This window comes from Mucilaginibacter sp. NFX135, assembly GCF_048565145.1.
In the GTDB taxonomy this organism is placed as follows: domain Bacteria; phylum Bacteroidota; class Bacteroidia; order Sphingobacteriales; family Sphingobacteriaceae; genus Mucilaginibacter.
Genome location: NZ_CP183412.1, coordinates 4,438,354 through 4,496,024 on the forward strand (window position 1 = coordinate 4,438,354; position 57,671 = coordinate 4,496,024).

Annotated in this window: 46 protein-coding genes and 1 pseudogene (2 of these 47 only partly in view); 23 read left to right on the forward strand and 24 right to left on the reverse strand. The window is 41.7% G+C overall.

Translation table 11 applies throughout. From position 1 onward, the window contains the following. Both ACNURT_RS18405 and ACNURT_RS18410 read right to left on the reverse strand, forming a co-directional pair. Positions 1-532 carry the 5' portion of a dihydrofolate reductase family protein gene (locus ACNURT_RS18405; RefSeq protein ID WP_419698959.1) on the reverse strand. It extends 62 nt beyond the left edge of the window, so only the first 532 of its 594 coding nucleotides appear in the window; it begins with the start codon at positions 530-532; its stop codon lies beyond the left edge, outside the window. Positions 533-629: 97 nt separating this feature from the next. After that, complete coding sequence (locus tag ACNURT_RS18410; RefSeq protein ID WP_419698960.1) at positions 630-1,505, reverse strand: alpha/beta fold hydrolase; 876 nt, start codon at positions 1,503-1,505, stop codon at positions 630-632. Between the two features lie 333 nt (positions 1,506-1,838). On the opposite strand from ACNURT_RS18410, the gene ACNURT_RS18415 reads away from it, so the two are divergent. Together ACNURT_RS18415 and ACNURT_RS18420 are read left to right on the forward strand one after the other, a co-directional pair. Beyond that, positions 1,839-2,819: a GlxA family transcriptional regulator gene (locus ACNURT_RS18415; RefSeq protein ID WP_419698961.1), complete on the forward strand. Its 981-nt coding sequence runs from the start codon at positions 1,839-1,841 to the stop codon at positions 2,817-2,819. Positions 2,820-2,951: 132 nt separating this feature from the next. Further along, entirely contained in the window at positions 2,952-3,443 is a 492-nt protein-coding gene (locus ACNURT_RS18420; RefSeq protein ID WP_419698962.1) for a hypothetical protein, read from the forward strand. A gap of 246 nt (positions 3,444-3,689) precedes the next feature. Here ACNURT_RS18420 and ACNURT_RS18425 read toward each other — a convergent pair whose 3' ends face one another. The 5 genes from ACNURT_RS18425 to ACNURT_RS18445 form a co-directional block, all read right to left on the reverse strand. Then, a complete protein-coding gene (locus tag ACNURT_RS18425) occupies positions 3,690-5,093 on the reverse strand; it encodes an alpha-L-fucosidase (RefSeq protein ID WP_419698963.1) in 1,404 nt (467 codons plus the stop codon). 102 nt (positions 5,094-5,195) lie between these two features. After that, a complete protein-coding gene (locus ACNURT_RS18430; RefSeq protein ID WP_419698964.1) occupies positions 5,196-6,818 on the reverse strand; it encodes a RagB/SusD family nutrient uptake outer membrane protein in 1,623 nt (540 codons plus the stop codon). Positions 6,819-6,858: 40 nt separating this feature from the next. Continuing rightward, entirely contained in the window at positions 6,859-10,212 is a 3,354-nt protein-coding gene (locus ACNURT_RS18435; protein WP_419698965.1) for a TonB-dependent receptor, read from the reverse strand. 235 nt (positions 10,213-10,447) lie between these two features. After that, entirely contained in the window at positions 10,448-11,632 is a 1,185-nt protein-coding gene (locus tag ACNURT_RS18440; protein WP_419698966.1) for a FecR family protein, read from the reverse strand. Positions 11,633-11,753: 121 nt separating this feature from the next. Then, entirely contained in the window at positions 11,754-12,356 is a 603-nt protein-coding gene (locus ACNURT_RS18445) for an RNA polymerase sigma-70 factor (RefSeq protein ID WP_370995451.1), read from the reverse strand. A 736-nt stretch (positions 12,357-13,092) separates the two neighbouring features. Between ACNURT_RS18445 and ACNURT_RS18450 the strand changes: the two genes are divergently transcribed. Continuing rightward, positions 13,093-14,313 (forward strand): hypothetical protein, encoded by a 1,221-nt coding sequence (locus tag ACNURT_RS18450; protein ID WP_419698967.1) that lies wholly within the window; start codon positions 13,093-13,095, stop codon positions 14,311-14,313. Here the strand turns inward: ACNURT_RS18450 and ACNURT_RS18455 are convergent. After that, on the reverse strand, positions 14,310-14,447 hold the full coding sequence (locus ACNURT_RS18455) for a hypothetical protein (protein WP_419698968.1): 138 nt from the start codon (positions 14,445-14,447) through the stop codon (positions 14,310-14,312). The two genes, ACNURT_RS18450 and ACNURT_RS18455, sit on opposite strands and share 4 nt — an antisense overlap. A gap of 11 nt (positions 14,448-14,458) precedes the next feature. Beyond that, a complete protein-coding gene (locus ACNURT_RS18460; protein WP_419698969.1) occupies positions 14,459-16,771 on the reverse strand; it encodes a GH92 family glycosyl hydrolase in 2,313 nt (770 codons plus the stop codon). Positions 16,772-17,189: 418 nt separating this feature from the next. On the opposite strand from ACNURT_RS18460, the gene ACNURT_RS18465 reads away from it, so the two are divergent. Then, complete coding sequence (locus ACNURT_RS18465) at positions 17,190-18,671, forward strand: FAD-binding oxidoreductase (protein ID WP_419698970.1); 1,482 nt, start codon at positions 17,190-17,192, stop codon at positions 18,669-18,671. Positions 18,672-18,881: 210 nt separating this feature from the next. Then, positions 18,882-19,016, forward strand: a complete 135-nt coding sequence (locus tag ACNURT_RS18470) for a hypothetical protein (RefSeq protein ID WP_419698971.1) — start codon at positions 18,882-18,884, stop codon at positions 19,014-19,016. A 188-nt stretch (positions 19,017-19,204) separates the two neighbouring features. Here the strand turns inward: ACNURT_RS18470 and ACNURT_RS18475 are convergent, their stop codons facing one another. Both ACNURT_RS18475 and ACNURT_RS18480 read right to left on the reverse strand, forming a co-directional pair. Continuing rightward, positions 19,205-22,330, reverse strand: a complete 3,126-nt coding sequence (locus tag ACNURT_RS18475) for a PVC-type heme-binding CxxCH protein (protein ID WP_419698972.1) — start codon at positions 22,328-22,330, stop codon at positions 19,205-19,207. Between the two features lie 328 nt (positions 22,331-22,658). Beyond that, positions 22,659-23,387, reverse strand: coding sequence for a hypothetical protein (locus ACNURT_RS18480; RefSeq protein ID WP_419698973.1), 729 nt, complete (start codon positions 23,385-23,387; stop codon positions 22,659-22,661). Between the two features lie 210 nt (positions 23,388-23,597). Between ACNURT_RS18480 and ACNURT_RS18485 the strand changes: the two genes are divergently transcribed. Continuing rightward, positions 23,598-25,046 (forward strand): IS1182 family transposase, encoded by a 1,449-nt coding sequence (locus ACNURT_RS18485; RefSeq protein WP_419698974.1) that lies wholly within the window; start codon positions 23,598-23,600, stop codon positions 25,044-25,046. A gap of 318 nt (positions 25,047-25,364) precedes the next feature. Then, entirely contained in the window at positions 25,365-25,682 is a 318-nt protein-coding gene (locus ACNURT_RS18490; RefSeq protein WP_419698975.1) for a hypothetical protein, read from the forward strand. A gap of 135 nt (positions 25,683-25,817) precedes the next feature. Here the strand turns inward: ACNURT_RS18490 and ACNURT_RS18495 are convergent, their stop codons facing one another. The 9 genes from ACNURT_RS18495 to ACNURT_RS18535 all read right to left on the reverse strand — a co-directional run bounded on the left by ACNURT_RS18495 (position 25,818) and on the right by ACNURT_RS18535 (position 37,627). Next, on the reverse strand, positions 25,818-26,261 hold the full coding sequence (locus ACNURT_RS18495; protein WP_419698976.1) for a hypothetical protein: 444 nt from the start codon (positions 26,259-26,261) through the stop codon (positions 25,818-25,820). A gap of 6 nt (positions 26,262-26,267) precedes the next feature. After that, on the reverse strand, positions 26,268-29,846 hold the full coding sequence (locus ACNURT_RS18500) for a DUF6443 domain-containing protein (protein WP_419698977.1): 3,579 nt from the start codon (positions 29,844-29,846) through the stop codon (positions 26,268-26,270). Between the two features lie 27 nt (positions 29,847-29,873). Continuing rightward, the gene (locus tag ACNURT_RS18505; RefSeq protein ID WP_419698978.1) at positions 29,874-33,362 is read right to left on the reverse strand and encodes a hypothetical protein; all 3,489 of its coding nucleotides are present in this window, start codon (positions 33,360-33,362) and stop codon (positions 29,874-29,876) included. 76 nt (positions 33,363-33,438) lie between these two features. Beyond that, complete coding sequence (locus ACNURT_RS18510) at positions 33,439-34,386, reverse strand: hypothetical protein (RefSeq protein ID WP_419698979.1); 948 nt, start codon at positions 34,384-34,386, stop codon at positions 33,439-33,441. Between the two features lie 16 nt (positions 34,387-34,402). After that, positions 34,403-35,359: a hypothetical protein gene (locus tag ACNURT_RS18515; RefSeq protein WP_419698980.1), complete on the reverse strand. Its 957-nt coding sequence runs from the start codon at positions 35,357-35,359 to the stop codon at positions 34,403-34,405. Between the two features lie 133 nt (positions 35,360-35,492). Then, positions 35,493-35,750, reverse strand: coding sequence for a hypothetical protein (locus ACNURT_RS18520; protein WP_419698981.1), 258 nt, complete (start codon positions 35,748-35,750; stop codon positions 35,493-35,495). A gap of 777 nt (positions 35,751-36,527) precedes the next feature. After that, the gene (locus tag ACNURT_RS18525) at positions 36,528-37,235 is read right to left on the reverse strand and encodes an OB-fold nucleic acid binding domain-containing protein (RefSeq protein ID WP_419698982.1); all 708 of its coding nucleotides are present in this window, start codon (positions 37,233-37,235) and stop codon (positions 36,528-36,530) included. Between the two features lie 20 nt (positions 37,236-37,255). Then, positions 37,256-37,441: a hypothetical protein gene (locus tag ACNURT_RS18530; protein ID WP_419698983.1), complete on the reverse strand. Its 186-nt coding sequence runs from the start codon at positions 37,439-37,441 to the stop codon at positions 37,256-37,258. Positions 37,442-37,483: 42 nt separating this feature from the next. After that, a complete protein-coding gene (locus tag ACNURT_RS18535) occupies positions 37,484-37,627 on the reverse strand; it encodes a hypothetical protein (protein WP_419698984.1) in 144 nt (47 codons plus the stop codon). A 221-nt stretch (positions 37,628-37,848) separates the two neighbouring features. Here ACNURT_RS18535 and ACNURT_RS18540 point away from each other — a divergent pair, with 221 nt between their 5' ends. Next, entirely contained in the window at positions 37,849-38,283 is a 435-nt protein-coding gene (locus tag ACNURT_RS18540; protein WP_419698985.1) for an alpha-ketoglutarate-dependent dioxygenase AlkB family protein, read from the forward strand. Positions 38,284-38,728: 445 nt separating this feature from the next. On the opposite strand, the gene ACNURT_RS18545 is transcribed toward ACNURT_RS18540, so the two are convergent. Further along, the gene (locus ACNURT_RS18545; protein WP_419698986.1) at positions 38,729-38,872 is read right to left on the reverse strand and encodes a hypothetical protein; all 144 of its coding nucleotides are present in this window, start codon (positions 38,870-38,872) and stop codon (positions 38,729-38,731) included. Between the two features lie 303 nt (positions 38,873-39,175). On the opposite strand from ACNURT_RS18545, the gene ACNURT_RS18550 reads away from it, so the two are divergent. From ACNURT_RS18550 to ACNURT_RS18580, 7 genes are all read left to right on the forward strand, one after another. Next, positions 39,176-40,267 (forward strand): hypothetical protein, encoded by a 1,092-nt coding sequence (locus ACNURT_RS18550; protein ID WP_419698987.1) that lies wholly within the window; start codon positions 39,176-39,178, stop codon positions 40,265-40,267. 321 nt (positions 40,268-40,588) lie between these two features. Then, positions 40,589-44,293, forward strand: a complete 3,705-nt coding sequence (locus tag ACNURT_RS18555) for a DUF5977 domain-containing protein (protein ID WP_419698988.1) — start codon at positions 40,589-40,591, stop codon at positions 44,291-44,293. 191 nt (positions 44,294-44,484) lie between these two features. Continuing rightward, positions 44,485-48,144: a DUF6443 domain-containing protein gene (locus ACNURT_RS18560; RefSeq protein WP_419698989.1), complete on the forward strand. Its 3,660-nt coding sequence runs from the start codon at positions 44,485-44,487 to the stop codon at positions 48,142-48,144. A 4-nt stretch (positions 48,145-48,148) separates the two neighbouring features. Continuing rightward, positions 48,149-48,451, forward strand: coding sequence for a colicin immunity domain-containing protein (locus ACNURT_RS18565; RefSeq protein WP_419698990.1), 303 nt, complete (start codon positions 48,149-48,151; stop codon positions 48,449-48,451). Between the two features lie 68 nt (positions 48,452-48,519). Further along, positions 48,520-48,681 carry a hypothetical protein gene (locus ACNURT_RS18570; protein WP_419698991.1) on the forward strand — a complete coding sequence of 54 codons (162 nt, stop codon included), beginning with the start codon at positions 48,520-48,522 and terminating at the stop codon, positions 48,679-48,681. 14 nt (positions 48,682-48,695) lie between these two features. Beyond that, on the forward strand, positions 48,696-49,139 hold the full coding sequence (locus ACNURT_RS18575; RefSeq protein ID WP_419698992.1) for a DUF4304 domain-containing protein: 444 nt from the start codon (positions 48,696-48,698) through the stop codon (positions 49,137-49,139). Between the two features lie 56 nt (positions 49,140-49,195). After that, a complete protein-coding gene (locus tag ACNURT_RS18580) occupies positions 49,196-49,555 on the forward strand; it encodes a hypothetical protein (RefSeq protein WP_419698993.1) in 360 nt (119 codons plus the stop codon). A 12-nt stretch (positions 49,556-49,567) separates the two neighbouring features. Here ACNURT_RS18580 and ACNURT_RS18585 read toward each other — a convergent pair whose 3' ends face one another. Next, a complete protein-coding gene (locus ACNURT_RS18585; RefSeq protein WP_419702134.1) occupies positions 49,568-49,759 on the reverse strand; it encodes an NUMOD1 domain-containing DNA-binding protein in 192 nt (63 codons plus the stop codon). A 169-nt stretch (positions 49,760-49,928) separates the two neighbouring features. Next, positions 49,929-50,129, reverse strand: a pseudogene (locus ACNURT_RS18590) (hypothetical protein); the annotation flags it as partial. A 347-nt stretch (positions 50,130-50,476) separates the two neighbouring features. On the opposite strand from ACNURT_RS18590, the gene ACNURT_RS18595 reads away from it, so the two are divergent. Beyond that, positions 50,477-51,235 carry an IS5 family transposase gene (locus tag ACNURT_RS18595; protein WP_419698994.1) on the forward strand — a complete coding sequence of 253 codons (759 nt, stop codon included), beginning with the start codon at positions 50,477-50,479 and terminating at the stop codon, positions 51,233-51,235. Positions 51,236-51,250: 15 nt separating this feature from the next. Next, complete coding sequence (locus ACNURT_RS18600) at positions 51,251-51,727, forward strand: hypothetical protein (protein WP_419698995.1); 477 nt, start codon at positions 51,251-51,253, stop codon at positions 51,725-51,727. 3 nt (positions 51,728-51,730) lie between these two features. Here ACNURT_RS18600 and ACNURT_RS18605 read toward each other — a convergent pair whose 3' ends face one another. Beyond that, positions 51,731-51,976 (reverse strand): helix-turn-helix domain-containing protein, encoded by a 246-nt coding sequence (locus ACNURT_RS18605; protein ID WP_419698996.1) that lies wholly within the window; start codon positions 51,974-51,976, stop codon positions 51,731-51,733. Positions 51,977-52,332: 356 nt separating this feature from the next. Here ACNURT_RS18605 and ACNURT_RS18610 point away from each other — a divergent pair, with 356 nt between their 5' ends. The 6 genes from ACNURT_RS18610 to ACNURT_RS18635 form a co-directional block, all read left to right on the forward strand. Next, the gene (locus ACNURT_RS18610) at positions 52,333-52,632 is read left to right on the forward strand and encodes a hypothetical protein (protein WP_419698997.1); all 300 of its coding nucleotides are present in this window, start codon (positions 52,333-52,335) and stop codon (positions 52,630-52,632) included. Positions 52,633-52,949: 317 nt separating this feature from the next. Next, positions 52,950-53,375 (forward strand): prepilin-type N-terminal cleavage/methylation domain-containing protein, encoded by a 426-nt coding sequence (locus tag ACNURT_RS18615; protein ID WP_419698998.1) that lies wholly within the window; start codon positions 52,950-52,952, stop codon positions 53,373-53,375. Between the two features lies 1 nt (position 53,376). Beyond that, positions 53,377-53,910: a hypothetical protein gene (locus ACNURT_RS18620; RefSeq protein WP_419698999.1), complete on the forward strand. Its 534-nt coding sequence runs from the start codon at positions 53,377-53,379 to the stop codon at positions 53,908-53,910. 71 nt (positions 53,911-53,981) lie between these two features. Then, a complete protein-coding gene (locus ACNURT_RS18625) occupies positions 53,982-55,328 on the forward strand; it encodes a GspE/PulE family protein (protein ID WP_419699000.1) in 1,347 nt (448 codons plus the stop codon). Between the two features lie 8 nt (positions 55,329-55,336). Continuing rightward, positions 55,337-57,271 carry a type II secretion system protein GspD gene (locus tag ACNURT_RS18630; protein ID WP_419699001.1) on the forward strand — a complete coding sequence of 645 codons (1,935 nt, stop codon included), beginning with the start codon at positions 55,337-55,339 and terminating at the stop codon, positions 57,269-57,271. A gap of 2 nt (positions 57,272-57,273) precedes the next feature. After that, positions 57,274-57,671: the beginning of a hypothetical protein gene (locus ACNURT_RS18635; protein WP_419699002.1), read on the forward strand. Its footprint extends 826 nt past the window's final position; the window shows 398 of its 1,224 coding nt (coding positions 1-398); its start codon is at positions 57,274-57,276; the stop codon falls past the right edge of the window.

A 57,671-nucleotide genomic window follows, 5' to 3' on the forward strand; every position in this document is an offset into this window, starting at 1 on the left:
CACTTGGTGTAACATGACTCTCTGTTAATTTAAATGCTGCCGGAACTGCTTCGTTGTTAAACAACTTTTTCCCTTTGCCAAGAATTACCGGATAAATTTTAAGCCAGAGTTCGTCTGCCAGGTCATGCTTCAATAGTAGCTGAACGAGCTCGCTGCTTCCCCAAACTTTGATGTCGGACCCTTCTGAATTTTTGAGCTTTTCGATATCGCCAACGCTTGTCAAGAACACCGAATTTTCCCAATCCGACTCGTTTATGGTGTTGGATATGACGTATTTCGTGACATCATTGATGCCCGGCCAATAGTCAGCATGTTGAGGCCAGTAAGAGGCAAAAATATCAAATGTTTTTCGGCCCAGAAGAATATCCGTGGCTTCCATCTGTTTTTGCATTACCTCGCCAGAAACTTCGTCCTCATAAGGCGCCGACCAACCGCCATATTTAAAGCCGTCTGATGTATCTTCTTCAGGTCCGCCTGGTGCCTGCATCACACCATCTAATGTCATAAATGTTAAAACGATTATCTTTCTCATCTTAGTTTAATTGAAATTATTACCTTTTTGTTCGTTTTTTACTTATAGCTCGAAAACATTTATCGATGCATCTTTTTAATACCAATTACGAATATAGCTACTTTAAAAAGCCATTCAGATAACCTAATATGGTGTTAGTCTGCATCATTAGGCCGACATGGCTCTGCGAAGGAACGATGGCCAAGTGCGATTTTGGCATCGGTGCCAGATCCGCAGATACACCACCTCCCAATAATTGATAAGTTTTCGCCAACTCCACTTTATCCAGGCCATCATTGTCGCCCGAGATGATCAATACAGGTGCAGAAATTTTTGCGATATTGGAGTCGCCCAGGTCAAATGGTTCACCGGCAAAAGCAATCATCTGTTCTAAGAACTTTGTCCATTTTGTTTTGTCGGGCGCTACCCCATCGTATGCCGCTTTCATCGGACTATTTGCAAATAGTTCAGGCTTCATTCCTTTAAACGCGTTAGCTATTTCGGGCCTCCAACCGGTACTTTTATAAGTAGAAGAGATGATCACTAATTTTCTTAATCGTTTAGGACTTTGTATAGCAAACTGGTAAGCTACAGAGCCGCCAAAACTATATCCTACTACATCGGCACTGTCAATTTTCAGTTGATCCATTACTCCCGCCACATCACTGGCTAAAGTAGTATGCGATAGTTTCCTGTCTGAAAACGGCGTGTGCCCATGTCCTTGCAATTCAATGGCAATTACTTTTCTTGTTTTTGACAATTCAGGTATTAATTGGCCCCAATTCCCCTCAATGGTCATAAAAGCACCATGCAGTAAAACGATAGGTCTGCCTTCACCATACACTTCATAATAAACTTTGGTGCCATTTACAGGGGCATAGCCACTGTTAGCCGGTTTAAGCTGTTGTCCGTTTGATTGAAACGCGGCAAACATCATGATTGCCATTAGTAGTATTGATTTAAAAGGGTTAGGTGTTTTGAATAATTTTTTCATGACAATGCTTAATTTGGTTTTAGTTTGAAACTTATTGACAATACAAAGTTGGAATTTACTTCGGGACTTAACGCTGTGTAAAAACGACAACTTAGAGGGTGAATTCCGCCAAAACATATTTATCTTTAGGAAAAGAAATATAACAATGAAACCATCATGAGCTACAGCTCATAAACCTGAATAAACTTAGCGCAGCGATTTCTTGAACGCCGTTGAAAACAAATAATAACGTGAAAAATACAGCTCATGATAGCTTCATTACCATTAAAAAACGAACTGTGCAACATTCATGAGTACTATTAAAAAACAACTTATTAACGAATAATTATAACAATGAAAAAAGTGTCTGTTTATGTGCCCGAAAATGCCGCCATTGAGGCTGTAACCCCGCCCTACCGTTTGTTTAAAACAGCCAATGATTTTTTAAAAGCATTTGATAAAAAACCTTTATTTGATGTAGAATATGTAGGCTTAAAAGATTATGTGGCTACCAATGATGGCGAATACTCCGTAAAAATAGACAGGCAAATACAAGACATTCAAAAAACTGATCTGATCATAATACCTGCCATTTATGGCGATATCAACGAGGCAATAAAAGCAAATGAGAAAGCGATTCCCTGGATAGGAAAAATGTATGGCCAGGGCAGCGAGGTTGCAAGTTTATGCATAGGGGCCTTTTTGTTAGGAGAAACCGGCTTGATAAATGGCAAGCAATGCTCTACACATTGGGCTTATTATAATCAGTTTCGTGACATGTTTCCTGAAATAAATATTGTGGAGGGTTCTGTTATTACTGATGAAGGTAAAATTTATTCGAGCGGCGGTGCAAACTCGATATGGAATTTGCTGCTTTATATATTAGAAAAATACACCGACCGAAATACCGCTATTTTGGCCGCCAAATATTTTGCTATAGATATAGATCGCAACAGTCAGGGTGCTTTTACAATTTTCACCGGGCAAAAAGATCATAATGATAAGGAGATCTTACAAACACAAAACTACATCGAAAAAAGCTATCAGGACAAATTAACTATTAATGATCTGGCAGATAAAGTAGACATTAGCCAAAGGACCTTTGAAAGGAGATTTAAACTGGCTACCAATAATACGCCCGTTGAATATGTGCAAAGGGTAAGAATTGAAGCCGCCAAACGCAGCTTTGAAAGCTCAAGAAAAAACGTATCGGAAGTTATGTTTGATGTTGGTTATAGTGATTTAAAAGCATTCAGGGATGTATTCAAAAAGGTTACGGGAATTACGCCAATTGAATACAGAAATAAGTATAGTAAAGTGACGGTAGGGAATTGAAATATGATCTTCACTCAGTGTTCCTTTCAGAGAACCTTGGGTTGCAGACTGCTCATTCGCACTTTTAGGCTATCCTGAGGGGACGAAATCATCAAAACACAATTGACTTTAATACAAATTGCAGATTACATTATGCCCGAGCAGCTTTACGAAAGCGTAAATGATTTTTATACCACGGTTCTAATGCCTTTAACAGAAGAAGACAAACAAGTTATTAAAAAGGAGATAAAGAATCAGTACAAGGGGAATGTTTTACTGTTACCGCTTTTAGTTCTAAGCTTTTTTTTAGGGTTATGGTATTTTCTCTTCTTCCTGATCCTTATGCTTTTGTATAACATATATGCTATTTACAGCATTAAAGAAAATGAACTATCATTAAATAATCCTAAAACCATATTAACCGGTAAAATCACTCAAAAGGACCCGCCTGGCGATGGCCTGATCATTTATTTGGGGCCGTCGAGATTTGACTTGACCTATGCCAATATTACCTATCCTGTTGAAGTGGGCGATACCGTTTTACTTCATTATTCGCGATTTGATACTAAACAAAAACTTGATATTAAACAGAAGGGGATTCTTCTTAAAGTTGAAAAGGGGATAATTGAAGAAGAAGTACCTTAGCCGCTTTCATAATTAAATAAAACATTTATTGCAGGCTCAAGCATGTGGTGTATGTTTCCTCTGATAGCCACGCAACGCCTGCACCAGCTAGATATGAACAAATTTATTCAACGGCAATTAAAGTTAGGGAGTACTCAACTTTACTGTAACAATTAAAAGACCTCTTTACGATGGCGTAAAGAGGTCTTTTAATTGTTCAGGTTTCCGTTCAATTCAACCCTGCAGAAAACTGTTCGATTTTACAATTCATCGGAGTTCGTTATAAACTTCAAACTCAGCGATCGACGGTGGATTATCAAAGGTTTGTATAGCAATGCGCACTTTATCACCATGCACTTTTGGGAAACGGTGTAACTTCACTCTGCTCAGATTTTCGCCTTCAAATAGTGTTTTCCAGGTTTTGTTATCATAGTATTCCAGCCTGTATCTTTTAATATTGGCCTTACTCTCAAAAACCACAATGGTGTTAAAAGTTTGTGAAGTCCGGAAATCTATTTCATACCATGGTTGTTTAACTTTTGGATTGGATTGCCACGAGCTGTGAAAATTATCATCGTTAGCAAAATCCATAATGTTCATGTCATCGCTCCAACTGGAGTTGGCGGGCTGCTTTTTGGCCAGGTTAGTTGAAATAATCGGCGCACCGGTTTCCCTGAAGGTAGCAGATTCTGCCTGATTATGGTAAAGCCTGCCTATCTCCTTTAGGGCAGCTATAGCGTTTTCATCAAAAAGGCCATCCCGGTTTGGTGCCACATTCAGAATAAAATTACAATTAGCCTTGTTCAGCGGTACCAGAGTTTCATTAACCAGTGTAGCCGGATCTTTGACTGCCGTGCTGGGAAAATCTGTTTTCCAGAACCAGGAACTCTGCAACGGCAAACAGGCCAGCGCGGGCATCGTATTGGTTTCTTTGGAAAGACGCTGCCCCGCCCCCATTTCATAGGTTTTGATATCGGTATAATACAAACCATCCGACGGGTACTTAGCGCCATTCAAATCCATCAGGATACAGTTGGGTTGCAGCGACTTAACCAGTTTATAGATCTGCTCAAAAGGCACATCATCATAAGAAATCCTGGACCAGGGAGCATCCCAGCCATCAATTATTAACGCTTCCACAGGACCATAGTTGGTTAGCAATTCAGTAAGCTGTTTTTTTACCATCTCAATGTGGCTGGGCAAAATCTCGTTTGGACGTAATTTATGATGGGTATCCAGGATAGAATAATAAAGCATCACCTTAAGCCCGTTCTTTCTGAACGCGTTTACAAACTGCCTCACCACGTCTTTTTTATAAGGGCTATGCATCACATTGTAATTGGTTGTTTTGGTATCCCAGATGCAAAAACCGCTATGGTGCTTGGTTGTTATACAGCCATAAGACATATTGGCCGACTTTGCTGCCTTGGCCCACTGATCCGCATCCAGTTTGGCGGGGTTAAAATCCGAGGCTGGTGTTTCCGGATCCGGCCAATCGGCATCCTCGTAGGTAGGAATATTGAAGTGAATAAACATACCGAAACGGAGCTCTACAAACATCCGTTGTAATTTTGAAAGCTCAAGCTTTTCACTATCCTTTATCTGGGCCTTTATATCCAAAGAAAGGTAAAGACAGCTGATTAATGTTATAAAAAAGAATTTGGTTTTCATATGCGATAATAAATATTGTCCCCCGGTTAAAATTCCGTCAGGGTTCTCTTGAGTGCTTATCATAAGCGGCCAGTATTAAATGTTACTGACCGCTTGCTGATTTTATTTCCATAATGGATTCTGTGTTAAAATCCCCTTGGAAGCGTCGATAGCCGATTGAGGGATTGGCCACACATAAAACTTCGGGTTATTAAAATATCGGGTTTCAATCACCGTTTTAGGATATTTATTGATATGACCGTTTGCTGTACTGATGGCGGCAATTCCGGCAGACGCGTCAACCGTATATATCGGCCCCTGCATCACTTGTTCGCCTATCTTCCATCTTATCAGGTCAAAATAACGCAAACCTTCCCCGGCCAGTTCTATCCGCCGCTCATGCCGGATAAATGTTCTCATGGTTGATTGGCTTACTGTTTGCCCATTGATAGCAAATGTCTGCGCTACCGTTGGCATTTTTGCCCTTGTCCGTATCTGATCAACAGCTGCTATTACATCTGCAGAAGGTCCGCCTGTTTCATTTTGCGCTTCCGCATAATTCAACAGCACCTCACCATAACGAAATGCTTTCCAGTTGTTTGTACCGGAACGAACGTAGTCATAATGGTCTACATTTTTTGCCCAGGAAAACCCGGAACGCGATCCCAGGTCCCCCCCAATCCTATCCCCGGCATTATTGAAAGGATCATATTGGTTGATATTCGGAAATTGCGGATAAGGAAAAATATCACCGGGGCATAAGATGCTCGCTCTTAATCGCGGATCGCGGTTATTAAATGGATCGGTGGCTACATAAGCCGGATCTTTGGTATACGGGTAGTAGCCATTTTTACTCTCGTAATCCGTTACCAGCTCGGCTGTCGGGTCCAAAATGTTCCGGCCGTTCATCAGCGCCTGAGAGCCAAGAATATCCCTCAAACTATTTTGCCGAACAGACAGCGTGTACCCAAACGACCAGATGTCTTCTGATGAATAGTCCCCATCTTTTTGAAAAAAAGCATAATAATCCGGGTATAGTTTGTAAATGTTCATATCCATCACTGCTTTTGCAGCCGCGGCGGCTTCAACAAACTGACCACTATAAAGATACACCCTGGCCTTTAGCGCCAGCGCAGCTCCTTTGGTCGCCCGTCCCTGATCAGCTCCCGTATAGGACACCGGTAGGTTAGCCGCAGCCTCGTCCAGCCATTGGATCACACTTTTAGTAATATCTGCCTTGGAAGTCTTTGGCAGATCAGCGGCGTTAGGGTCGGTGATCAGGCTGTTGACAAAAGGAATGTCGCCGTACAAGGTGACCATGATAAAGTACCGGTAAGCCAGCACAAACTTAACTTCAGCGGTAAGCCTGGCTTTCAGCGTTGCGTCCATACCAGGCACCTTATCCACATTGGCGAAAAAACTGTAGGCCTGCCTCATGGGCTCATAGCTCCACTCCTTGGAACTGATTGTTGGATCCTGTGTACTGTTGCCGAAGCGACGGGTTGTTGGATCATTAGTGATCCCATTATCACTCATGCCTTCATAATACACAAAATTGTCCTGGGGCATGTAGGTATACATTCTTGTTGCGAACATCACGGCGTCATCAGACGACTGCCAATAGGTGGCATCTGTGATCTGGTTAAGCGGGTTCTGATTCAGCAGGTCTTTTTTGCAACCTATCCCTAAAAAACAGGATATCAGCGCGCTCCATACTATCGTTAATTTCTTTATGTTATTGCTCATCATCATATTTTGTTAAGATCAATCATTGAAAATCTCCTGACTAAAAGCCAACGTTTAAACCGAGGCTCAGGTTCCGTACCTGCGGATAATTGGATCCGTCTCCATAGTTGGAGATTTCGGGATCGAGGCTTTTTGGAAAATTCTTGCTTGTGACCAGCAAAAGATTATCCCCTGCGGCAAAAATCCGTACCGATGCAACACCCAATTTCTTGGTCAGCCTGTTGGTAAACGTATAACCAAACTGGGCATTTTTGAACCTCATGTAAGCAGCCTTAAATAACCACCAACTGGAAAACTGTCCGTTGTTGATGGATTGATCCGTCCTCAGTATGGGATACCGTGCATTGGGATTAGATGGCGACCAATAATCGAGTTGCGATTGCAAGATATTTCCATCACCATTGTAGAAGAAAGGCACCTGGGCTCCGCCACTAACACGGGCAAGATTGCTCATGACACCCTGAAGCAATATTGATACATCAAAACCCTTATAGGATCCGCTAAGCGAGATGCCGTAACGATAATGTGGGGTTGCCTGACCTAAAACCACCCGGTCGTCGGGCGTGATCTTGCCATCACCGTTAACATCCTTGAATTTTATATCTCCTGGTTGATCCCTGGGATCCTGTGTGGCATGACTGGCGATCTCATCCTTCGATTGAAACAATCCTTCAGCCTGCAACCCGTACCATACCCAGCGGGATTGACCCACAATAAGAGGGTTATCTCCATAGCTTGGTCCCGTTCCGCCCAGATCCAGGATCTTGTTCCTGTTGTCTGAGAGATTCAGCGATGCGCGATAGTTAAAATCACCGATATGGTTTTTGTAAGCTATATTGAGCTCAAAGCCCTGGTTCTGCATTTTGCCTACATTTTGTTGAGGCGCGTCAATACCATAGGTTTTGGGTACACTTGGCGATCTCAGTATTCCCGTTGTTCTGTCCCTGAAAAAATCGACATTGACATCCAGGTGCTGGAAAATCGTAAAATCAATACCCAAGTTGGCGGTTGTTTTTACTTCCCATGTTAAATCCGGGTTGGGCGAATTATTGTAATAGGTAGTAGTTACACTGGCTTTGTTTAAGATATACTTGTCCTGGGCAATAGTATTGGCCCAGGGGTATAAACCACTGGCATTCTGGTTACCAACCTGACCATAGGAACCCCTTATCTTCAAGAAGCTGACCACATTTGTCAACGGTTTAAAAAAACTTTCCTCTGAAGCAATCCAGCCGGCAGATATGGATGGGAAGAAACCATATTTTTTATTCTGAAAAACAGAGGTGCCATCATAGCGTGCATTGGCCTCCAGCAGGTATTTTCCGTCAAAGTCATAATTGAACCGCCCGAACCATGACCGGATAGCGTAAGAGGTAGCGTTCCCGGAAACATTGGTCAATGTCGGGTCAGAAGAACCGGCATCTACCTGATCCAATGAATTATTTAAGAAACCATAACGGGTAATACTGTTGAAATCATACCTATCCTCTTCCTGTGAGTAACCCAATAATGCCTTCAGATGATGCCTGCCAATTGACTTGGTATAGTTTAATGTCAATAATGTAGTAGGATGTTTCTGAGCATAATTCGCTTTATAGACACTATTGGGATTATTATTATAAACCACGATCTGCTCGTCATCATTATACAGCGGATATTTATTATTGAATGCTGAGGTGAAACTATTAGTATAATTATAACCATAGGTACCGTTCAGAACCAGGTTATCCAGTATCTTAAACTCAGCCAGGAAATTGGCATTGATGATATTGAGATTTTCATTCTGCACACCTGCTTTGGTCATGATATCATTCGGTTGATCCCCGCCCCGATAGCTGCGGTCATGCCCTCCTTTTGTATATGGATATTCGGTCACCGGAACGATATAAGACCATTGAAGTGCGCTTCCTATACCATAGGCCGGTTGTTCTTTGTCTTCTTTGGTCAGTACCGAATTGATGCCCAGTTTTAACCTTTTGGATACCTGTACGTTTACGTTCGCCCGGGTACTGTACCGCTTATAGTCGACATTTTTGATCAGGCCGCCCTGGTTAAGATAACCACCGGAAACAAAATAATCCACATTATTGGTTCCACCGGAGATGCTCAGGTTCTGTTGATTTTGTAGAGCCTGGTTATCCAGTATGTACGGAATCCAGTTTGTACTCGGCAATGCTCCTGATTTATATTTCTGAACCAGATCTGGCGTAAACTTAACCTGCGCTCCCGGATTATCATTCAACTGCGCCTGATTGTACAAATCCACAAACTGCGGGGCGTCAACAAACTTAGGCAACCTGGCAGGTCGCTGTGAACCAACCATCGTGCTATATTGCAGATCGGGTTTGCTGTTTTGCTTCCCTTTTTTTGTGGTGATCAGTAATACACCACCGGATGCCCTGGCTCCATAGATGGCTGTTGCGGAGGCATCCTTCAAAATGCTGACTGAAGCGATGTCATTAGGGTTTAAATAGTCAATGCCAGTAACCGCCATTCCGTCAACAATGTAAAGAACAGGATTATTGGAAAGTGTACTATTACCCCGGATATCAACAGAAGTTGATCCATAACCGGGATTGCCGTCGGTTTGCTGAATGTTTAGGCCTGCAGCTTCACCCTGTAATATATTCAACACGGATGGAACAGCCCTGTTCTCAATTTCCTTGCTGGAAACAGTTTCCACGGAGCTGGTCAGGCTTGCTTTCTGCTGCGTTCCATAGCCAATCACTACCACTTCACTCAGATTAGCCGCAGCTGGTATCAGCGTAATTGCGATATTTTTGGTATCCGCGTTAACCGTAACCGGTTTTACATATTTAGCGAAACCTACCATAGAGACCTCGATCGTATACTCGCCCTCAGGTACATGAGTTAGGGAAAATTCGCCGTTACTATCGCTCACTATCCCCCTTTGAAAACTACCGTTCTTTAAGCTAACGGTAGCACCCGGCAAAGGAAGCCCCTTATCATCAACTACCTTGCCTTTCAGGTCAACCGCTGTCAATGCGGATACCAGGCGTTCCAAAAACGTCGGCACCTTTTTTTGAACAACGATGGATTTCTTGGTGATTGAATAAGTAAAAGGCAGTCCTTTGAAGAGTTGTTCCAGCGCGGTTTCTAAACTAACATTTTTAACATTGACCGATAACCTGACATCGGAAATTTCGTTCTCTTCCCAGAAGAAACGGTAACCGGTTTCCTGCTGGATCTTATTGAAAATCTCTGTTAAAGGCGTATTACGCTCATTGACAGATACAAGCTGCGCGTAACTTTTGGCGGAAACCTGTACACATGCGATGGTCATTATTAAGACAGTCAATTTCATTACCATCAATAATTTCAGTACAGAACCGTGCCGCTTTTTGGCCAGTTCTGTACATAAGTTTAAATTCATACTTTTGTACGTTTGGGTGAATGTGAAACATTAAACAGTTTATTAATCTTTTTAACCCTGCTGGTTTCCAACCAGGTGGTTAAGGATTGACCCAGACAAATCCGGGGAAGGGTTCCAAGCGCTCCCCGGTTTCTTTTTTTATCAACCTGTTGTTTGTGTTGCTCTGGTAAATTATTTTATCATCTGCTTTGATTTTAGTTAAACCTTTCTGTTCATGATTGGTAGCGTGTATGCCTTACGGAATGATCACCAGGCGCTTGTGTTTGGAAGGCCCTGGCAAAGACAGTTCAATACGGTAATTAACTTTACCCAATTCCAGCACTTTGAGCACTTCCGATAAAGAGTAAGTTTTATCTATGGTTCCCGAAAATAAGCGGCTTCGTGATTGGCCCTCATATACAACCTCCACATCATACCACCTGGCAAGTTCACGCATTAAGGCATGTAACTCGGTGTGATCAAAATGGAATAACCCATTTTTCCACATGATGGCGTCCTCCGCATTTAAATGAAGGATGTTCAAGTCGATGCCATTATTAACGGCTTGTTCACCGGGTTTGAGCATGATGGCATTTGCTTTTGAAAGGACTTGTACAGAACCTTCCAGCAAGGTGGTTTTCTGTGAATCTTCGCCGGGATACGCGTTGATATTGAAATGAGTGCCCAGAACCCGCACATGCTGGGTGCCGGCAGATACATCAAAAGGTCTTGTTTTATCTTTGGCTACTTCAAAATATCCCTCACCCGTTAACCAGACTGTTCTTTGACCGCCCACGAAATGCACCGGATACGTTAAAGAAGAAGCTGCGTTCAGCCATACATGGGTTCCATCTGGAAGTTGTACTTCGTACTGTCCGCCATTTGGTGTAATAATAGTGTTCGTTGTGCCCACGCCATGATCTTTCTGATCAGATGCCTGGTCATCAGACAAGTAGGTTAATCTGGTACCGGTTGTTTTGGCAATCGTTACCCCTGATTCATTAGAAATCACTCCTGACTTTGAACTGCTCAAATCTATTCTTTTCCCATTTCCTAAAATCAATATCGCTTTGCTGCCACCTGGCTTAACATCATTTTTGGCCATTTGCTCTCCGTTAAACATGCCAAAAGTTCGTACGGTTAGGTAACCAATGGTAAGGAAAACGGCTAATATCGCGATAACAGCTAACCATCTCCCTCGTGTTTGAACAGTCTGCGGTCCGCTTTGCCTTCCCAACCTTTTGTCAATCTGTTGATCAATAGTTGATAGCAGCCGGTGCTCCATATTTTTGATTTCCTGAGGATACAGGCTATCTGTTAGCTTTTTGTTCTGATCAAATGTATCATACCAACTGTCCAGTTCCCGCAATTCGTTTGGAGAAGCTGTTCCATTATTAAACTTTTCAAGCAGGTGAAGTATTCTGGTATTATCGTTATCCATCAAAGGCTATTTAATAGGTATTAACTTGAAGGGGTAAAAGGTGCTACTCTGCGCAATTCCTTTTTTATAAAATAAACATAACTCACAGATAATGAGTTCAATAATTTAATAAAACGTTTTATTAAAAATGCCTAAAAAAAAGAATGAGGATTAGCATATCAAAATGATTTTCATGAAATTCAGATTTCATGACGCGCATTGCTTTAGTGATATGTTTTTTTACCGTGCTAACTGATATGTTTAACCGGGTTGCAATATCCTGTTGGGACAAGTGTTCAAACCGGCTTAGTAAAAATACCTCCCGGCATCTCTCGGGCAGTCTGCCTGCTGCAAGCCGCATGCGTTCCCTTATTTCCTTAACATCCAGCACCTCGTCTGGCATCATGGGACCGATGTGTGTTTCGCGCATGATCATATCCAGGTGATTTAAATGAACCTGCTGAGAACGATAGATATTATATACTTTATATTTGAGGGCGGTTTTTAGCCAGGATGCAAGATTGCCTCTTAACTCGACTTCATGCCGTCTTAAAAAGAAACTCACGAAAACTTCCTGCACAATTTCCTCTGAAGCTTCTTTTGATTTTAACCTTTGATAAGCCAGGTCTATTAGAATCTGCCAATAACGATGATAGATTTCTGCAAAAGCAACTCTGTCATCCCGGGACTTAACCAGGTCGACCAATATTTCATCTGAATAGCTTGGGGCTTTATAGGGACGCATTAAATCAATAGTACAAGATTGCAATAAGTCTAATATATATGTTTTTTCTTAAAACTGTCTCGCCTCACTGGAATTCTGCAACTATTGACCACCGAGGGATTTGAAAGGATACTACTGCTCGGGCAATGTTTGCAGTTAGTGGCTGTGCAAAAGGCCTGCAAATCTTTATCTACCAGTCAGGTGCAGATGCACAATCCAAGAGCCGGGAGCGGATCGGCCGGGTTTTCCAGTTCACGGTCGATAATTTCAAGGAACCTATTAGCCTGGAGAGGGTTGCAGCCATCGCTTGCCTGAGCGTACCTTTGCAACTGTTTCAAAAAATCCATTCAAAAAACCTGTATCGATTTCTTGAATGAGGCGTGGGTCAGCTATGCCTGTCACTTGCTGCTCGAGACGCTTAAACCGATACCTGCGATTGCTTATGATTTGGGTTAAGGAAATTGTTTGCGATTTTAATTATGTACAAACATATATTTATTGTATAATGGAAATTATTACGATAAAACACCTTTTAGGGCAACTTTATAGGTAAACGCTACATTTATGTACAAACAAATGCCATATTTTATTTATAATTGCAAATCCCTATTCAGCCAAATAAAAACCGGTTCTATTCAGAAAACCATTTTATAACATTTCTTCATAAACATTGAAAACTAATACTAAAAAGATCCTTGTAACTACCGTCATAATAATTGGCATTACTATTCAAGGACTGGCTCAACAAAGACACAAATTGGCTGTACAAATTATCGCAGACAAAAAGCTGGATACTGTATACAAAAAAGCTACAGCTATTTTAAGCAAAGGCTTTAATGCGGGTGACGGCTATCCACAGGTTTGGATACGCGATTTTAATACTTTCATTGAAACCTCGTGTAAAGTTTACAGGCGTGACAGCATCAGGGCAAATCTTCTTACTTTTCTCAAGCTTCAACAAGCCAACGGTGAAATTGTAGACGGGTATGTATTAAAAGGTCATGTAACCTGGAATGATCCAAATATTTATGTCTCTTCAAATGAAAACTCCCATGTGGGTTTTAAGAATACCGTAGAAACAGACCAGGAAACGTCGTTAATACAGGCTATAGCCAAATATATCCGTATAACCGGTGATAAATCCATTTTGCAGGAAAAGATAGCAGGGAAAACCGCATTACAACATCTGGAGGTATCCATTAGTTATTTATTAAAAAACCGCTATTCAAAAAAATATCATCTTTTAACCGGAGCTACGACACAGGATTGGGGCGACGTACAGGTTGAAGGTGGCGCAGTAGTTGATGTTGATGAAAACACCCATTGGGCTATGGACATATATGATAACGCTATGTTTGTTATAGCGCTTACTGACATGGCCGGCTTTTATAAAACCGGGCCAGAACGGCAAAAGTGGCAACAGCTAAAAGCCATTACTATAACCGCTATCAGAAAATTCCTTTGGGATGCAAAAAATCATAAATTCATTCCGCATTTATACATTGGTAAATCACCTTTCCCGATAAGTTTCGATGAAAACAAAATCTACTTCCACGGTGGAACGGCGATAGCTATTGAGGCTGGGATCTTATCAAAACATGAAATCCGGCTTGTTAATCAGGACATGCTAAGGAATGTCAAACTATCCGGCGCGCCGTCTATTGGTTTAACACTTTACCCTGTGTATCCCGAAGGTATTTATAAAAACTCGACAGCATCAAAACCTTTTGTATATCAAAACGGCGGAGACTGGACCTGGTTCGGCGCCAGAATGATTCAGCAGCTTATAAGTCATGGCTTTATTAAAGAAGCTTATGCTGAATTACAACCCATGGTCGCCAGAACAATTAAAGACAATGGTTTTTATGAGTGGTATGGCGTTGATGGCAAACCCAACGGTTCCGCAGCTTTTAAAGGCTCGGCCGGGGCATTGGCAAAAGCGATTGACCAATTGAAAGAGTGGGCAAAAAACAATTAATTAATGCCTAATATTGTCAGCAACGTGGCAGGTAATTTCCAGGCAATATTAATTCGGTGCCATCGAATCTTCCATGTGATCACCAATAAACCGCTACCCATGCAGTTTACAGGTGATCCATAGTTTTTTCTCATGTTATTAAGTATTACAATGGGTTCTTTGCCGGCAGATCGCTTAATTCTAATTTCAGTTCACCGCCATTGATCAACTGGCTATGATAAAACCAGGGCGTTTTTATTCCTTCACCATTTAATGTAGCCCGTTTGATATAACAATCATTTTTATCTTTCCTGGATGACACGATCATAAAAGTTCCCCCTTTGTAATAATCTTTGTTCAAATGAATCTTCACCGTATCAAACACGGGAGCTGTTATCTGCCAGGTTGGTTTTAAGGCAGCCCCACCCTGAAAATCGAACAAGCCGATCGCCATCAGTACACTGTAAGCCCCCATCATACCCTGGTCTTCGTCGCCATGATAACCATCCTCGGGAGTGATATTCGTAAATAAAGCAGATTTAATGGTACGTACCCATTTCTGAGTTAAATCAGGACGTCCGGCAAAGTTGAACATATAAGGAATACCCAGCGCAGGTTCATTTTCAAAATCGCCATAAGCCGTTCCGTGCTGGCCATGAGGCACCATAAACCGTTGCCCCTCCCCTTTGATCATTTGAGAATCCAGCCTGGCCACATATTTCTTTTCTCCCCCGAAAAGTTTAATCAGGCCTTTGGGATCCTGAGGAACATAGTGTGAATAATTCAGGCTGTTTGATTCGCAAAATCCAAGGGTATTAAATTCCTTATTTTGCGACACCGGCACGAAATCTTTTATCCACGTTCCATCAAGATTCCTCGGATGCATATATCCAGTAGCCGGGTTCCATATGTTTTTATAGTTTTGACCACGTTTAGCAAATAATTCTGCATCCGTTTTCTTGCCTAATGCTTTCGCAAACTCAGACAGGCACCAGTCCTGATAGGCGTATTCCAGCGTCATCGCGGCACCATCCTTGTGCATTCCCTCTCCCTCGATACCTTCCGGTATATAGCCTCTTTTAATATAATAATCTATCCCGCCGCCCTTTGGATTTTTCATGTCGTGCTCATAGCCCGCGTGCGAGCGAATACCACCCGGAAAAGCATTTTTACGAAGTCCCTGATAGGCCAGTTCTGCATCCCAGTTCCGGATCCCGAACTGGTAAGCCGACCCCATAAAAGGGGAAGCTACATCTCCGATCATCACAAAAGTATAATTCCCTCCGGAAGGTCCACGCGGTATGAGGCCTCCGTTGCGGTAAAGATCAAGCATGGTGTTGCAAAAGCCGTCCACCACTTCTGGATAGGCCAATCCCCACAGCAGGGACAGGTTCCAGTGAGCTCCCCAAAATGCATCGAAATTGTAATGCGGAAAAGGCCTGCCATGGTTATCTTTCAAAGTATATTTTATTCGGGTTGATGCCCCGGTGTTATCGGGATAAGCACCATCCACATCACTGATGATACGGCGTCCCTGCAACGCATGCCACAGATCTGTGTAAAAACGTTTCTTCAAATCCTGATTTTCATTGCTCACTTCGATCCGACTCAACCAGGAATTCCAGTCATTTTGCGATTCGCGTACCACACGGTCAAAATCCCAGTGAGGTAATTCAGCAACCATATTAGTACGGGATGCCGGAATGCTGGTGTAAGAAAGTGCCACTTTCATCAAAATTGGCCGGGCGGTTTTATCGAACGTCACCCAAGCTCCTATATCTTTGCCGGAAATGGTATCGGCGTTTTCATTTAGAACCTCCCCTTTCCTCCATTTACCTAAAAATTTTATCGGTTGGGAGAATTGGGCTGTAAAATATACTGTAAACGGTTTTGGGCGACGGTACGTAGGCGCCATGGTCACAGAGCCTTCCAGTTCCGCTTCTGAAACTTTTCGCAGATTTGCCGATTGTATTTTATCCATTAGCGTAGCGCACAAATCAAAATATATCCCAGGTACCGAATCTTTGCTGAAAGTATAACGATGCATTCCTACCCGGGTGGTAGAAGTCAGCTCGGCTTTCACATGATATGTTTTTAAGTCTACGCTATAATACCCTGCCTGAACCGTTTCCTGATCATGAGAGAATACCGACTGATATGCGTCTGTTCCTAAATGGCCTTTGGGCGTTCCGGTAAACGGCATTACTGCCAGTCCGTACAATTGCCAGCAATGAATATGACTAAAGCATTTAATTGTTGTATCTCCATAAAGATATCCGTTATTCCAGTCACCACCTAAACGTGTATCCGGGCTGAGATTTACCATACCAAAAGGTCTGGTCGCGGTATTAAAGAAGAACCAACGGCTGGTTTGTGTACCGGCAAGGGGACAAACATAATCTACCGGTCTGCGCGCTTGCTGAGCCCTGGCGTCGAGTGAAATTAAAATAATCGTAAATACAATTAAATTACGTATCATAAAATGCTTATTTATTATTTATTATTTAACTCACTTTACACGAGGTCAATCTTATAGCTTTTTCCCGGATTTCCCAAAACTAAACAACAATATCATTTTTGGTCCTGTTTATGTTATAACCCGAGCTGTATTTTAATGCAACCCTAATTTCTCAGGAATTAACTTTTGCTTCCTTATAATAATAAAATTTATTCCCCTGCTAAAAACCGGGCTTTTCCAAAAAACTCCGGTAAATGAAAGTTCGGTTATTCCGATTCAACCTAATTCCAGACTACAAAATGCGGCTGAGGGTAAGTCATCAATGGCCCATTGTATCGTAAATTGTCGCATTTTACCCTTTAAATGTCATGATTCCCACTTGAAACCTATCTGGAACACATATAACTTTACAAAACAATAAAGCATTGCAAAAAGACATATGGAAAAGATAACCTCAAACGACATTCGTTTTGCTGATCTTAATGAAAAACGCTTCAACAAACGCTTTACCGGGAAACCTGAATATTTCTGCCTTCCGGAATCAACCTCAGATGTCGTAGCTGCTGTGCAGGAAGCCGTCAATACTCAAAAGAGAATAGTTGTCCGGAGCGGTGGGTATTGCCTTGAAGGATTTGTGTCAGACCCGTCCGTACAAGTACTAATTGATATGTCCCTGATGAAAAGTATCTCCTATGATGCTAAAAGATCAGCTTTTGAAGTAGAGGCCGGCGCCACTGTCGGTGAAACGTACCGCAGGCTCTTTTTAGGCTGGGGAGTGGTTCTGCCGTCTGGACAGCATCCCAACATAGGAATCGGCGGCCATGTACTGGGTGGGGCTTTTGGCTTTCTTTGCAGAGAATATGGATTGGCTGCAGATCATCTCTACGCTATAGAGTTAGTTGCCGTAGATTCATCCGGCAAGGCGCACAGCGTTATTGCTACACGGGAAGAAAATGATCCAAACCGGGAGCTTTGGTGGGCGCATACCGGCGGCGGCGGCGGAAATTTTGGCATCGTTACCCGATACTGGTTCCGATCTGCGGGAACCGACGGTGCTAATCCTGCCACTGCTCTTCCGAAGGCACCCAAAACCATTACGACCTTTAGGGTTTCATGGGACTGGAATAATTTTAATGAAAAACTATTTTCGCAATTAGTTCAAAATTTCGGTGCATGGGCGCAAAAGAATAGCAGCCCGGAATCGCCTTATAAGCAGCTATTCAGTTTGCTTTTTCTGAATCATCGTAACATGGGGAAACTGGAAATGAAAGGCGTTTCCACCGCGGGTCCAACGGCAATACAGCTCATAGACGAACATCTCGCATCAATTGCCGACCCTTTAGGCTTGTCTTATACGCGACAAGTGGAAGAGACTGCATGGCTACAATTTGCGCTTAACCCTTTTCCGGAACTTTTTCAGCCAGGGTATGACAAAGTAAAAGCTAAGATTAAAGACGCTTTTCTTCGCCGCCCTTTTACAGATGATCAGATTACGACGGCATATAAATATCTGACAAACAATGAGCCGGTAGGCGGTGGATTAGGTATGGCCACTTACGGCGGCCGGGTAAATGCCATAATGCCGGGAGCAACAGCCTCCGTTCAACGGGATTGTATCCTTGATATCGCATGCAATACAGGCTGGGGAGAACCGAAAGGCGAAGCCGCAAGCCTTAGCTGGGTACGCAATTTCTATCAAGACCTGTTTGCCGCCTCGGGTGGCGTTCCTGTGCCCAACGAGCAGACCGGTGGCTGCATGATCAATCATCCTGATACAGACCTGACTGACCCGCAATGGAATCGTTCGGGTATCCCATGGCAAATCCTATATTACCGAGATAATTACCCCCGATTGCAGCAGGTGAAACAAAAATGGGATCCTAATAACGTGTTTCATCATGCCTTGTCAATTAGTCTCTGATAGGTTGTCATACTCCCTTATGTTCATGCTTGTAATGCCATTAATCCAAAGGAATTTTTAAGGATTAATGGTATGCTTGTATATTAGTGTCGAGCATATACAATTTCTGACACCGTTTCGATTTTAGTTTGCTGGTTACCACGATGAAGACAAACTTTGCAAAAACTTGGTGGCCATGCCTATAACCACAATTTATTTGTGACCTTTAACATGGCAGCTTATTTCATGTTTTTAATGGGTGCTATTGGCTTTTTAAAGAATTGGAAGATATTACAGTTCTTCGCTATGTTCTTTATCGTGTTTGGCATGTTTGGCAATGCTATAGGGAACCTATATTCTGTATAAAGACAGGCGGTTACTTTCCCGGCATTTACACAAGCTTTCTAAACCTTGCTCTCACACCTGTTATTATCAAGAAACTATATGCCCTGAAATAAAAACAGTATATATATTCGACGTTAAACAAGAACTTCTTCTATATGGCGAAGAACGATTTTCAATATTAAAACATTTCAATACCATACAGTTTTGTATTATCCTTTCTTTTTCAAAGAGGCAAGGAACGTAAGTAAATCAGCGAATTCTTGTTTTGACATCGTTTGGGCTAATCCGGCAGGCATCATAGATGTCGACACTTTTTTTATTTGCTTAACATCATTGGTTTTAATTTTCTGAACAGAACCTCCAGGGTATTTCAATTCGATATCTGTCTCTGTCCGGCTTGAAATGATCCCCACCAGGGTTGATCCGTCTTTCATAGTTAGTTGTGAGGTCTCATATCCGAAATTAATACCCGCAGAGGGGTTAATAATAGCATCAAATAATCCTTCCTTTGGTAATTTCGCACCTATTTCTGATAAATTAGGCCCAAATTCAAAACCATCTTTATTAACTCTATGACATACGGAACAAGTTCTGAGGAAAACGGCCTTACCTTTCAGGACATTTCCTTTTAAAGCAAGTATGGCATTAAGATTAGCAGAAGGCATCTTGGTTTTAGCAATTTTGGCAACATTAGTATTGGGTAAAAAGGCCTTTGCTTTATCCAATGTGCTTTTTCTGAGTGTTCCGCTCAAGCCAGCAACAGCCGGTGTAATTAAACTCTGAGGCAATTTTTTTCCCTGGAGCATTTCCAGAACGCGGTCTTCCCCATTTTGGCTTTTACCCAGCATTTGTGCCGCTTTTTGACGTATGGGCATGCTGTACTGGTTTGATAAAACCACCTTTGACATGATAGCTGTTGACTCATCGTTGCCTATTACGCCAAGCACTGCTAAAACATTGGATGCCTTTTGCTGATCTTTACCTTTAATAACATTTAGGAACCGAAGATCTTCATTAGCTTTAAGTAATACCCTGGCCGCATCGGCCCCGATTCCTCCGCTCTGATATCCTCCGTTACTCTGAATACCGTTGGCCGTCACCAGATCCATCAATTTATCAGCTTCTGTGGTAATATTATATTGTTTTACCATATCAACAAAATCCTGTGTCCCTGTGTATGAATTTAAAACCTGTTTCAACTGTTCCTGGGATACAGGTGAGCCCGATATATCCTGAGGATTTAATGACTTTAATACGATGGCACTCAATTTTAAATCTTTACCATTATTTTCTTCTAATAGTTTGACCAAAGCTTTGGATCTATCAGCTTCCGTATAAAAGTCAAAAGCTCTGAGGTATCTCAAACGGGATTTTAATGGAACATTTGCATCTGAAGCCAGTTTTACCAGATATGGAAGAGCGGTATTTGTACGTGCGCGCCATATGATGTCCCTGCCTCCGGCTATTAATAAAGGATCCGGTACTACTTTCAGGTAGGCTGCAAAGAATTGGTCCCATTGCTTGTCGGCCCCAATACCCAGTGCCTCTAAATACCATTTGTCCTTGCCATCATGTTTCGCGGCGAGTGCCGCCCATATCGTCGCGGCCTCTGCCTCTTTCCGGTGCCGTAACGCAATCGCACAATCGCGCCTTACCTGCGCGTCCGGATCATTTACCAGGGCTTTTGCAAGTTTAAGCACATCGGTATTTACTTCTCTTGCTGCTCTTAGCCCGGTTATTCTCAAATCAGGATCAGAATCCCCGATGGCTTCTGAAAGATATTTTGTGGCCTTTGCTGATTTGGAAAGCACCCATAGGGCTCTTGCACGCATACGGGAACTGGTCGATGTTGTCCAAAGTTTTTCCAGCTCTGCGACTCCGGCGTCTCCCATGCTGCTTAATGCGATAAAGGCATGCCTGCGAACGGCAAGATTTGGATTTTGCAAGGCAATGATTGCGCCTTTAGGAGTAGTAAAGTCCTGTTCAGGTATTTTATAAGTGGCTTTCATACCTTTAGGAACAACCCGGTATATACGGCCGCGCTGAAGATCCCCAACCCGGTGTCCTCCAACGCCGGGATCATACCAGTCGGCTACAATTAAAGAACCATCCGGTGCTGTGCAGACATCCACCGGGCGAAACCATTGATCCCGCTCACCATCAAGCATGTTAAGGATGCCGGCGGTATATCCCGCGCCGGCCTTTTGTACGGGATAGGACCGGACAACATTATGTCCTGGTTCTGCATGGATCATTGAATTTTGAAATTGCCGTGGCAACAGCGTCCCTTCATAAAATGCCATTCCGGAAGGAGAACCGGATCCCGTTTGTAACAGATTGGGAATGACGCCAGGGTCATTTTGGTGCCAGTGACGAAGCGGAATAGAATCTTCTATGTTAATCCGCTTGGTTGTCCAGCTGGCCCCGGTCATTTCATCGGTGTATCCATAATTTCCATATTCCATAACATAATTGATTCTAACGCCTTTGTTCCCGTCATCATCATTATCACTTTGCCATATATTTCCATAACTATCGACGGCCGATTCATATTCGTTTCTAAAGTTATGGCCCAGGCATTCCACATGAGTACCGTCCGGATCACAGCGAAATAACATTCCTTCTTTGTATTTTTTAGGACCAATCTCATCGCCATCCTGATCCAGTACAACCTCATTATTTTTATCTCTGAGGGTTTTACCGGCGTTCCCAAAATTGAAATATAGTTTACCATCGGGGCCGAATGCAAAACTGTGCATTCCGTGATCATGTTGTATACCACTTATCCCTTGAAATAATATTTCTTTTCGGTCGGCTTTACCGTCATTGTTATCGTCATAAAAAGCCCATACGTAGGGACTTTGTGATATCAGTACCCGGTTACCTAATACGCACACACCTAAAGGTGCATTAACCTCGGGACCCTGATAAAACACCGTGCTGGTTTCCAAGCTTCCGTCTCCATCCTTATCTTCCAAAATTACTATGCGGTCGCCTGCCTCTCTGGGTTTGTTTTGGTTAATCTCAAACCGGTAATTATAGGCCTCCGTCACCCAAACCCTTCCTTTTTCATCCACGTCGATATTAGTAGGGTTGATTAACATTGGTTCTGTCGCCATCGTTTCAACCCGCAGCCCAGGGGCCACATCGAGCTCTTTCAAGCCATTTTTAGCCAAATGCTTTTGTGATTCAGTGAGCGGCGTATCAATCGCCGATAAATTATACGATAAGTGGTTACCGGATATGTTAGTAAAGGCCAACAATATGACTAACAAGGGCATCGCTGCCGCTAATCCTCTTATTTGTAAAACACGTTTCTGTTTATTGTTATCCATTTTTTTTATTTAAAAAACACTTGTTTCCCGTTTGGCTTTGGGCAAGAAAACTTATGTCAGCTGGTCGTTCCTGCAGGCGTCCTAACAAATAATCCATAGATGGATTTTCGTCCGGATCGGTTATTGCGTAAATAATTGGCTTGAACTAAAAAGTTTAGTGATTGCAAGACCAATATATAAATAAAAAATTAAAAGTGTGAAAAACACAATTATTTTAAAATTTGATAACCTAAGATCCGCTGAAATAAAAACAGTGCATATATTCAAAGTATAGAACAGTATATAAGCTCTGGCAATCTATTCAAGAATTCCATAAGAGGTCAAAGGCCTAAAATTTTTTCTTAAAATAATCGCTGGCTTTAATAACGGCTTCCACCCATATCCCTGAATAAGGATTCAACACAAACTCACTCACACCAACCCGGTTTGCGCCAGGCGCCCAATTGTAAGTATAACCCATTCGTGTCCATGGATAATACACCTCAGTACTCGTGAGCGGTTGAAAATAGGATGTGATGATATAATTATTGAACCAAAGCTTATATTCCGGACTTGCATTTAATGATAATGTACCCGAAGCCTTTGGTACGGTGACGTCGGGACTTCCTGCAGGCCGGAAAACATTGTCGACCTGCACCCAAAATTGTGCTATATGGGTATCCCCCGATACAGGCGGCAAGCCCAGCATTTCATTTAATTTAAGAATAGTATCGGTTTTAGAAGTCATTTTACTCCGTAACCGGTACTGCATTTGGCCGGGAATAAACAGCCAGACCTCGTTTGTTGTTCTGGTTGAATCTCCCACCGGATACCCTTGGAGATCACCGGTAAACGTAGCCATCAATACGTAATTTTTTCCATTAATTATTTTCCACTTCAACACAGGATTAGCTGGTGTTAACGTCATCAACGTATCGATGTTTTGGGTGCTGTCGGCAATCATGGCAAGTTTTGTTGCCACATTGTAAGCCTTTGTAACTTTTTTACTTTGTGCGTTCACCATGGTGCTTTTGCATACAAATGGAAACAGCAGAATAATAGCCAGTAGTTTTTTCATGATAAGAGGTTTAGATTTTATCATGAATTTAAATATTATTTATAAAAAGCATATTACTTTGATAATAAAATCTGTCCCACAGTTGGCGCACGCGTGCGCCAACTGTGGGAGGTATCCTGTGAACCACAAGCGGGACGTGGCTGTTGCGCAACGCATCATTTATTTACACAATAATTATGGCAAGATGTTGGTTTTTAGTATCTTAATGTCATGCAAGGAAAGAAGCATTATCAAGAGAAGCTCTTTACTAATTTTCAACTGTCCGACCGTGTTCCTGTGGACAATATATATCGTAAACTTAAGGAAACACTGGATTTACAGTTCTTATATTCTGCTACCTCGAAGTATTACGGGAAAGATGGACAAAAAAGCATTGATCCGATTGTTTTCTTTAAGCTGTTGCTTGTTGGTTACTTAGAAAATCAACCAAGTGACCGGCGTATTGTTAATGCAGCCGCTATGCGCCTTGATATTCTCTATTTTATTGGTTATGATATTGACGAAGAATTGCCCTGGCACTCTACTTTAAGCCGTACCCGTCAGCTTTATGATGAAGATGTATTTAACCAACTATTCAAACAAGTATTAAAGCAATGCATCGACAAAGGAATGTTAACCGGTAAAAGGCAGGCCGTTGATAGTGTATATGTAAAGGCCAATGCGGCTTTGGACAGTATAAAGGAGAAGGCTATCATGGAAGACGCTATGGCCTTTACCAGTCAGTTAAAAGATGAGGAATCAAAACAGGGTAATAATGATGATCAAATATCCGATAAGCCCGAAGATCCTAAACCTCAAAAGCGCACTAATGCAAATCGCGTCAGCACAACCGATCCTGATTCAAGGATGTCCGTAAAGCCGGGCAAAGTAATGAAGCTAAATTACCTTAGCCAGCTTAGCGTTGATACCTCCAGCTATATTATTACCAGTATCGGGGCTTTCCATGCAGATAAGAAAGATAGCCAATGCCTTGATGCGGTAATTGACAAGATAGATAATAACCTAAAGGAATATGGCTTAACGGTAGAAGAAGTCATTGCTGATGCCAACTACAGTAGTTCATCCGTACTGGAAAGCCTTATCTCACGAGGTATTACCGGCTATATTCCCAATACCGGAACTTATAAACAGGAACGTGATGGGTTTGCATACGATGCAGAAAATGATGTTTACAAATGCAGTCAGGGAAACACATTAAAGTTCATTGGTTACAAAAATCATCATGGCGTTTCAAAGACATACATGAGCAAACGGTCCGATTGCAAAAAGTGCCCTATTCGCATGAAATGTCTTGGTAAGTCAACCTATAAAATGTTGACCAGTTCCATAACTAAACCTTTATTTGAGGAAATGCACAAACGCATGAACGATGATTACGGTAAACAGATGATGACCATACGGAAAAGTACCGTTGAACCTGTCATTGGGAACCTGATCGAATACCTGGGTATGCGAAAAGTAAATACAATTGGGATAAAACTGGCTAATAAGTGTATGATAATGGCAGGAATCGCATATAACCTTAAGAAGTTGATCAAATACGGAGGAACGAACTTTTGGGATGCGATAATAAGCTTATTAGAGCCTCAAGCGATATTTAACCTTATCGCTATTAAAACTGCCACCAATCAATTCCGGATAAAATTATCGCCTGTCTAAAGCCTCGTTGCGCAACAGCCACGTCCCGCGTGTGGCAGCGGAGGGGAAAAATAAAAAGATACTGAAGCTTTACATTTTTTATCTTTAAGGACTAAATCATATCACTATGGCTGACCCGAAAAGATCATCGTTCCGACCTCGGACGTCGCTAAATCCGGTAGCTTTCAAGTTTATCTGAATGGGAATTTATATAAAACTATTAACACCAATTACTCCTCGCCCAGAGCTGATATCGGCTGGTACGGGTCAATTGATTATACACTTTCCCCCGATTGTATCATTATACCTTCCGCTAAAAGCACAGGGGGAAATACGGCGATGATAAAATTGATTTCCGGCGAGATTAGACTGGACTATGCGGGTATACTGCAAAACAATCCAGGTTCTGCTCCTCCATTTATTTTAAACACTGCCATTCATATGCCTACTTATCAATATGCTAATGATTATACCACCCAAGACGCCATTGATGATATGAACTTAAATATTGAAAAGCTAGCGCAGGACTGGATCAATTATCCGATTAATGTTGGCTTTACAAACAATTTTTATAACCCGAATGATCCTACACAAGTGCAGCCAGACGGCATCCACATGACAGCCTTGGGTCAGAGAGCACATCATGTACGCCTTTGATGGCCTTGATCCAACATGCTAAAACAAGGTTAGCTTATAAAAAGTAAAGCCCAGCTCTCATAAAGCTGGGCTTGGTTTTATTATCAGCCTTCGGTTACCACAAACGAGACGCTTGCGGCTGTGTGTCCAAACTATCTATAATATCAAATTAGTATCTATCGTTGATTCTATGTCTCCAGAATATTGAGACTCAGATATAATCTCTCTTATTTCAGCAGGTAACTGATCAAGTTTAAGTGGAGTAACGGGTCTCGCCACTAGATGATAGTGCGGTTCGGAAAAGTTGTTTAATACTGTTTTATCAAATGAGTAAAGCCCTCTTTCTGCCATGTGCATAAAATCAGCAAGGTATCTTTCATCGATCGCCGTAGTAACCACGCTATTTAAATCAGGATTAATAATTATTTCAGACCTTACAGGTAGGCCTCTAAAAAAGGAGGCCAACATTTGATTCCTTTCAAGTGATTTGGCTACAGATGCAGGCAATTTTCCACCACCAGATGCAACAAAGGCAATACTTTCGCCACTAATAAAAAACCAATCTATGTCTAGCGTTTCTTGTTCTAATTCAGTAATCATAGTCCGTTAATTTTTCTTAAATATAACCTTACAATTGTCACACATTGGCACTACTTGTCCGGTTCTTGGTCTTATAGCAGGCGTTAGATTTATATCTTGTGGCATAGCTTTTGGATTCTTCAACAATAATTCGTTTGCGGCATGTACTTCACAACATGCACCTACTGTTCCAGCTGATGTTTTTGCTCCGATTCCACCTAATGACTGTGCTGCCTCTTCTAATTGAGGTGCAACAACTGTAGGTGGTGCACCACTTGTAGCAATAGCTGTTTGTCCGTTCAATTCGGCACCACCAACTGTTGCTGGATAACTACCCGCTGCATTTAAGTCACTTGCTTTTGCTCCGACAGCCGCCTCAAGTTCCCCCATTCTTGCAGCCCTGCCCATTTTAGCAACATCGCTAGCTTTGCCAATATCCCCTCCAGGTAAACCTAACTGGATTATCTCGCCAGTAACAACCGCTGCAACTTCAAGCTTATCGGTGTTTGTTCCAGTAACCGCCTTGACCGTATTGTGAACAACGGCTCCGACTAATGCATTTTTTATACTGCCATTACTCAATCCTTTGCTTATGGCGTCCGCGGTTTGCATAGGAGTCTGGCGCATGGTTGCCCTTAAATTATTCCATCCCTCTTGTAAGTTTTGAGCGACCTTACCAGCAAAGTATGCAATTTTCCCCCAATCCGGCCACATACCATCCGGATCAACGAATCTAATGGGATCATTAAATCCATAGACATAAGGACTCCACCTTCTTCCTTTCTCTGCCAACGGATCTACACTCGTCCACCTGGCAATGACCGGATCATAGAACCTGGCGCCGTAATCGTACTGGTTCAGTTCCTCCTGTAATTCCTTCTTATTGTAAAGATACTTATTTCCTGCGTTTACTTGCCGGTGCACGTTTAATCCAAAAGGATAGTAATCATCTTCGCCTACCTTGCCATTCGTTTGGTCAAACGCTACCCGATTATTACCCAGGTGATCAGTCAGTGTGTATTCATATACATAGTTTATTCCGCTCTTATTAACCCTTCCTTCTTCAGTTTGTATAAAATCCATAACCGGTGTTCCATTACCCGTTGTAGTGTATTGTATCCCGTCAATATAGTCCGTTACTGTGTTGCTGTTAGTCTTTCTTAACTTTTCGCCAGACGCATCATATACATAAGAGATGCTTGTGCTTCCGGTTACGCTTCTCGGTAGATTCAACAAATTATAGGCTATGTTATTATTGTTCCTCCCGTCATGATTCATATTCCCGTTCGAGTCATAGGTATATGTATTAGCTGTCAACCCTGTTACTACCTGTAATTGATTCCCAACATAGCTGTATCCATAGGAAGCATTTGTTCCCCTGGTCAGATTTTTGATATTCCCTAATTCGTCATAGCTGATGCTACTTTCGCTAAATCCCGCACTGCTGATACCATTGGTTAGCCTATTCAGGGCATCGTAGCTGTATTTAACATTTTGTTTACTGCTGATCCCGGCATTATATACTTGCTCTGATACGTTTCCATTGAACTGAGGTACCGCCCCATTAACCGGCAGGTTATAACTCAACTGTTCGGCAAACAATCGTTTGGTTGACACAGCTACACCAGGGTCATTAATCTTTGACAGCCAGCCTCTTTCGTTATAGGAATAATTGATATCCTGCAGGAATGGAGCCGTACCGTTCGCGCCGTGCAAGTGTTTAGCCATCACCTGTCCGATCTCGTTGTAATCATTTTGCGACAGCAATACTAAGGGATTGTTATCGATCTGCTCTTTGGTCTGGATCTTGCGTCCCACATGATCATACACAAAGGTATTGGTTATCGTCACGCCTTTTAATTTGTCTGTATTATTGGCATTTTTGGTGTAATGTTCCCGTTTACTGTCAGTTAGCTCTTCGGTGATATCATTATAACTATTGGTGATCTGGTCATAATTATAAGGGCTGGCTACGCCGCCGAGGTAGTGCTGTTTAAACGTTTGGACTTCGCGCCCCTTGTCATCATAATAGTGCAACGTCCATAGTTTCGATCCGTAAGTACCATCCGCATTTAAAACCGTAGTTTTAGTGGCAGTCAACAATCCAGTTGGTGTGGACATTGTGCCACTTATTGTTGGCAGATATGGTTTTTCAGGAAAGGCGTAATCATCATAATAGTTGATATTTAGGACAACACCTTGCGGATCAGCTGTGCTATAACCGGTGTTTGTGCTTGGGTTTTTGTCTAACCAAAAGGAGGTTTGATTATTCGCCCAGTTTAGCAGCCATTGTTCCAGTGCCCTGCTTGGGGACGGGATATTTGTATCTGCCGCACTGCCGGATGCTCCTGTAGATGACCATAACCCAGTGATTGCTACTCTACCCATTACATCATATTGAGTATATGTCCATACCTGCGGGCTCTGTGAACGTTGGTTCGCATCCTGACTAAAGATTACCCTGTCCATTTTATTATAGACCATAAACTCCCAACCCTTGCCCGGTATTTTTTGTTCTATCAACCGGTTTTTGCTGTCATAGTGATAGCCATACACAAAGTTGATGAATATACCATCGGTTTCCAGGAAGTTTGCCGGATAGGCGGTTCCAGCAGGTAGTTGAGGAAGAACATAAACCAGGTTATTCAGGTCATCGTAAACATAATTGATGATCTGGTAAGTAGTAGCAGTCATTTGTATTTTTCTGCAAACCAGTAAGCCCTCCTTATCTTTATATTCTATCTTATTATTCCCGTTCTCATCTGTAGACGTTGTCGCAGATAACTGGCCCGCTGTATAGTTGGTATTGCCACCAATTAAACCATTTCCATTAGCGTTTACCGACCATTGAATCACATCGCTACCTGTATTGGTACCATAGGCCATTCTTTCCGTATGTCCGCTGCCTTGTATATTACTGCTGAATAGTTGCCAGGGAATACCGGGCGCCCCTTGTTCTATTACCCTATTTAAAGGAGATGGCTCAAATGCTGTGCTCGCTGAGGGATAGTTGATCTGGCTCACACCTGTGGGCGGAGTGGTATAAAACTGTTGTTGAGATGTCAGCGCATCGGATTTATAGCTACCGTCACTAATCCCACTGATTAGCGCATAAGGCAGGTATTTGGTGGCCTCCCTACCGAATTGATCATAGGCCATCGGTTGTACCACATCTTTATTAAGCGTACTACCTTTTACCTGTATTGTCTGTAGTGCCCGCCCAAGTCCATCAAAATACTGAACCGTCTGCATGACCTGACAGGTACTGTTACTTCCGCTTGATGGATCAGCTATACCAGCTTCTCGGGGTATTGATGTTAGTATATAGGTTAGATTCTGACTTAGTTTGGTGCCAAGTGGCAAACATTCCGGGGTATTGATGTAGTAACTATAAGAATTGGTACTGGTAGCTGTAGCCGAAAAACCAGGAGATAATACTATACTATTTTCATTGTAATAATTGCCAGGCGCAGTGGCGGGTGTGCTCAATTGTGCAGGATTCGGAATATACTGAGCCTTTACTCCATGGCTCAATAATATCAGTAAGCATAACCAAGTTGCCTTAACCCCAATGTTACCAATTGTTAGATGTGATTGTGTTTTCATCTTGATGTGATTCATCTATGCGTATGATTATTGTCCTTGATAGTGATAGTCAATATGTTTAATGATGTTCTGGTTCTTTTCACGGATATTCATCAACCGTTGAAAACCATCATATTCGTAATAAGTTGTCTCATCTTTCGGATCCGTGGAACTTGTCATTCCAACCAAGGGGTCATACGTATACGTGAACATCTGTGCGTCAACCGGGTAGAACCGTACATCATCAATCTGTCCGTTAGGTATACTTATTGTATAAGTGCCTCCTGTTATGGGCCCTGTGGACAATTTTTGTAATGACCAGGAACTTCCTGTTTTTTTCCAGTAACTCAGTATATAACTTCGTGCTGCCAGGTTGTTTAATGTTTTGTTATATGCCCCGATATAACTTAAATGACCAGTCCTGCAATCGTTAATGGCACTGTTCCCTCCACTCTCTTCAAAGCTGTCATAATAAAAATCTTTAGATCCGGAAATGACAGGTATCGACACCGAATAGGCAACGGAAAGATTAACGGGGACAATCAGGTTTTGCGCATCATAAATACTGGCAGTCAGTGTATAATTCCCGGGAGGTAAGCCGGTAAGAACCCTGTTTGACGAATAATTCCCACAACTGGCACTTCCAGTAGCTAAACAAAGCGAAAAAGGGCCGGAACCAGCGTTATTTGGCCCATTAATCTCTATAGTCACCTCTGCACGAACGGTACCACTCCCCTCATCACCTCCAAAATCAATTGATAAACTGATGGTACCATCTGCACCTACGATAAATTGCCGGGTAGCAGCGTCTCTGCTTGCACTTAGGAACTGTATGGAAAAACCATTTCCGCCGGAGGTCATCGTTGTTTTTAATGTATTTGCAGCATTAATAACTTTTGCAATCGGCAGGGTTTTATTATACCCCCATTCAAAGCTTTCTATTATCCCCTTTTTTGTCTGCTGTAAAACATTTCCGCTGTCGTAAGCATCAAACTGAATATCAGTCACATCATCTCCATTTAAAGAATATCGGTTTTTTATATTTTGAGGATAATAAAAGCCCGAACCCGTTGGAAATTCGTTATAGTTAATCATCTTATATGTAGCCTGCGTATTTACAACTGTACTAATTTGGATAGGATAGGCCAACATATTAGCAGTAACCATCTTGGGGTAAGTGGTTCCTGAACTATTATTAAATGGGTAAAGATAATTAATCGCTTTTTGGGCTCCTTTACTGTTAGTCAGCTTTTCATCCGTTACCAACCTATAATTGGGATCATAGGTAAAATCAGTTGCCCTAACCAACGGATTTAACCCCTGAGTGTTATATATTTTAACAGTCTGCTTTTTTAAATATGGGTGAAAAGTATAAATAGCATACGGCGTCCTATTATGTTCAGTAGATTGAATTGATCTCACATAATTATTGTACCTGTTTACATCATCATTATATTCATTAATAGTTTCCTGAAGCAGGAATTTGTCCTTTGAATATATTTTATCGCCTAGAAGCCGCCCTCGTTCAAGTTCTAATTTAGATATATCTCTACTAAATAAAGGATTCCCAATTGCCAAAAATGGATCTTTATCCATGTAGCCGTTATCATGATTGGTATAACTGTATACATGATAACCTTCATTGCTTTTTTCAGTTACCTCTGTATAAGTTATATGGTTGCCATTGGTTGTATTAAGGTAATTCAATGGAGCACTCGAAAGATGATAGCTATTGAGTGTTCCACTCGTTGTTTTTAACTTTTCATAATAATATACCGGGTTTTGCGAAAGAACACCACTTGATAAACTTCCATTATTCACATAGTTTTTATTATAATAAAACTCTTTTATAATTGGTGTGGTAGAAATCGCATCATAATTTTCAATTCTTCTGATTCTTAAACCGCCAGCCATTTTATTATTAGTTAAGAGTTGAAGATTCATAGAAGGGGTTTGATTAACTATTGTACTATATGTATGCGGTTCAAAGAAAAATAAAGAATATCCCCCTGAAGGATAAGTCATCTTTGATAGTACACCTGCTTTCATTAAAATTGAATCGGGCTCTCTGGATGCATAATAATTATTTACATTAGGAATAGTGGTTTGATTTTGGCTACTGGCCCCATCCCATAAGTTTTTCCCATTATAAAACCCCCAGTGGTCCTCTTGTCCGGAATTATAAGGAGGCAATGGTGTTTGATTGTACTCAAATGCATATTTATATTCACCGTTTGTATTGGGTACCGATTTAAATTTAACTGCTTCAAGCATGAGTCTTTGCTGATTATTCTCGATATAGTTAAGCCCAACTTGTTTTATCAAAGTACCATTGGTAGTTATTTCCAGCTTATCCAGTTTATAAAAAGTTTTTGTAAGTGAAGGAAATAGATATGGAAAAAAAGTGTCTCCGGTAAGAGGTTTCACCCTCTCCGGATAAGCCAATTCATTACTTATTGATTTTAAAAAAGTACATATAGTCCCATTATCTGTTTCAATTCTGTCCAGATAAGATGAATTGACTAAATACTGATCAACCTGATTCACATCATATTTATTAAAGCGCCAAATGGCAGGCTCAGTAAATTTAATATCAGTATAAACCGTTTGTTTAATGGTGTATTTGCGATCGTAATAAAACTTGACATGACGCCCTGCAGGCGATATTACTTCTGATAACAACCAAGCGCTAGCCTGTATATTTCCCTTTATAGAACCAAGCTGAACCTTATTGGGAGGTGGTACCGGAGAGCTTTGGGGATCAATATTATAACTGGCCACATCTGTTGGCACTGCCACACACGAAAACTCTATGGCATTTTGATCTTTTCCAAAAACATATACTGTTCCATCATTTGCAGTTATTACGAACTTAGTGATCGCTCTGGGAACCTGATATGTTTCCGCAGTAGGGGTGCTCATTTGATATGAAGTGCTTATTTCATGTTCAACCTTTAATGTCAGATTATCCTTCGAAATAACCACCCATTTTCCTTCATGATTAAGTAAAAAGCTTCCGCTGATCCCGTTAAATGAGAAGCTAAATTCGTCCGGAGCATAATCACGTCGATATTCATTAGCACCACCACCGATCTGATCCAGATAACCTTGCTGATTCCAATTACTTGCGGCAAGGGTGCTAAATTCGTCGACGTAAGATGTACGTTCCCCACTCCGACGCTCCTGCTCATCGAAGTACCCATTTGTATGACGGGTAATTACACCTCCGGCACTTAGACTCCAATTTAGGCCAACCCAAGATGGATGTTCATCTGGCCTGCATCCTTGTGTGTAATAAGATAAACTAATGGGTACTTTAATAGTTCCATTCGTAATCTCTCCAATAGGAATAGAAATATTTGCCGCGCCAGTATAAGGGGAAACTGGGATATCGCCAAAGTTACCCAAAGCACTAACATTCGGACTTTGCAAACTTGGGTTAGAATTCATTAACACTATGTCACTTGCTGTTTGAGCAGCACAAATTGAGATAAAGCAGGCATTTAGTATAATGCTTAAGAACAGGTATTTCTTCATTGAGATTATTATAAACGGGATAAGGGCTATATAAGAATGGGATTTAGGATAAGGTTTTGTTTAGAGAATAAAATTTTTATTCCTTTACTTTTTTGGGATGTAAATTCTTGATTAATAATCCATGAAGAGTTTCGTTTTGTTTAATTAACCATGTAATTTGGTCGCGAAATACGCTATTGATACTTTCTTGTTCCTTCTTCTCCTTGTCCTTTTCAATCAAATACAACGTCAACTCCTCCACTTTCTTCATTAACAACTTATTCATTTCACCCAGGTTCAAGCCGTCTTTAGCAATTTGCTGCTCTGATGGTATTTCCGGTAAGTGTTGATTCTGATCGATGTATGCTTTAACTTCTTGAAGAGATGGTAGCTGATAACCCTTTTTGAAAACATAATCAGGCCAGGAATTTCTTAATTGCACCGTGGCAGATGTAGCGATCATGCTTCCGTTAACTGCAAACTGATAGCCCACTGGTACATAATTGGTGTTTACACCTACTGACCCTATTAAAAAGGAATTACCATTGATTTGGCATTCAAATGGAACATTATATCCTCCTGGAGTACCACTGGCTAAGGTATTACTTGATGTCCAACTACAACCAGGTGAAACTTCTGCAGAATAAAAAGTATTTCCAGAATAAGGACCACAGTAGGCATAAATGGTGAAGGCATTTGCATTAACACCACTATTATTGGGTACAATGTGAATTTGAGATATAAAATTACTTCTGCCATAGGAGGTGGCTGTTGCGGCAAAGCCGAAACCGTTGCCATCAACATTAACGGAGTTACTGGACATGATGTGCAGTTCGACATGTCCCATCTGACCGATATTGGCATTATAACCGGCTCCGCCAATAATCCTAATATAGGCATCAAAGCCCCCTTGTGGTAAGTTTGCAGTTCCTATATTGACCCAGTTTCCCACTCCATTGTTATTGGACGATAAACTGCCATAAGTTTGAGCGATGGCGTTACTGCATAAAAATATCAAGAGTAATCCGATGTAGATTCTTTTCATGAAATGAATGATTATATTAATTATTGCTTTTGTTTAATAGTAAATCCAATTGTTGTTCCAGTTTATGGATCCTTTCTTCCTGCATTTTATTGATTTTCGCCTGCTGAACTTCTTTTTGGTCTTTCTCAATCAAATACAAAGTCAGTTCCTCCACTTTCTTCATTAATAGCTTATTCATCTCGCCCAGATTTAAGCCATCTTTGGCTATTTGCTGCTCTGATGGAATTTCGGGTAAATGTTGGTTCTGGTCGATGTAAGCTTTAACTTCCTGAAGGGATGGTAATTGATAATCTTTTTTGAAAACATAGTCTGGCCAGGCCGAATTGAGTTTGACGGTCATAGAAGTGGCGATGACGCTTCCGTTTACGGCTAGTTTATAAGGCGAATTTACCAGATTCCAGTTAGCATTATCTGTCGTGTTTATACCAACGTTTCCTCCAGCAAATGACATTACAGGAATATCTGTGCTGGTACCCTTTCTCATAATCCAATTGTATTGTATACTACTTAATGGGGCATTAAATTGTTGTTCAAGACGTAACCCCCAATTGGTTAAATCACCTAACCACGTGTATCGTTGTAATATATCAGATTGACCAGATGCTGTTGAGGTGGCTATGTCAAGTTTTCCATTTGGAGTTGTTGTTCCGATACCAACATTACCCGCAAAATAGCCCTGACCATCCGCTCTAACGCTAAATTTCGTCGTCCCTGCAGCAATCCCGTCAAAAAAAATATTGGACGCTCCTGTTGGATTATCTGTCCATGCCCTGAATATACCGGCAGAAGGATAGGCATAGGTTGCCCCTAATTGATGCCCGGTGAAAAATATCTGACCGGTAGAGGTTTGCGCGACGATTTTGGTATTGTTGTTTAACGCATCATTTGCGTCAACTGTAACCGTCTTGGTTTGCGCATTTACAAAATGCATTCCTGTTAAAGCAACCAATGTGAGAAGTAAGTTTTTTTTCATAATATCTATTCGATTTGTTTTTTCAAGTCCTGAATCTGTTTTTTTAACTCGTTTATTTCATCTTTGGCCTCATTCATATACAAGGTCATTTCTTCCATCTTCTTCATCAATAGCTTATTCATCTCTCCCAAGTTCAAACCATCTTTTGCTCGGATGGAATTTCGGGTAAGTGTTGATTCCGATCGATGTAGGCTTTTACTTCTTGAAGAGAGGGTAACTGGTAGTCCTTTTTGAAAACATAATCAGGCCAGGCTGAATTGACTTTTTGCGCTACGATTTTAGTGTGATTGTTTAACACGTCGTTGGCGTCAACAGTAACCGTCTTGGTTTGCGCATCTACAAAATGTATCCCAGTTAAAGTGGCTAACGCTAGAAGGAAAGTTTTTTTCATACAGCTATGTCGCAAATAAGATAACCCCCAGGGTCAAATAATAAGGTTTCACAGATTAATCTAAGTTTAAATTTGCGTAGGGTTGGTATTAAAAAGCACAAAAGAGCACCAGCCAACCCGACAAGGAGGCGCAGCTTTTCAATATTTATACATGGCTATTGGAATAGTCCTTTACGGACTCGAGGGGGTGATTGAATTCTATCATTGTGATAAGTTATATTTTTGAATTGCAAGGTGCTTCAAATATAATTATTTATCATTTCAAACAAACAGGCTCCAATAATATTTAACAGTTTATTTAAAACATTTACTCATATTAAAAAAACAGAACCTACAACTGTCGATGATTTCAATTAGTTACATTTTTTAATGACCGTATAATATTTACCTGACTTATCAAAGTGGTTTTAGCACGGAAAAACATTTAATATATATGTATCAAAGTTTATGGCATCTGATTGCTTCAGTGGAGAAGGTTATGATCTAATAAATTCATTATTAAACGCAATTACAGGGAAGATACAACCTTTTAAAAAAAAGTTGACTGTTGGACACTTGGAAAAGGGGTTGATAGCTGGAAGATTAGATGAAGAGGTGATTAATAGCTGAGCCCCCGCTGTCCAAAGAGTTGAAGGAAGGGTTTTCGCGCTGTCCGAAGTTATTTTCACTATTTGAAATTCCGCCCCTTATAAAATATCTTGCGTGTTTGCTCGTGTACTTGTGCCTTTTCATTAACCGCCGGATATGGCGCGCTTTTTTCATCTGCCCGCGAAAGTGTCAATAAAGGCAGATCCTCTTGTTTATGTTGTACCAACTCCTATAATAATTTAGACAGGTCGAAGCAGCGGGTGACAATAACGTGAACGACCATGCCCTCACGCTGGAGCGGCCCTCCACCATCAAAAGTCTGGCTTGTAATATTTCCTTGCGGTATTTGTCAAATAGCGTTTCAAAAACGACCAGGTTCGTAAAGCCGGTTTCATCTTCTATGGTAATAAAGCAAACGCCGCCCGCGGTTCCGGGTCTTTGCCTGACCAATACCAGTCCTGCTACCTTGATTAACCGCCCCTCCTGCACGTCGGTGTTGACCTTCTTCGTCGGTAAAACATGAAGCATACTTAACTTTTCCCGGATGAAGCCTACCGGGTGCGCTTTTAAGGATAAACCTATGGAAGCGTAATCCTGTACGACGTGTTCACCGGGAGTCATATAAGGTAATTGAATTTGAGGTTCTTTGGTGCTTTCAGAAGGTTGTCCCTCAAACAGGCCGATAGGTTTATCATTCAATGCCGGGACCTCCCATAAAGCTGCCCTGCGGTCAAGATTCATTGATCTGAACGCGTCCGCGTCAGTTAATTGCTCAATAGTAGCCTGCGAAACACCGGAATCACTTAATTGACTGATGCTGCTATATTCCTCCCCTTTTTTTTCTAATAAAACCTGAATGTCTTCCTGCCGAAGTCCTTTTACCTGCCTGAAGCCCAAACGGATTGCATAATATTTGCCTATTTTTCCTCCAGTAGATTATCCCATTGGGAATAGTTCACATCGGGGGAACGAACCTCAACGGTATGTTTTTGCGCATCGATCATGATCTGGGCCGGCTGGTAAAATCCCATCGGCATACTATTGAGCAGGGCTGTGGCAAATACATCCGGGTAATAGCACTTCAGCCAGTAGGAAACGTACACCAATAACGCGAAACTGGCGGCATGGCTCTCGGGAAAGCCGGATCACGCCTTTGGGAATACTCCATTTGGAAAAGCAGCCTCCACCGGTCCGAGGCCAATCAGATCTTTTTTGCCGGCCAGACCAGGCTTAAAGCCCTCCCACAAAAGGATATCCTTCTGCAGTTGACTGATTATTTCCTTTTTCATGTCGTTCATAACCCTATGTTTATTTATTCATCATTGTGGATACTAATTCAAAATATTTATCAACTACAATACCTGTTATTCCGCCTGGTTGTCTATGTATGCGTATGTTGAAGTTCGGTTTGACCCTCTTTTAAAACAATTGCTATCCTGACAAAAAGCAGACTACAAAACCAATGCTAAAAATATTAGCATTTCATTAACTTTGTAAAATATTTTTTTCAATGGAACAATTGAGTTTTTTCGCAGAAGCAGGTCAGAGCAAAGGATTGCCGGAGGAACTGCTGGAATACAGGGCGGGATTTGTCAACCATCCCTGGACGCCGGAGCTATTAATGATCAAACACTTAGTGGAACCACTGGCAGGGGTGAAATTTAATAGTGTATTGCTGAACTATTATCGTGACGGGAACGATTCTGTGGCGTGGCGAATCCGTTTTAGGAAATACCCGGTGATCGCGTCCGTTAGTTTCGGACAGGTGCGTAGCTTTGATATTCGCAATAAATACAATCACAGCGAAAAGTATTCGGTCCGGCTGGAACACGGTTCGTTCCTGCTCATGAAAGCGGGGTTACAGGAAAATTGGGAACACCGGATAGCTAAATCCATCAAATCTATGAAAGCCAGGATCAATCTAACCTCCCGGGTAGTTATCTAAATTTATTATACTCGGAATTACGGATATTTTACGATCTGTGCAGCTATACGGAACAAGTTCTGACCAGTTAATCTATCGGCTCCGTCAAAGTCAACATGATGTTCATCGCGTATCGTGATCATATCTATTATTTTCTAAAAAAAACAATTGAATGTTCAAAATAACTCCCATTCATGCTACTTAAACAATATCGAAAGATACTAAAACCTGAAAATCAAATGATTGCAGGTTTTTTTTGTTTCTATCAAACACCATTTTATGCACCCAATTGCAACAAAAAAAGACGCAAATTCGGTGTATACCCCTCGTCCGGCTCAAAGGTAACAGTCTCTTCATCAATGAGCACAGCAATACGGTAAATATAACCGCACCGTTCGAAACCTGCTTTAAATTCATGTTCCAGCCCCTGGTAAATTACCGGATAATAAAGGGTTCATGCATAACATCAGAACTTGATTTTTGACGGGTCAGTTATGATCATCTCGGGTTTTCCTTTGTACTCTACCACTTCTCCTTCGGCAATAATCGTTTTATCATCCAACTGATTACCTGACTCTTTAGCCTTAAAAATATTGTTGTTGATCGTCATTCGATAGTTCAAAGTTTTAAAAAGTAGTTGTTACAGGAGCAGATAATATTAGCAATTGTTTTAAACGAATTGTTAAATATTATGATGGTCTATTGTTTGGATGGATAAATAAATTATATTTGACTCACCTGAACAATAGTATATGACGATATTATCACAGTAAGAAACCTCAGCCCTAGCCCGCAAAAAGGCCTCAATCAAACGCATTTATTCTTTCCATAGCAATTTAGAACCGATCTTGACAATCTAATGCAGATTGATACTGGATGTATATTATTTAAACAAACCTTTAACCCAATCATTATGAAACCTCTTTATCTAATTTTATTAGCAGGCTTGTTAACCGGATATAGCAGCTACGCTCAAAACTCATTTCCGACCTCCGGAAATGTAGGAATAGGCGCTACTTCTCCGTCATCCTTATTAACCGTGGGGGGTAATTTCTCATCCGGAGGCAGTCATCAAGTTTCTATAGTATCTGCCCCTACAGCAGCAACAGGGTTATTGACGGGGGTGGCATCGCAACTAACTGCAAATAGCTCCGCCATTTCAGATGGGACATATTATGCGTTTTTGGGGCAGGTGGGAACCCTTAATACTCCTTCAAACCTAACATCAACTGTGGGGCTTATTGCTTTTGGTGGAAATGTTATTCATCGGGGTACTGGTACGGTTACAGGTGCAGCATCATTAGTTGCAGGTGGCGTTAGCGCAACTAACGGCGGAACGGTTACTAATGGTTATGGTGTTTATATAAGCCCTGTAAAAGGTACCGGCGTTACTAATGGCTATGGTGTTTATCAGACTGCTATCGGGGATAATAACTATTTTGCCGGCAATATTGGTATTGGTACAACAACCCCGGCGACACAACTGCATTTAGCTACGACAGCCGGTCCAGTGTTGACCTTAGATAAAACGGGGGTACAGGCATGGAGGTTGGATGTATCTCAAAACTCAGATTTTAGACTTTGGAATGCATCCGTTGGTACGGCCCCATTAACGGTACAAGCTTCAGGTAATGTAGGTATCGGCACGACAACTCCAAAAGAAGCCTTATCGGTAAACGGTAATATCCGATCAAAACAAGTTACTGTTGAATCAGCCAACTGGCCTGATTATGTTTTCAAAAAGGATTACCAATTACCGTCACTTCAGGACGTAAAAGCTTACATCGACCAAAACCAACATTTACCAGAGATTCCATCTGAACAGCAAATTGCCAAAGAGGGTTTGAACTTGGGAGAGATGAACAAGTTATTAATGAAGAAAGTGGAAGAACTGACTTTATATTTAATTGAGAAAGATAAAAGTATAGAAGAATTAAAAAGTAGTTTGACGATGCAACAAAAACAAATAGAAGAAATCAAAAAGTTAATCTCAGCCCGACACTAATTAAACTATTTGTTTATGCAATTATGATTTTAACTGGTTCTAATTATTTGGTGCTGTGACCAAGGCCAAAAAGGCCATTGACATTAAAGTAAAATCAAATAAATATTACAGTTCTGATATTTTCAAATTTTTTTATTGCAATAGAAAGTATCTTCTACATTCATTTTTAAATAAACCAACACTAACTTAAACCTATCATGATGAAAGAATTAGACAGGATTTTCCCGGACAGCTAAAAAGGTTTTAATAACAATGAGAGCTCATTAATGCCTCATTTAAATTCTTAAAACTTAACATATCGCTATAAATTACTTTCTGAATATGAAACCTAAACTATCAGGCCTTTTTATCCTTGTTATGCTTCTTTGTTTATTGACGAACCTTGTAAAAGCACAAGCAACCGGAGATAATTATTTCCTGCCTAATGTTTTCCCCAAGTCACCAAACAGTGCCGCAGCTATCAAGTATGGTGATTATAAGGTAAACCTATTTACGGGGGTACCGGATATTTCAATTCCCCTATATACTATTCAGTCAGGTGGATTGGAAATGCCTGTTACTCTTTCCTATCATGCTTCGGGCTTCAAGGTTTCAGACGTGGCCAGTTGGGTGGGATTGGGATGGTCTGTTTCGACAGGTGGAAGTATCAACCGAAAAATCATGGGCCTACCTGATGAGGAAGGCACCGGATTTCTGCAGCCGGGTATGTGGAAGAGTTCGTTAGATATCAACTCTGTAAATGCTGATATCGATTATGCTGCTAATGTTTTGTTTATTCCTTATGATTCTCAGCCGGACATCTATTCCTATAACTTCCCTGGGCATAACGGCAATTTTTTCTTCGAAGGCAGCAACGGATTAAAACCGGCATTATTGCCATTTGCGCCTATTTCCATTACACATACGACGCCGACCAATCAGAATTATTACAGGCTAAATTTTACTATCCTGGATGAGCATGGAAATAATTATGGATTTGGGAACGCTTTCGAACAAACCTCCGGTATATCCTCCGGGCATACGACCATATCAACAACCGGTTGGATGCTGGATAATGTGATTTCCCAGGATCGAAGAGATACCATCAGCTTAAGTTATCAGCCGCAGCCTATTACTTATCCGGCGGAAGCCTGGCAAGAGGATCTCGTAGAAGATTTGGTAATTAATACAGGCGCCGGAAGCCCTTTTACGACTAAATATACACCGCATTTTAATAACGGAACAGTCCAAAACAGTGTTGGTGAACAGGATTTAAATACCATCCTATTTAAAAATGGGAAGGTCGTATTTGATCTCGAAACGGCAAATAGACAAGATCAGCAACCTGGAAATAATACCCATCCACTGCAAGCTATCCGGGTGATGGCATATAACTTTAGTACAAAGACCTATCAATTACAGAAGAAAATCGTTTTTTATAAAAGTTATTTTAGCCCAACCCGTTTAAGGTTGGATTCTATTCAAATACAGGATGCCGGCGGGGCCACTATGGAGCATTACCGTTTTACCTATAATACATCCATTGCTATGCCGCCTGGCGGTACTTTTGCCAAAGACTACTGGGGTTATTATAATGGAAAGAATAACAGCACCTCCTTAATACCCCAATTTACATTTACCGCTAATGACGGCCAGGGCCATACGATCAATTATAATATAGGCCAGCCTAATCCGGCGATCAACCCCCGGATCTCTGATTCTACTTACATGCAGGCCGGAATATTAACCAGTATTTATTTTCCGACAGGCGGACATACCGATTTTACTTACCAGACCAATCGTTATACAGACGAAAGTAATAACCTGGCATTAGCAGGTGGCTTGCGCATAGCCAGCATTAAGAGTTACGATGGCGTGAATCCAACGCCGATCATAAAAACCTACCAATATAATAAGGCACGTGCTAATTTTTTATTGGATTTTAGTTATTTCGTAAACAGTTCCACTCATGAATATTGGGGATCTGCCAATTCAGGAGTTACTTCGGGCAAATCCGGATCTGAACGGTACACGGCTATAGTTTCTAACCCAAGCGTAGATCCTACCCCTTTTGACCAGGCATTGGTAGTTTACCCCTCAGTTACTGAATATATAGGGACGCCCGGAACTAATGTTGGACGCAGCGATTATTATTTTCGTGATATTGGCGATAACCGTCAAACCAGTATCGGCGGTACACCGATCATCCAAAGTAATTTTTATGGCAGGGGACAGCTATTAAGCAAAACGGATTATTTGCATAAAAGCGACGGCACCTATCAGATCGTCAAAAAAGATTCCAGTACTTATACCGCCTTTCCTTTTAACAGACATGAAACGGCGGGGTGGGTAATCACGGAAGCTGCCTGGGCTTACGGCCCCGGCGCACCGGGTATCGCCCACTATGATGCAGCAAGTGGTTTTAACCCTAACGCGATCAATCAGTTTATCGTTCAAAATTACAGCATAACATCTGATGATAACTATGTCACCAGTAACACCACTTACTTGTATGATCAGACCGACCCAAGCAAATACACAACCTCCGCGGTAACGTACAAATATGACAATATCAAACATCAGCAGGTTTCCAGAAGCTATCATACGGACAGTAAGGGGAATATCAATATAACAACCAACAAATACCCTGCTGATTATGCTCCTGGGAATATGACTCTTGACAGCATGCTAAACAGAAATATGCAGGCAGAGTTGGTGGAAAAATGGGATTCTGTTAAAAATGTAACTACAGGTGTGAATGGGATTGTGGCAGGGCAGCTCAATCTTTTTAAGGGTACTGGAAACGGGGGAAATCCAATAGTTCCTGACCGTATTAAAAAATTACGTGTCAGCACCCCATTAACCAATTTTGTGCCTTCATCAGTAGTTTCAGGTAACTTGCAAAATGATTCACGATATACTCAAATGATCAGTTTAGATCAATATGATTTCCATAATAACCTGATTCAATATACGCCCCGAAATTCTACTCCAAGCTTTGTTATCTGGGATTACAATAACGCCAACCCTGTCGCTCAAATAAAAAACGCCTCGGTCAGTAATGCCGCTTATACCAGTTTTGAATCAGGAGGAAAAGGTGGATGGGTTTATTCTGGGATCCCGGTTGGCGACCCTACCGCACCAACTGGAAATAATGTTTATCCGCTAAGTAGCGGTGCCATAAGTCCATATTATATTGATAATGGTAAAAATTACATCCTTTCCTATTGGAGCAATAATGGGGCCGCAACCGTTTTTGCAGGAAGTTTTATAGATGGGACCGCACTCCGGTCTGACAATGGCTGGACCTATTATGAGCATCGGATTCCTGCAGGTTTTAGTGTAGGCCCTTCGGTTAGCGGCAGCTCATCTATTGATGAATTGGCCATGTATCCAGCGGATGCACAAATCACAACCTACACCTATGATCCTAACGGATTAAAAAACATAGCGGATACAAAAGGCATGACATCCAATTTTGATTACGATTTTTTCCAAAGGTTAAAAAACGTCAAGGATTGGCAGGGAAACATTGTAAAAAACTATGGCTATCACAATTATGACATGACCATTCCCAATGATGCCATCAGCAGTCCTGCCATAGCACGAAATAATTGCCCGTCCGGAACCATACCAACTTCCACCAATTATTCGGTTCCCGCTAATAAATACTATTCTTCTACAAAAGCTTCGGCGAACGCGGAGGCTCAATATGATCATGATGTCAATGGGCAGATCTACGCCAACCAGGTTTGCAGCTGTAATGTGCAGATGATACCATTTACGCTGATCAATAGTACAGGATTGTCCGGATTCCAGGCTACGTTCAGAGGCACTACCACTATAACCTATAATTTTCCTTCCAGCGGAAGTACGGTGGTCCAGGTTCCTGCGGGCACATATGATGTCCAATTTCCGCCACTTGCGCCATTTGATCCGCATACCTGGAGTATTGGCAACCGCACACCGGTCACCGCTCCTTCAACAACTTTTACCGGGATCCTAATTAGTGCCAGCAGTTCAGATTCATCAGCAAAAGTCCAATGATCATGAGAAAGCAATTCATTTTTATCATCAAAAATATTGTGCTGATTTTAGTCTCTTTTGCATATGCAAATACCGTTCAAGCACAAATCACATTATCTAGTCCGGGAACAACGGGAAATTATACTGATCCTGTCAGTATAACACTAGCTCCAGGGTTTTCATCTACCGGGCCCTTTAGCGCTTCGATTCAGTTGATTGAATTACCGGCTACACCAAGTCTGAACCAAAATTATACCATTAATTATATTCCGAGAATAGGTGGGTTTCAGGATGAACTAACGTTAAAAACGGCATCCAATGATAAGTCGAAGATGCAGGTAAGTTTGGAGTACTTTGATGGGTTGGGCAGAACTTTTCAAAATATTTTGGTTAAGGCGTCTCCATTAGGAAATGATATGGTCACCCCGATAGCTTATGATGCCTATGGAAGAGAAATTAAAAAATATCTGCCTTATGTCCCAGCCACCGGAATTCCCGGAGCCTACCGTAGCGACGCACTAACCGGCGCTCAGGCGGCTTTCTATAATACACCTCCATCAGGAGTGGTAAGTATACCGAGCGCTACACAAATAGCCTATTCGGAAACCAGAATGGAAGCTTCCCCACTTAGCCGTCCTCTCGAACAAGGCGCGCCCGGGCTATCGTGGAAAATAGGCGGGGGACATACGGCTACCTACGCTTTTACGGTAAATACTTTGGCCGATGCTATAAAACTATGGATTGTAAATTCAGGTGGTGGAGCTTCTTATTCCGGATCATACCAGCCAGGCGCCTTATCTGAAACAACCGCTATAGATGAAAATGGAAATATAAGCATTCAATATCACGATCTGGAAAAAAGATTGGTCTGCAAAAAAGTGCAATCTGGTGCAGGTACATTCCTGACCACAGATTATGTTTATGATGATCTGGGGCAATTACGTTACGTTATTCCGCCCTTACCTTCTGCATCAGGATCTAACCCAGCGGTGGCTATGCCGACGAATTTTACGGAGAGCACTGCCATATTCTTGAATTATTTTTATGCCTATCATTACGATGATCTGAACAGACCCATAGAAAAGAAATTACCAGGGCAGGATTGGCAATACGTGGTTTATAATACTATGGATCAACCTATCCTTACACAGGATGTTAATCAGCGGGCCAAAGGCATCTGGATGGTCAATAAATATGATGCTTTGGGCCGGGTGGTATTAACTGGGGAATATGCATCCGCCTCTACAAGGGCTACTTTACAGGGTATAGCCGATGGTTATACCACTAATCTTTGGGAAACATTTTCTAACGCAACTAGCTTTTATGGATACTCCCATGTGAGTTACCCTGATATCAGCACGGGTGCAGGTAACAAAGTGCTTACCGTTACTTACTATGATAGTTATGATATTCTCAATAATACTTCGGTCAACCCTGGTGTCTCTGTGTTCGCAGCCCCTGCAAATGTAGACTCTTTGTTAAAATCACCAAGGGGAATGGTGACGGCATCCTTAGTAAATGTATTAGGCACATCATCTTATTTATTTACAGTAACGCATTATGATCAATTTGGTCGTCCGGTTAAAGTAACCAGCCAGCATTATCAAGGTTCGACCACCGCTTATAACAAATATGATACAGAAGAAACACAATATAGTTTTCAGTCCGTTCCGACTCAGATTGCCCGGAAACACTATCTTCCAGCGGCATCCACCCCACAGCTAACTATTATCAGTATGCCGGTGTATGATCACATGAGTAGAATATTACTTAACCGGCAGCAGTTTATTACGCCTTCGGTAACCGGTGCCGTGATCAGTTTTTCGAAAAATGATTATAATGAAACCGGTCAATTACAAACCAAACATTTGCATAGCACATTAACTGGTATACCAGCCAGCTCAAGTTTTCTGCAACATATTGACTATCGATATAATTCACGTGGCTGGCTGACCCGTATTAATAACCCGGCAAGTGCGAGTTATACCGACGAAGTTTACCCAACGCAACTTGATGTTTTTGCAGAGAGCCTGGACTATGACCAAATTACCAATGGTCTTGGCGGTAGCCCACAATACAATGGCAATATCAGTAATATCAAATGGCAGACGAAACTTCCATCTGCCATAACATTGCCCCAGGAATACAAAGGGTACCTGCTTACTTATGACGCCCTGAACCGGCTAACCAACGCCTCTTATGTGGCGCAAACAACGGCAAATAATTCTTCTTATAACGAAACGATGGCTTATGACGAATTAGGTAATATTGTAAGCCTTATTCGTAAAAATGGCGCATCAGTTACGCTCAATAATTTAGTCTATGGTTATACAAATGCCGGCGTTCGCAGCAATAAGTTGTGGTCTGTGACTGATGCCGGAACGGAAGGGCTTACATCCAGCTATAACTATGACACGAATGGTAACCTCATAAGTGATACTCGCAAAACTATAAGCCCCATTACCTATAACGAGCTAAATTTTCCCGCTACCATAACCATCGGAAACGGAAGCAAAACACTCAGCTATCGCTACGACGCCTCAGGAAGAAAATTAGAACGCATAACCACTACGGGAGGCACTACAGCAGAGGATAGATTTTATGATGACGGTATCGAGTATAACGGTAATACTATTGAATTTGTTAAAACGCTTGAAGGAAGAGCATTGCCCTCGTCGGGTGGATATATATTGGAATACGCGGTTACCGACCATTTGGGGAATGTGAGAGCGATGTTCGGTGACAAAAACAATAATGGCGTACTTACCGCAGACGAGATCACGCAAACGAACGATTTTTATCCCTTTGGAAGACAGATCAGTTATAGTCAGAATTTAAGCCCAAGTCCTGATAATAAATACAAATACAACGGAAAAGAATTCCAGCAGGATTTGGGGCAATACGATTACGGTGCCAGGTTCTACGATCCCGCCATCGGCCGTTGGGCAACCATTGATCCTTTAGCCGAGACCAGCAGAAGATGGTCTCCTTATAATTATGTTGTTAATAACCCGATAAGATTAATCGACCCGGATGGTATGTCTGCGACTGATGGTGGAGCGACATCCTCGGATTTACTGGCACAGGATAATTTTGCAGAGTCGGATAAGCGTGTTGCGATTCAAAATGCCGTCAAAAATTTTACTGATTGGGTAGAAGATAATAAGACTCATAAAGTTAAAAATGACAAAAATGTGCATAGTGCGGCGGATGTAAAAGGCGACAAAACTTATATTGGCAAATCAGGTGAATACTGGTCAGTAGAGGGTTATTATGTGTATTTGTGGGCAGACGGGGATTGGTCTATTCAGATGAATAGGGCACAAAAAACGCCCTATCTGCAAACATACCAAGCCTTCCAGGACGGGATTAGGATGAATTGGGGAAAGTTAAGAATGGCTGAATACGCTGCTGAGGGCACTGTTATGATAATAAGTGGTGCCATAGGCGCAGTTGAAACAGCCGGTAATTTTCTGGTGAATGGAGTTGCACGGAGAGCAACTTTTTTAGAAGGGTTAGCTTCACGTTTAGAAGGGGTAACTTCACAGTCGGCTGAAAGTAGTAGTGTTTTGAATTTTACATCCAAATCCCTTCAAGCCAAATTTAAGCATGCTATTGATTTTGGCGTAACTGGAAATTATAATAAATCTGCAGCGGGAGAATTTAGTGCTGCAATTAATCAACATATAAATGCAGAGGGAACTCAGATATTTCAAGGAGCATATCGAAACGCCAGCAATTTAGTTGACTTTTATTTAAACCCACAGACAGGGTTAAATGTTATCGCAACCCGATCAGGGCAGTTTATAAGTGGAGCAAAACTAAGCCCTGAACAAGTTGTATCAATTATGACAAGAGGCTTTTTATGGTAATAATATGAAAACAAAAGACAAACACCATCTGGATATATATATTAAGTTAATTTCCAGGTTTATCGACAAAGAGATCGATGCAGCTACATTTGAAAGTCAGTTTTTAAGCATTAGACGAAATGATAATTATTGGATGTCTGGATCATTCGATATGGAAGTTGCACAAATTTTGGATACGCTATTTCTTGATATAGATGAATATGCATCAGATGATCTTTATGAGGTTGATGATAAATATAATATAGACGAGAAAGAATTACGGAGAAGGGTCAACAATGCAAAAAATAAATTGCAACAGCTTGAATAATAATTAATGAAAACACAATAACTTAATGTAGATGGTTTTGAAGCTGTTAATTTAGACTGTTTTTACTTTTGATTAGGTCAAATGAGAATTCCATAATTTACGAACTAAAACCTAATAACACTAGAGCGACACAACTTGGCATGAAACAACTTGAAATTTATATGAAGGAACTGCAAACATTACCAGAATTTGAAGGTATAAAGTGGAATACGGTTTTACAAACTTATTAATAACGAAACGAAGTATGGATGCAAAAGAATTTAAAAGCACCTTCGGTAAGGTAGCAAAAAACTATTTATTTGAGAAGGCGTTTACTGGCTGGTTTAAGGAAAGCCATGAATGTATTGCCGTACTTGACTTACAAAAATCTAATTATGGAAATTACTTTGAGCTAAATATAAAAATATTTGTGCAAGGACTATTTGGTAATAATTACTCTAAAAATAAAGATTTAGTAAAAAAAGAAACAGGAAACATCTTTTTAAGGCAACCAAATAAATTTAGAAATATTTTTGACCTCGATACCTCAATGGAAATAGACCAGCTAATAGAAAAACTAAGTGAATTATTTAACGAATTTATAATGCCTTTTACAGAAAAAGCTTTGACGATTAAAGGAATTAAAGAACTATACAAAAACGGAGAATTGTTCTTATTACCTGCGGTTAAACAACAGCTTGAGATTTAGCATAGTTTTTTTACTTTGCTAAAAAAAATATTAGGTCTGGCTTTAAAATAATACTTATGAATAAGGAAATTTTCAAATCAGAAAGATATTTTACGGTGTTTGATTTTTTAATAAGTCATGGCCAATTACTTTTAAGATCCAGCAAGGATGATAATAACAAGAAGAATATTGATGTTATTTTTTTCGGGGCGAAGTTTATTCAATTATTCACTTCATTGTGGGGTATCTCGATCAAAATAGCAGACAAAGACATCAATTTAATCAGCTACGATTCTGTTAATTCATCTTTAGGGCATAAGGAGAATTGCTTATTTGAGATAGAGGCAAAAACTGAAAGGCACTATATTGGAGCCTCATATTTTAAGGTCTATGAAAATGAACTGGAGTTTAATGAAACTAGCTTAGGTTTAGGTTAATATTGGATTTACTTAAATATACCTCCAAATAAAGCCATTCCATTGTTTGTAAAGCCCCTTGGCTACACCAATAATAGCTTTGTCATCGAGCTTTACCTGTCGGGAGGCTTCTCTGACACTTGAATATTTATGAATTAAATTTCCATTTAGGTCGTATTGCGCAACCGGTTTATCCTGGAATAACCCCCGTAGATTTTCGGCCAGTTCGAACGATCAGCAGTTTTCAAATAAGGTATAACGCGATCTCTTTTAACGGCCCGTTTTTGCTTTTCACTTTTAGTACAAAGTTTTAAATTTTCAGGCCGGTTATTATAACCGTCGTTATCGACGTTGATCACATAAAGCCCATCTTTCTCATAACTTAAACGGGGATCTATAAACGTTTTATAAATGAGCCGTCTGGTATTAAATAATGCGGTAGTCCTTCGATACTTAAGGAAACCCTTAAGTCAATCATCGGTTCTCCGGTTTTGATGTTTTTGTTTTTAGAAACCGACTGGGATAATATCCGGTCTTTTACAAACTGCTGTTTCAAACGCGGATGGGGAACGATACGATCTAATGATTTGACCCTTCCGTAATTGGAAGCCTAATATGATCCTTCAAAACCAGGAATATCCTTCCATATCTCCCCGGGCAGATCCGCTAAGCCTTTATGCAGGTAGCTATGTTGACTATTTACTTGGCACATAATTTAATTCATTGGTAGAAATGAATAAAGCACGGTCTTTGCTTTCTCACTCTTATGGCATTTAAAGAAAATAACAAAAACAAGAAAATGTTTTGTTGCAAATTTTATTATTCTAAGAAGCTGTTTAAAAACGAATGAAATAAAAGAGTATGTGTTAAGAAGTGGATAAAAAAGCCATCGCCAAATGGTCGAATAATTACTAATTGTGAATAACGACAAACTCAATTAGTATGACAAATTATCCGAGCAATTTAAGCGATGGCCAATGGCAAGTTATATCAAAATATTTCGATTCACAACGCAGCCGGAAATATGACTTGCGTGAAATTGTAAACGCGATCTTATACATAGTAAAAACGGGCTGCCAATGGCGGATGCTTCCGAAAGATTTCGCACCCTGGCAACTGGTATATTATTACTTTAACACCTGGAAAAGGCAGGAGTTTTTTGAAGTAATTCAGGAAAGCCTGGTTCAAAAGACGAGGGTAAAACAAGGCAAAAAAGAACAGCCGAGGGTAGGCATAATTGATGCCCAATCCGTCAAATCAACGCTTGTAGGCAGTGAAAGCAGAGGATTTGATGCAGGAAAAAGAATAAAAGGGATCAAACGCCACATTATAGTGGATACACTTGGGATGATTCTGGCAGTCGTTATTCAAGGTGCTTCAGTACAGGACAGGGACGGAGCGACGGAGGTGATCTCCAAGCTATGTGAAACATGGAACGGGGTCATCAAAATATTTGCTGATAATGGTTACCGGGGTGCATTAATTGATAAAGTAAAGAAGATGTTCAAAATAGTTTTTGAGGTAATTAAAAGAAGTGAATTACACATCTTTAAAGTGCTTCCAAAACGATGGATTGTAGAGCGAACATTTGCCTGGATAGATACAAATCGAAGAACAGCTAAAAATTATGAGCGATTCAACTCCACAAGTGTAGCTATTGTGCATTTATCCGCCATAAGAATTATGTTGAACCGTTTTTAAACAGCTTCTGAGAAAGTGGTTCTTTTTGGAAGCCACGCCCGAGAGGATTGGGTTACGGACGAATATGAAGAAAAAGGTGTTGTTTTTAGTTATGAAAGTGATTACGATTTCTTAGTAATCATAAAAAAGGACGGAAGAAAAGAAAATGAAGTTTCTCATCAAATTGAAAGCTACTTTTATGATATCAAAGGTGACGTGAGTTCATTGGTTCATGATATAGAATATGTAAATGTAGGACTTTCTCAAGGACAATATTTTTTTACAGAAATAATTAATGAAGGTATTTTATTATACGATACTAATAAGTTCGCATTTGATAAAATCAAGCAACATCGGTTATTTAATTTGTTGAAATTGGGTTATTTAAACTCCCGGTACCAGTCTGATTATTCGGTTAACAAACAAGATGTTAAAGCCTTAATCGGAAAGGTGAAACAATTAGAGGAAGTTGTCATAAAACTTTGTTTGGAAAAAATTTCTTCGTTAGGATAACCTCTAAACTTCTAATTTAGTGAAATCAACAAGTTCATCGAGTGACACATTTAGGGCAGCTGCAAGTTGTACCAAATTATATGCAGTTGGATTTGCACCTTCAGTCTCAAGTCTGCTTATAGTTTGTTTATCTTGACTTTTGGCTAAATAAAGAGCCCCGAGTTTTTCTTGAGTTAACCCTTGCTCAATTCGGATTTGAGCAATGCGTTTTCCCAATTTAACTTTAAAAGCCTGTTTACTCTCAACCATACTTATCAAAAAAATATTTATATTTGTTATATCATCAAGTTAGGTAGGCGTGAGAAACCTAAATAATGTCAGATGGTTGATTCAAATAATTTCTTTAGTGGCATAAGCACGACCTCTTACTATTTAAAATGGTGGAGTTTCTCACGTCTTCTGTACAAGATGTTCGTGCTGATTGCTGCTTGCATTTTTTCCAAATCGCTCCATTTCCTAAGAACAGGTTCAAAAATATTATCAAATCTCCCACATAATGGTTTGCGTGCGCACCTGCATAATCGGTTAATAGTTAAACTGTGTGGGTGCGTCTTTTAATTTCAATAAGGTAAAATGAATTATGTTAACGGTATTTATAAAAGAAAATGGGAACCGTTTTCAATCTGTGGGATTTTGCCACACGTACCCTCGATCAAATCATCAGGTTTTTTTACAAGCTTTATGATCAGGAAACTGTGCAGGCACAGCTTTGGGAAAGTTTTCGCGGTTTTGCGGTTAATGATGAAAAAGGGCCATTGTCCCTGACTGTCAACGAAGAGGAGATCGCTCTTTTATTTGATCAGCTGATCGATCTGGTAGGAGCAATCCAAACCCTGCAAAACACAAAGATGGAGCACTGCTTATTTTGCCGAAGTGCAGATACCTTATCTCCTGGAGGTACCTAGTATGCGGGAGAAGTCCCTGTTACCTGACCATTGATTCTGACCTAGTTGAACGGGTTAACCAAATTATTTTACGATTAAATTTTAAAAAATGAAGCTAAAAATATGCCTCCTGGCAATGCTATGTACAATCTGTTTTCAGTAGCATTGAGCGGACATCATATCATCCGTTTCGTTTCACCGAAACCTGGTTTCTTTTAGTCCTAAAGCCCCGCACCATACAAACAATGGGAATTATTGTTTGTAATAAATATTTTTTTGCATTGAATATATTATATTATTACATATCTTAGTGGACATTAAGTCATCGGGATAATTTTGTGAAGTACCTTAAACCTAAATTAAACAAACGTTTAAAAGCCTACACCCTTTCAGAGATTCTGGTCGTGCTCATCATTATCGGCATACTGGCATTTCTGGCATTGCCTTACCTGTTGACCGTGGTGACCCGGGCGAAATCGACCGAGGCCAAACTCCAATTGGAACACCTGCAAACATTGGAAAAAAGTTATTTCTACGAATACTCCAGATATACGACTGATTTGGATGAGTTGGGATTTGTCCAGGAAAAGCTGGTTACCGATAGTAAAGATGCCCGTGCCAATTACCGGATCGAGATCACCAGCGCGAGCAATACCGAATTTAAAGCACGTGCCACCTCGGTGGTTGATTTTAATGGCAACGGCGTCTTCGACGTCTGGGAAATCGACGAGAACAAGATATTGAAAGAAGTTACGAAGGACTAAGGTGCAGTTTTACCTACAAATTCTGGTGTTGTTATTATTGGGCCTCGTGTGGATACAGGACCTTCGGTACCGTGCGGTTTCCTGGATAATTTTTCCATTCTTATTGGGCGGGATGGCTTTGTTGCGATGGATATCTGGCGAGACTTTCGCGGATGTCTGGCCGCAGCTCCTGAGCAATATCGGCCTGCTGCTCATGATACTGTTACTCCTTACCTTATACATATGGATCAAATCCCGTCGCCTGGTCAATATTACCAAACAGTACCTCGGCAGCGGAGATATATTGTTTTTTTTAGTACTAGCCTGTAGCCTGTCCGTGCTGAACTTTTACTTTTTTTTCGTAACCAGCCTGTTCTGTATCGCTTTAGTCCAGGCGGCTTGGTCGACGATAAACAAAAACAAGCAAATACCCCTGGCCGGGCTACAGGCGCTGTTCCTCATGCTTTTTTTATCCTGTGACTGGTGGTTCTTTCATCAGGGTAGTACTAATGATAACTGGCTACTGCAATTTTATACGCCATGGATGCAAAACTAGCAGAGGCAATTGTGCTGCAGACCGCCCATCTGCACATGCTTTCCGGCGAGCAGGCCTGGCATTATCGCGTATTGCCCAAACTGGCGGACGCCGGTCTTTTGGAGCTTTATTGCGATGAACAGGCGGATAAGAACGCTCTTCAAGCGGAATTGGAGATTGTTTCCGGGCTGGAGATCCGCCTGTTCCCGGTCACACCGGAGGTGGTAAGCAGGCTACTTTCCCAGTACTATCTGCAGGGGGCTGGCGCCGCGGTCCAGGTGTCGGTTAACCAGAACGCGGAGGACTTTCTGATCCAACTGATCCGGGAAGCCAAAAACCTGAAAAGCAGCGACATCCACATCGAGCGGTATGAAAAAAAATGCCGTGTCAGGATCCGTATCGACGGTAATATGGTGGAACGTCACCTTTTGAAAAATGACGACTACCCGGCCCTGATCAACAAGATCAAGATCAAAGCCGAACTTGATATCGCCGAAAAAAGACTTCCGCAGGACGGGAGGATCAATTTCAGCTACCAGCAATACCAGTTTGATATACGGGTATCGGTCCTGCCGACGCTTTACGGGGAAAAAGTGGTCTTAAGGCTGCTGAACAACGATGCCACAGGCATCGAACTGGATAGCCTGGGTTTTTCCGGGACCGACCTGGCCAATTACCTGCAAGGCGCTAAAAGACCGAATGGCTTGCTGCTGATCAGTGGTCCGACGGGTTCGGGTAAGACCACAACCTTGTATGCCACCCTCAAATTATTGAACAAAGAAACCCGGAATATCCTGACAATAGAAGATCCCGTCGAATATACACTGGAAGGGGTCAACCAGGTGCAGCTGCGTGAGTCCATAGGCCTGACCTTCGCTGCCGCGCTCCGGACATTTCTACGGCAGGATCCGGATGTGATCATGGTTGGAGAGATCCGGGACCCGGAAACCGCCGGTATGGCTATCCGTGCCGCGCTAACCGGCCACCTCGTTTTATCGACCATCCATACCAATTCCGCCTGGGGTATCGTTTCGCGCCTCGTCGACATGGGTATTCCGGCATTCCAGGTTGCCGACACGCTCAATACAGCGGCCGCGCAAAGATTGATCCGCTTGCTGTGTCCGCATTGCAAGATACAGCAGGACTTTAGCCATAAGCTTTACCCCAGCCAATTCAAGCCGTATCACGAAGTTAACCGGCATTATGTGGCCGGAGGCTGTGAACGCTGCTATCATACCGGTTATAAAGGCAGGAAGGCCGTTTATGAAGTCATCCCTGTTGACCTGGAGTTGGCACAGTTGATCAAAGCAGGACACTCGCAGATCGCGGACCTGCTTAAAGAAAGAGGCATACAAACGCTGGCTGAAAACGCATTTCATATTTTCAGTCAGGGCGATACCTCCCTGGAAGAAATTTACCCGTTGTTATTTAACTATTAACTCCCTCTATGCACAAAATATTTACCCGAACCTTATGGACATTGTTGTTGAGCCTTAACACCCATGCGCTATGGGCGCAAGCGCAGCAGGGAGACCACATACAAGCTATTCAACAGCGACTGGACAACGCCGCGGCTATGATACCCGGCCTGAACCAAAAAGTCCAACTCATGTTGACCGGCGTATCCATACAGCAGTATCTGGGTGTGCTATCCAGATCCAACGACCTCAGTATCAGCATAGACCCTTCTTTAAATTTTGTAATTAGCGACACCTTCAATGGCGTTACAGCAGAGAATATTCTGCTGCTGCTCGCACAAAAGTACAACCTGGATATCGCGATCGTGGGGTCGATCATTTACATCACCCTTTATCGAAACCCTGTACCACAAACCAAGCCTAAAGAGATCAAGGTAAGTTACGCGGCTGCCGGTGACCTGCTTTCCCTGGAGCTCGAAGGAGACAGCTTACCCGCTGTGGCCCGAAAAATCACCGAAGTATCAGGTAAAAATATCATCGTACCGGGCGCATTGCAAAACAAACGGGTCACCGCATTTATCCGGGACGCGCCGTTTGAGGTCGCCCTGGAAAAACTGGCTTACGGCAACGAGATCAAAATGGTCCGTACCACCGATAACTTTTATCTGTTTCAGCCGTTAGGCGATAATGAGGAACTTTATGTCAACGGCGACCATCATACCGATATCCGGAAGACTTTCCGCCCCCCCGGCCTTCAGGCTCAACCGGGAGCCAATGGTCTTTTTGTCCGTTCACAGAATGGGCAAAAGCTGATTTCAGTCGATGCCATTAACGCGCCGATCCTTGACCTGGTTAAACAGGCCTCACAGGAGACGGGTAAAAGCTATTCGCTGTATTCAGACATCAAAGGAGTGATCACCATGCATGTCAGCGACGTGAATTATGATATTTTTCTTGATCTATTGTTTAAGAGTACGGAGTACACCTTCCATACCGAAAAAGGCGTTTACCTGATCGGCGACCGCAAACTGGAGGGCTTACGTACGTTTAAAGCTGTACGGCTGCAAAACCGAACGATCGACACGGTTGTATCCATGATTCCGAATGACTGGAAGCGGGGTATGGAAATCAAGGAGTTCCGTGACCAGAATACCATCATGTTATCCGGTTCGGCTGCCCAGATCAATGAGGTCGAGGCATTTATCAAGCAACTGGATGAACTGGTACCGGTTGTGCTCATTGAAGTGATTATGGTTGATGTGCGAAAAACACGCACGGTATCGACCGGGATCTCCGCGGGCGTTTCCGACAGTGTAAAAACGGGCGGCACGGTACTGTCGGGCCTGAATTACACCTTCGGATCCAAACCGCTCAATGATTTTTTAAGTAGCATGAGTAAGTTTACTTCCGTCAACCTCGGTCACGTCACCCCCAATTTTTACCTGACACTGAATGCATTGGAGGCTAAAAATAATATAGAAATTCGCTCAACCCCCAAAATGGCTACCCTGAACGGGCATTCTGCGAGACTCGATATGGGTAATAAACGTTACTATAAAAACACCACCCAGAACCTCGTTCCGTTTACCACCAGCGCACAGACCATCTTTACCAATGTATTCCAGGAAGTGAACGCGGACCTGTCAGTGAATATCAGGCCCATTGTATCCGGGAATGACCAGGTCACGCTGGGAATCACGGTAAACAATTCCGAATTTACCGCTATCCCCACAGACGGCTCACCACCACCGCAGTCCAACAATAAATTCGAGACCAGCCTGCGGGTCCATAGCGACGATACCATCGTACTCGGAGGGTTGGAACGTACAGAAGCGGACGAAAGCGCTTCGGGCATCCCCATACTGTCCCGGATACCGGTGCTCAAATGGCTGTTTAGCAGCCGCAGTAAGACCAACGCTAAAATATATACCGTACTGTTTATCAAGTCCACTATAATCCGTTAAACATGCCGTTGTTGGATAGTTATTATAGCATCACCCAGTCAACCGGGATCAATGTCACCATCGGTCGCGAAGGGCAGTTGCAACTGGACGGCTGCCAGGTCCTGATCAAAAATAACAAGCTCCATCTGGAGAAAAAGATCACAGCGGTCAGTAAGACGGAAGATCTTGGAAAACGATTTGACGCCACACTTCCGGTAGCGCTGAATCTTTGCGGAAAAGGGGTCTTGTACAAACAAATGCCGGCCGTGGATGATATCGGACCGGAGGAGTTCGCGGCGCTCCTGCCACGGGCCGAGCTGACCGATTTTTATGTACAGCATTTCCGTTCCGCGGACAGTTCGTTCGCCGCGATCATCCGGCGTTCTGAAGCGGACGAGTGGCTGAGTTTACTGGCCAAACA

Coding starts and splice junctions, on each gene's coding strand:
- ACNURT_RS18495 (WP_419698976.1), bottom strand. CDS start 26,261: ATGATTACTGAATTAGAACAAGAAACGCTAGACATAGATTGGTTTTTT.
- ACNURT_RS18445 (WP_370995451.1), bottom strand. CDS start 12,356: ATGCGTCCCTATAAAGCCCCAAGCTATTCAGATGAAATATTGGTCGAC.
- ACNURT_RS18515 (WP_419698980.1), bottom strand. CDS start 35,359: ATGAAAAAAAACTTACTTCTCACATTGGTTGCTTTAACAGGAATGCAT.
- ACNURT_RS18510 (WP_419698979.1), bottom strand. CDS start 34,386: ATGAAAAGAATCTACATCGGATTACTCTTGATATTTTTATGCAGTAAC.
- ACNURT_RS18420 (WP_419698962.1), top strand. CDS start 2,952: ATGCCCGAGCAGCTTTACGAAAGCGTAAATGATTTTTATACCACGGTT.
- ACNURT_RS18630 (WP_419699001.1), top strand. CDS start 55,337: ATGCACAAAATATTTACCCGAACCTTATGGACATTGTTGTTGAGCCTT.
- ACNURT_RS18470 (WP_419698971.1), top strand. CDS start 18,882: ATGGCAGCTTATTTCATGTTTTTAATGGGTGCTATTGGCTTTTTAAAG.
- ACNURT_RS18550 (WP_419698987.1), top strand. CDS start 39,176: ATGAAACCTCTTTATCTAATTTTATTAGCAGGCTTGTTAACCGGATAT.
- ACNURT_RS18555 (WP_419698988.1), top strand. CDS start 40,589: ATGAAACCTAAACTATCAGGCCTTTTTATCCTTGTTATGCTTCTTTGT.
- ACNURT_RS18505 (WP_419698978.1), bottom strand. CDS start 33,362: ATGAAGAAATACCTGTTCTTAAGCATTATACTAAATGCCTGCTTTATC.
- ACNURT_RS18490 (WP_419698975.1), top strand. CDS start 25,365: ATGATAAAATTGATTTCCGGCGAGATTAGACTGGACTATGCGGGTATA.
- ACNURT_RS18475 (WP_419698972.1), bottom strand. CDS start 22,330: ATGGATAACAATAAACAGAAACGTGTTTTACAAATAAGAGGATTAGCG.
- ACNURT_RS18565 (WP_419698990.1), top strand. CDS start 48,149: ATGAAAACAAAAGACAAACACCATCTGGATATATATATTAAGTTAATT.
- ACNURT_RS18580 (WP_419698993.1), top strand. CDS start 49,196: ATGAATAAGGAAATTTTCAAATCAGAAAGATATTTTACGGTGTTTGAT.
- ACNURT_RS18545 (WP_419698986.1), bottom strand. CDS start 38,872: ATGACGATCAACAACAATATTTTTAAGGCTAAAGAGTCAGGTAATCAG.
- ACNURT_RS18535 (WP_419698984.1), bottom strand. CDS start 37,627: ATGAAAAAGGAAATAATCAGTCAACTGCAGAAGGATATCCTTTTGTGG.
- ACNURT_RS18460 (WP_419698969.1), bottom strand. CDS start 16,771: ATGATACGTAATTTAATTGTATTTACGATTATTTTAATTTCACTCGAC.
- ACNURT_RS18415 (WP_419698961.1), top strand. CDS start 1,839: ATGAAAAAAGTGTCTGTTTATGTGCCCGAAAATGCCGCCATTGAGGCT.
- ACNURT_RS18595 (WP_419698994.1), top strand. CDS start 50,477: ATGACAAATTATCCGAGCAATTTAAGCGATGGCCAATGGCAAGTTATA.
- ACNURT_RS18430 (WP_419698964.1), bottom strand. CDS start 6,818: ATGAGCAATAACATAAAGAAATTAACGATAGTATGGAGCGCGCTGATA.
- ACNURT_RS18435 (WP_419698965.1), bottom strand. CDS start 10,212: ATGAATTTAAACTTATGTACAGAACTGGCCAAAAAGCGGCACGGTTCT.
- ACNURT_RS18480 (WP_419698973.1), bottom strand. CDS start 23,387: ATGAAAAAACTACTGGCTATTATTCTGCTGTTTCCATTTGTATGCAAA.
- ACNURT_RS18465 (WP_419698970.1), top strand. CDS start 17,190: ATGGAAAAGATAACCTCAAACGACATTCGTTTTGCTGATCTTAATGAA.
- ACNURT_RS18605 (WP_419698996.1), bottom strand. CDS start 51,976: ATGGTTGAGAGTAAACAGGCTTTTAAAGTTAAATTGGGAAAACGCATT.
- ACNURT_RS18610 (WP_419698997.1), top strand. CDS start 52,333: ATGGGAACCGTTTTCAATCTGTGGGATTTTGCCACACGTACCCTCGAT.
- ACNURT_RS18520 (WP_419698981.1), bottom strand. CDS start 35,750: ATGAAAAAAACTTTCCTTCTAGCGTTAGCCACTTTAACTGGGATACAT.
- ACNURT_RS18540 (WP_419698985.1), top strand. CDS start 37,849: ATGGAACAATTGAGTTTTTTCGCAGAAGCAGGTCAGAGCAAAGGATTG.
- ACNURT_RS18410 (WP_419698960.1), bottom strand. CDS start 1,505: ATGAAAAAATTATTCAAAACACCTAACCCTTTTAAATCAATACTACTA.
- ACNURT_RS18440 (WP_419698966.1), bottom strand. CDS start 11,632: ATGGATAACGATAATACCAGAATACTTCACCTGCTTGAAAAGTTTAAT.
- ACNURT_RS18425 (WP_419698963.1), bottom strand. CDS start 5,093: ATGAAAACCAAATTCTTTTTTATAACATTAATCAGCTGTCTTTACCTT.
- ACNURT_RS18500 (WP_419698977.1), bottom strand. CDS start 29,846: ATGAAAACACAATCACATCTAACAATTGGTAACATTGGGGTTAAGGCA.
- ACNURT_RS18485 (WP_419698974.1), top strand. CDS start 23,598: ATGCAAGGAAAGAAGCATTATCAAGAGAAGCTCTTTACTAATTTTCAA.
- ACNURT_RS18455 (WP_419698968.1), bottom strand. CDS start 14,447: ATGAGAAAAAACTATGGATCACCTGTAAACTGCATGGGTAGCGGTTTA.
- ACNURT_RS18575 (WP_419698992.1), top strand. CDS start 48,696: ATGGATGCAAAAGAATTTAAAAGCACCTTCGGTAAGGTAGCAAAAAAC.